Origin of the sequence: Streptomyces sp. NPDC088147, from assembly GCF_044741565.1 — a bacterium.
Taxonomy (GTDB): domain Bacteria; phylum Actinomycetota; class Actinomycetes; order Streptomycetales; family Streptomycetaceae; genus Streptomyces.
The window spans coordinates 1,026,587-1,084,257 of the sequence record NZ_JBIUSY010000001.1 but is presented as its reverse complement, the minus strand read 5'-3'; the positions used below and the strand labels follow the sequence as shown (position 1 = coordinate 1,084,257).

The 57,671-nt window shown below is 70.6% G+C and carries 48 protein-coding genes (2 of these 48 running past the window's edge); 22 read left to right on the top strand and 26 right to left on the bottom strand.

What is annotated here, in order from left to right:
* From ACIOGX_RS03905 to ctaD, 10 genes are all read right to left on the bottom strand, one after another.
* Positions 1-1,413, bottom strand: partial view of a DUF4157 domain-containing protein gene (locus ACIOGX_RS03905; RefSeq protein WP_401910035.1) — the start only. It extends 5,241 nt beyond the left edge of the window; 1,413 of the gene's 6,654 nt are visible here — the first part of the coding sequence; the start codon lies at positions 1,411-1,413; its stop codon lies beyond the left edge, outside the window.
* Positions 1,410-1,715: a hypothetical protein gene (locus tag ACIOGX_RS03900; protein ID WP_356510634.1), complete on the bottom strand. Its 306-nt coding sequence runs from the start codon at positions 1,713-1,715 to the stop codon at positions 1,410-1,412. The genes ACIOGX_RS03905 and ACIOGX_RS03900 overlap by 4 nt, the downstream gene beginning before the upstream one ends.
* Positions 1,706-3,706, bottom strand: a complete 2,001-nt coding sequence (locus ACIOGX_RS03895) for an ATP-binding protein (protein WP_401910533.1) — start codon at positions 3,704-3,706, stop codon at positions 1,706-1,708. Before ACIOGX_RS03895 ends, ACIOGX_RS03900 begins: the two co-directional genes overlap by 10 nt.
* A gap of 33 nt (positions 3,707-3,739) precedes the next feature.
* Positions 3,740-4,624, bottom strand: a complete 885-nt coding sequence (locus ACIOGX_RS03890; protein ID WP_401910032.1) for a Pvc16 family protein — start codon at positions 4,622-4,624, stop codon at positions 3,740-3,742.
* 4 nt (positions 4,625-4,628) lie between these two features.
* Entirely contained in the window at positions 4,629-5,402 is a 774-nt protein-coding gene (locus tag ACIOGX_RS03885; RefSeq protein ID WP_401910029.1) for a hypothetical protein, read from the bottom strand.
* Positions 5,395-6,141: a hypothetical protein gene (locus ACIOGX_RS03880; protein ID WP_401910027.1), complete on the bottom strand. Its 747-nt coding sequence runs from the start codon at positions 6,139-6,141 to the stop codon at positions 5,395-5,397. The genes ACIOGX_RS03885 and ACIOGX_RS03880 overlap by 8 nt, the downstream gene beginning before the upstream one ends.
* 138 nt (positions 6,142-6,279) lie before the next feature.
* A complete protein-coding gene (locus ACIOGX_RS03875; protein WP_129767701.1) occupies positions 6,280-6,804 on the bottom strand; it encodes a phage tail protein in 525 nt (174 codons plus the stop codon).
* A 28-nt stretch (positions 6,805-6,832) separates the two neighbouring features.
* Entirely contained in the window at positions 6,833-8,683 is a 1,851-nt protein-coding gene (locus ACIOGX_RS03870) for a phage tail sheath family protein (protein WP_401759591.1), read from the bottom strand.
* Positions 8,684-9,139: 456 nt separating this feature from the next.
* On the bottom strand, positions 9,140-9,481 hold the full coding sequence (locus tag ACIOGX_RS03865) for a hypothetical protein (RefSeq protein ID WP_401910024.1): 342 nt from the start codon (positions 9,479-9,481) through the stop codon (positions 9,140-9,142).
* Between the two features lie 48 nt (positions 9,482-9,529).
* Entirely contained in the window at positions 9,530-11,260 is a 1,731-nt protein-coding gene (gene ctaD, locus ACIOGX_RS03860) for a cytochrome c oxidase subunit I (protein ID WP_383963628.1), read from the bottom strand.
* 457 nt (positions 11,261-11,717) lie between these two features.
* Between ctaD and ACIOGX_RS03855 the strand changes: the two genes are divergently transcribed.
* Together ACIOGX_RS03855 and ACIOGX_RS03850 are read left to right on the top strand one after the other, a co-directional pair.
* Positions 11,718-12,356, top strand: coding sequence for a TetR/AcrR family transcriptional regulator (locus ACIOGX_RS03855; protein ID WP_401910021.1), 639 nt, complete (start codon positions 11,718-11,720; stop codon positions 12,354-12,356).
* 90 nt (positions 12,357-12,446) lie between these two features.
* Complete coding sequence (locus ACIOGX_RS03850; protein WP_401910018.1) at positions 12,447-13,610, top strand: NADH:flavin oxidoreductase; 1,164 nt, start codon at positions 12,447-12,449, stop codon at positions 13,608-13,610.
* A gap of 121 nt (positions 13,611-13,731) precedes the next feature.
* On the opposite strand, the gene ACIOGX_RS03845 is transcribed toward ACIOGX_RS03850, so the two are convergent.
* Positions 13,732-15,336 (bottom strand): carboxylesterase/lipase family protein, encoded by a 1,605-nt coding sequence (locus ACIOGX_RS03845; protein WP_401910016.1) that lies wholly within the window; start codon positions 15,334-15,336, stop codon positions 13,732-13,734.
* A gap of 146 nt (positions 15,337-15,482) precedes the next feature.
* Here ACIOGX_RS03845 and ACIOGX_RS03840 point away from each other — a divergent pair, with 146 nt between their 5' ends.
* The gene (locus tag ACIOGX_RS03840; RefSeq protein WP_401910013.1) at positions 15,483-16,799 is read left to right on the top strand and encodes an aldehyde dehydrogenase family protein; all 1,317 of its coding nucleotides are present in this window, start codon (positions 15,483-15,485) and stop codon (positions 16,797-16,799) included.
* A gap of 218 nt (positions 16,800-17,017) precedes the next feature.
* Positions 17,018-17,938: an AEC family transporter gene (locus ACIOGX_RS03835; protein ID WP_129767694.1), complete on the top strand. Its 921-nt coding sequence runs from the start codon at positions 17,018-17,020 to the stop codon at positions 17,936-17,938.
* A 27-nt stretch (positions 17,939-17,965) separates the two neighbouring features.
* On the opposite strand, the gene ACIOGX_RS03830 is transcribed toward ACIOGX_RS03835, so the two are convergent.
* Both ACIOGX_RS03830 and ACIOGX_RS03825 read right to left on the bottom strand, forming a co-directional pair.
* Positions 17,966-18,973 carry a 1-aminocyclopropane-1-carboxylate deaminase gene (locus ACIOGX_RS03830; RefSeq protein ID WP_401910010.1) on the bottom strand — a complete coding sequence of 336 codons (1,008 nt, stop codon included), beginning with the start codon at positions 18,971-18,973 and terminating at the stop codon, positions 17,966-17,968.
* A 289-nt stretch (positions 18,974-19,262) separates the two neighbouring features.
* Positions 19,263-19,769, bottom strand: a complete 507-nt coding sequence (locus ACIOGX_RS03825; RefSeq protein WP_356510608.1) for a MarR family transcriptional regulator — start codon at positions 19,767-19,769, stop codon at positions 19,263-19,265.
* A gap of 226 nt (positions 19,770-19,995) precedes the next feature.
* On the opposite strand from ACIOGX_RS03825, the gene ACIOGX_RS03820 reads away from it, so the two are divergent.
* The 4 genes from ACIOGX_RS03820 (at position 19,996) to ACIOGX_RS03805 (ending at position 23,690) form a co-directional block, all read left to right on the top strand.
* Positions 19,996-20,493: an SPW repeat protein gene (locus tag ACIOGX_RS03820; RefSeq protein ID WP_356510606.1), complete on the top strand. Its 498-nt coding sequence runs from the start codon at positions 19,996-19,998 to the stop codon at positions 20,491-20,493.
* A gap of 208 nt (positions 20,494-20,701) precedes the next feature.
* Complete coding sequence (locus ACIOGX_RS03815; RefSeq protein WP_356511111.1) at positions 20,702-21,340, top strand: peptide deformylase; 639 nt, start codon at positions 20,702-20,704, stop codon at positions 21,338-21,340.
* 240 nt (positions 21,341-21,580) lie between these two features.
* Positions 21,581-22,444 (top strand): helix-turn-helix domain-containing protein, encoded by an 864-nt coding sequence (locus tag ACIOGX_RS03810; RefSeq protein ID WP_401910006.1) that lies wholly within the window; start codon positions 21,581-21,583, stop codon positions 22,442-22,444.
* 334 nt (positions 22,445-22,778) lie between these two features.
* Positions 22,779-23,690, top strand: a complete 912-nt coding sequence (locus tag ACIOGX_RS03805; RefSeq protein WP_356511109.1) for a TauD/TfdA family dioxygenase — start codon at positions 22,779-22,781, stop codon at positions 23,688-23,690.
* A 28-nt stretch (positions 23,691-23,718) separates the two neighbouring features.
* Here the strand turns inward: ACIOGX_RS03805 and ACIOGX_RS03800 are convergent, their stop codons facing one another.
* The gene (locus ACIOGX_RS03800) at positions 23,719-24,363 is read right to left on the bottom strand and encodes a TetR/AcrR family transcriptional regulator C-terminal domain-containing protein (RefSeq protein WP_383963645.1); all 645 of its coding nucleotides are present in this window, start codon (positions 24,361-24,363) and stop codon (positions 23,719-23,721) included.
* Between the two features lie 64 nt (positions 24,364-24,427).
* Here ACIOGX_RS03800 and ACIOGX_RS03795 point away from each other — a divergent pair, with 64 nt between their 5' ends.
* From ACIOGX_RS03795 to ACIOGX_RS03765, 7 genes are all read left to right on the top strand, one after another.
* The gene (locus ACIOGX_RS03795; protein WP_401910004.1) at positions 24,428-26,056 is read left to right on the top strand and encodes an FAD-dependent monooxygenase; all 1,629 of its coding nucleotides are present in this window, start codon (positions 24,428-24,430) and stop codon (positions 26,054-26,056) included.
* 216 nt (positions 26,057-26,272) lie between these two features.
* Positions 26,273-27,010 carry a FadR/GntR family transcriptional regulator gene (locus ACIOGX_RS03790; RefSeq protein ID WP_129767687.1) on the top strand — a complete coding sequence of 246 codons (738 nt, stop codon included), beginning with the start codon at positions 26,273-26,275 and terminating at the stop codon, positions 27,008-27,010.
* A complete protein-coding gene (locus tag ACIOGX_RS03785) occupies positions 27,007-28,548 on the top strand; it encodes an amino acid permease (RefSeq protein WP_401759555.1) in 1,542 nt (513 codons plus the stop codon). The genes ACIOGX_RS03790 and ACIOGX_RS03785 overlap by 4 nt, the downstream gene beginning before the upstream one ends.
* A 2-nt stretch (positions 28,549-28,550) precedes the next feature.
* Complete coding sequence (locus ACIOGX_RS03780; RefSeq protein WP_401910001.1) at positions 28,551-29,666, top strand: asparaginase; 1,116 nt, start codon at positions 28,551-28,553, stop codon at positions 29,664-29,666.
* A gap of 118 nt (positions 29,667-29,784) precedes the next feature.
* On the top strand, positions 29,785-31,215 hold the full coding sequence (gene aspA, locus ACIOGX_RS03775; protein WP_356510597.1) for an aspartate ammonia-lyase: 1,431 nt from the start codon (positions 29,785-29,787) through the stop codon (positions 31,213-31,215).
* A gap of 143 nt (positions 31,216-31,358) precedes the next feature.
* On the top strand, positions 31,359-31,616 hold the full coding sequence (locus ACIOGX_RS03770) for a hypothetical protein (RefSeq protein ID WP_356510595.1): 258 nt from the start codon (positions 31,359-31,361) through the stop codon (positions 31,614-31,616).
* Positions 31,617-31,790: 174 nt separating this feature from the next.
* Positions 31,791-32,663 carry a serine protease gene (locus ACIOGX_RS03765; RefSeq protein WP_129767684.1) on the top strand — a complete coding sequence of 291 codons (873 nt, stop codon included), beginning with the start codon at positions 31,791-31,793 and terminating at the stop codon, positions 32,661-32,663.
* 125 nt (positions 32,664-32,788) lie between these two features.
* Here ACIOGX_RS03765 and ACIOGX_RS03760 read toward each other — a convergent pair whose 3' ends face one another.
* Positions 32,789-33,610: a phosphotransferase gene (locus tag ACIOGX_RS03760; protein ID WP_401909996.1), complete on the bottom strand. Its 822-nt coding sequence runs from the start codon at positions 33,608-33,610 to the stop codon at positions 32,789-32,791.
* A 107-nt stretch (positions 33,611-33,717) separates the two neighbouring features.
* Here ACIOGX_RS03760 and ACIOGX_RS03755 point away from each other — a divergent pair, with 107 nt between their 5' ends.
* Together ACIOGX_RS03755 and ACIOGX_RS03750 are read left to right on the top strand one after the other, a co-directional pair.
* Positions 33,718-34,608, top strand: a complete 891-nt coding sequence (locus ACIOGX_RS03755) for a GNAT family N-acetyltransferase (RefSeq protein WP_401909993.1) — start codon at positions 33,718-33,720, stop codon at positions 34,606-34,608.
* A gap of 132 nt (positions 34,609-34,740) precedes the next feature.
* A complete protein-coding gene (locus ACIOGX_RS03750; RefSeq protein WP_401909990.1) occupies positions 34,741-35,604 on the top strand; it encodes an SMP-30/gluconolactonase/LRE family protein in 864 nt (287 codons plus the stop codon).
* A 15-nt stretch (positions 35,605-35,619) separates the two neighbouring features.
* Here the strand turns inward: ACIOGX_RS03750 and ligA are convergent, their stop codons facing one another.
* The 5 genes from ligA to ACIOGX_RS03725 all read right to left on the bottom strand — a co-directional run bounded on the left by ligA (position 35,620) and on the right by ACIOGX_RS03725 (position 42,880).
* Entirely contained in the window at positions 35,620-37,737 is a 2,118-nt protein-coding gene (gene ligA, locus ACIOGX_RS03745) for an NAD-dependent DNA ligase LigA (RefSeq protein WP_401909987.1), read from the bottom strand.
* A 52-nt stretch (positions 37,738-37,789) separates the two neighbouring features.
* Positions 37,790-38,374 (bottom strand): hypothetical protein, encoded by a 585-nt coding sequence (locus ACIOGX_RS03740; protein WP_356510582.1) that lies wholly within the window; start codon positions 38,372-38,374, stop codon positions 37,790-37,792.
* 162 nt (positions 38,375-38,536) lie between these two features.
* A complete protein-coding gene (gene htpX, locus ACIOGX_RS03735; RefSeq protein ID WP_129767679.1) occupies positions 38,537-39,442 on the bottom strand; it encodes a zinc metalloprotease HtpX in 906 nt (301 codons plus the stop codon).
* A gap of 193 nt (positions 39,443-39,635) precedes the next feature.
* Positions 39,636-41,378, bottom strand: coding sequence for a glycoside hydrolase family 6 protein (locus tag ACIOGX_RS03730; RefSeq protein ID WP_401909982.1), 1,743 nt, complete (start codon positions 41,376-41,378; stop codon positions 39,636-39,638).
* Entirely contained in the window at positions 41,375-42,880 is a 1,506-nt protein-coding gene (locus tag ACIOGX_RS03725) for a cellulase family glycosylhydrolase (RefSeq protein WP_401909980.1), read from the bottom strand. Before ACIOGX_RS03725 ends, ACIOGX_RS03730 begins: the two co-directional genes overlap by 4 nt.
* A gap of 259 nt (positions 42,881-43,139) precedes the next feature.
* On the opposite strand from ACIOGX_RS03725, the gene ACIOGX_RS03720 reads away from it, so the two are divergent.
* The 4 genes from ACIOGX_RS03720 (at position 43,140) to ACIOGX_RS03705 (ending at position 50,907) form a co-directional block, all read left to right on the top strand.
* Entirely contained in the window at positions 43,140-46,157 is a 3,018-nt protein-coding gene (locus ACIOGX_RS03720; protein WP_401909977.1) for a glycoside hydrolase family 48 protein, read from the top strand.
* A 416-nt stretch (positions 46,158-46,573) separates the two neighbouring features.
* Positions 46,574-48,130: a M4 family metallopeptidase gene (locus tag ACIOGX_RS03715; RefSeq protein WP_383963758.1), complete on the top strand. Its 1,557-nt coding sequence runs from the start codon at positions 46,574-46,576 to the stop codon at positions 48,128-48,130.
* Positions 48,131-48,310: 180 nt separating this feature from the next.
* Positions 48,311-49,825, top strand: a complete 1,515-nt coding sequence (locus tag ACIOGX_RS03710) for an MFS transporter (protein WP_401909975.1) — start codon at positions 48,311-48,313, stop codon at positions 49,823-49,825.
* A gap of 47 nt (positions 49,826-49,872) precedes the next feature.
* A complete protein-coding gene (locus tag ACIOGX_RS03705) occupies positions 49,873-50,907 on the top strand; it encodes a glutathione S-transferase family protein (RefSeq protein WP_401909972.1) in 1,035 nt (344 codons plus the stop codon).
* Between the two features lie 47 nt (positions 50,908-50,954).
* Here the strand turns inward: ACIOGX_RS03705 and ACIOGX_RS03700 are convergent, their stop codons facing one another.
* From ACIOGX_RS03700 to ACIOGX_RS03685, 4 genes are all read right to left on the bottom strand, one after another.
* Positions 50,955-52,148 carry an MFS transporter gene (locus tag ACIOGX_RS03700; protein WP_401909970.1) on the bottom strand — a complete coding sequence of 398 codons (1,194 nt, stop codon included), beginning with the start codon at positions 52,146-52,148 and terminating at the stop codon, positions 50,955-50,957.
* A 183-nt stretch (positions 52,149-52,331) separates the two neighbouring features.
* Positions 52,332-53,342 carry a hypothetical protein gene (locus ACIOGX_RS03695; RefSeq protein ID WP_401909967.1) on the bottom strand — a complete coding sequence of 337 codons (1,011 nt, stop codon included), beginning with the start codon at positions 53,340-53,342 and terminating at the stop codon, positions 52,332-52,334.
* 164 nt (positions 53,343-53,506) lie between these two features.
* On the bottom strand, positions 53,507-54,229 hold the full coding sequence (locus tag ACIOGX_RS03690) for a hypothetical protein (RefSeq protein WP_383963697.1): 723 nt from the start codon (positions 54,227-54,229) through the stop codon (positions 53,507-53,509).
* A 3-nt stretch (positions 54,230-54,232) separates the two neighbouring features.
* Positions 54,233-54,871 carry an RNA polymerase sigma factor gene (locus ACIOGX_RS03685; RefSeq protein ID WP_401909965.1) on the bottom strand — a complete coding sequence of 213 codons (639 nt, stop codon included), beginning with the start codon at positions 54,869-54,871 and terminating at the stop codon, positions 54,233-54,235.
* A 304-nt stretch (positions 54,872-55,175) separates the two neighbouring features.
* Between ACIOGX_RS03685 and ACIOGX_RS03680 the strand changes: the two genes are divergently transcribed.
* A complete protein-coding gene (locus tag ACIOGX_RS03680) occupies positions 55,176-55,985 on the top strand; it encodes an SAM-dependent methyltransferase (protein ID WP_356510564.1) in 810 nt (269 codons plus the stop codon).
* Positions 55,986-56,092: 107 nt separating this feature from the next.
* Here the strand turns inward: ACIOGX_RS03680 and ACIOGX_RS03675 are convergent, their stop codons facing one another.
* The gene (locus tag ACIOGX_RS03675) at positions 56,093-57,124 is read right to left on the bottom strand and encodes a hemolysin family protein (RefSeq protein WP_356510562.1); all 1,032 of its coding nucleotides are present in this window, start codon (positions 57,122-57,124) and stop codon (positions 56,093-56,095) included.
* On the bottom strand, positions 57,121-57,671 hold the 3' end of the coding sequence (locus ACIOGX_RS03670) for a hemolysin family protein (RefSeq protein WP_401909962.1). It continues 784 nt past the right edge of the window; the window shows 551 of its 1,335 coding nt (coding positions 785-1,335); the start codon falls outside the window, past its right edge; it ends in the stop codon at positions 57,121-57,123. Before ACIOGX_RS03670 ends, ACIOGX_RS03675 begins: the two co-directional genes overlap by 4 nt.

Genomic DNA, 57,671 nt, shown 5'->3' with positions numbered 1-57,671 from the left:
GTCCTGGGGCCGGATCCCTTCGAGCGTGCTGCGGCTGCCCAGGTCCGCGGTCCTCAGCAGAGCGCCGGGCTCCACACCCGCCGACTCCTGACGGTCCTTGCGACGCTTGTCCGCCTCACGCAGCTGCTCCCCGGCGATCAAGGGCTCCACGGCGCCGGGCCGGTTCTTGGCCGCGGACTCCTCCTCGCTCGCCGTGGGCGCGCCGCTGCCCCCAGGGTCGCCCGCACCAACACCGGACTCGTCCCGGCCTTGCTGCTGCCGAGACCCCGAGGACGGAGTGGCACTCTCCCCCCCGGCCTTGCCCTCGGTGGTACCCGCGCCCTGGGCGCTGCTCCGGCCACCGCCCTGCCCCGGCGCCTGCGTTCCCCGGGAGGTCCGGCCGGGCGTTCCGGTCGGCTGCTGTGACCGGGACCCGGCGGTACCGACGCCGCCGTTCGACGTTGGCCCCTGCTGGTCCCGTTGCCCCTGCTGGTCCTGATGCCGCCGCTGGTCCTGTTGTTGTCCTGGAGCGGTTGACTCCCCCTCCTGCGGCGCGCGTCCCTCTCCCCGCTCCCGCTCTCGTACCTGGTCCCGTACCTGGTCCCGTTCCAGCAGTTCGACGACGTCCGGCACGGCCGCCGGGGCACTCAGGGCGTCCAGTTCGAGCGGGCCGCCGTCCTCGGCCTCCTCGACCAGATCGATCAGCCGGTCACGCTCCGAGGGGAGCAGTCGCAGCTCCAGCCGTTCGAGCACGGCGTCCTGCAACTCGGGTCCGAATCGGGTGAGTTGCGTGCGTACGCGCTTGGAGCGGTCCTCCGGGTCGCCGCGCAGCGAGCGCAGCAGACTGTTCGTCAGCCGGTCCACCAGCGTCGCCGGGTCGAGCTGCTCCTGGCGCCGCAGGTCGGCGTCGAGTGTCGCGTACCGCAGCCAGCCCGGGGTGGACTCGTCCCGCCGCACGTCAGGGGCCGGTTCTCCGTCCCGTACGAGGTCCTGCGCCGCCGACTCCGCCTCGCGCTCCATCGTCTGCTGCGGCAGGCTCACCGCACCCAGCTCGCGGCCCGCGCGCAGCGCCCCCAGGCCGTCCGGGTTCTGCACCGTGTGCAGCAGTTCGTGGGCCAGCAGGCGCTGTCCGTCCGCCGTGCCCGGACGGTAGGTGCCCTCGCGGAAGAAGATGTCCTGGCCGACCGCGACCGCGTCCGCGCCCAGCAGTTCCGTGAGCGCGCCCGCGTCGCGGTCGGTGTGCAGGCGTACGCGGCTGAAGTCGTGGCCGAGCCGCTCCTCCAGCTCGCGCCGTACGCTCAGGTCCAGGGGCTGGCCGGCGCCGCTGACGATGTTCTTCGGTTCCGGGGTACGGGACTTGGTCCGGGACTTGCGCTTGCGCCGCTTGTCGTTCGCCGACTGGTCGTTCCGCTCCCCGGAGTGCGTGGTGCTCATCGTGGCTCACCCCGCCCCGAGAGCCCCGCGTGCACCGCGCGCGCCAGCGCCTCGCCCAGTCGGCGCGGTGAGGTGGTCGCGGGCAGGGGCGGCAGGCCGGAGAGGGCGTCCAGGGCCCGGCCGCCGTCCGCCGCCAGGGGTACGCCCCGGTCCCGTACGAGTCGGGCCAACTCCGCCTGGAAGGCCGCCGACACCCGGTCGGGGTCCACCCGGTCGAAGCCGTCGAGCACCAGCTCGCCGATGTCGACCCGTACGGTGTCCACCCGTTCGCCGGACGTGCGTGGTGCCTCGTTCAGACCCATCCGTGCACCTCCGTGGGTGTCAAGGAGCGATCCAGCTTGAGGTATTCGGTGCGTGCCGCCTCCAGCATGTGGCGCATCTGGAGCCGGTCGCCCTCCTCCGCGGCGAGGAAGGCACCCGACAGCGCGATATTGCGGATCGAGCCGCCCGCCACGGTCAGCCGGGCCAGTCGCTCCGGATCGATGCCCTTCATCGGCGCCCGCGCGGGCAGCACCCGCCGCCAGATCTCCGCGCGTTCGGCCTCGCCGGGGAAGGGGAAGTCGACGACGAAGCGGATCCGGCGCATGAACGCCGTGTCCAGCGCCTGCTTCATGTTGGTGGTGAGGATCGCCAGCCCCCGGTACGCCTCCATACGCATCAGCAGATAGCTGACCTCCAGGTTGGCGTACCGGTCATGACTGTCCTTCACCTCGCTCCGCTTGCCGAAGAGAGCGTCCGCCTCGTCGAACAGCAGCAGCGCGCCGCCCTGTTCGGCCGCGTCGAACACCTTGCGCAGGTTCTTCTCGGTCTCACCGATGTACTTGCTGACCACCTGCGACAGATCGATGACGAAGAGATCCAGGCCCAGTTCCCGTGCCATCACCTCGGCCGCCAGCGTCTTTCCGGTCCCGGAGCCGCCCGCGAACAGCGCGGTGACGCCCAGGCCCCGGCGCAGTGTCGCCTCGAAGCCCCACTCCTGGTAGACGGTGGCCCGCTGCCGTACGTGCGCGACGATCTCGCGGAGGATCCTCAACTGCCGTTCCGCCAGCACCAGATCACCCCAGGCCGCCTCCGGTTCGATCCGCCGGCCCAGCTCGTCCATCCCCATCCGGGCCTCGGTGAGCCCGGCACGCCAGGCGAGGCCGACCGCGTCCAGGTCGTCCTCACCGGACAGATCCCGTACGACGGCGGCGCCCGCGGACCGGATCAGATGGGGCGGCAGCGAGAACTGCTCGACCAGTCCCCGCAAGTCGTGCTCCGACACCGCCGGTACGTCCTGAAAGGCGTTCGCCCACACGCCCAACTGCTCCTCGGCGTCCAGCGACGGCACGGTCACCCGCTCGCCGCGCGGCCGGGCGGTCTGCCGAGGATCGAGGCTGGAGACCACCAGCGGTACGCCCGCGCTCTCCACGAACGCGTCGGTGGCGGCAGCCTGTTCACGGTCCGGCTCACCGATCTCCACCAGCAGCGCGGCGGGCAGCAGGATGGCCTCGCGCTGCCAGAGCCGGGCCAGCCGGTCGCGTTCCGCCGGATCGGTGGGCAGATCGTCGGCGGCCAGCGCGTACAGGCCGAGCCCCGAACGGCGGGCGCCCGCGGCGGCGATATCGGCCCGGGAGCGCAGGTCCCCGCCGACCAGCTCGACACGTAACGGGGCGTACGGTCCGGCGCCCGCCAGCCCCGCCGCGACCCGGTCCGCCGCCCGTTCGTACGAGACGGGGAGGGAGTCCGGCGCGGTCGTACGGCGCAACAGGCCGTGCAGCCGCGCGTCCAGATACGGCGAGCCGACGAGGAAGTGCAGGACACGTTCGTCGAGACGCAGCCGGGAAGTGGTCAGCCGCGTCTCGTCGTCCAGCTCGATCAGTCGCCAGCGGCGCAGCGGGGCGACGGGCGTCAGCGCGCTCCAGTGCGGCTCCGCCAGAGCGGCGAGGGCGAGCGAGAACGTCGGGTGCGCCCGCTCGGGATCACCGCTCGCGGCGGCGCACCGGGCGCCGGCACCGGGGTCCAGCTCCGCGGCGGCGGCGAGCAGGACGACCTCGCGCTCGAACACGCTGAGCCCGAAGCACCTGACGAGCGCGTCCAGGGTCGCCGGACCGGTGCCCCCGCGTGTTTCGGTGTCCGTGCCCGTGTCCGCGCCTGGGGCCTCGTCGCCCTCCCTCGGTCGCGTACGGTCCTCGGCGCGTCGCGCGTGGGCGTCGACACGCGCGAGCACGGACCGTACGGCCGCGGCCAGCGTGCGACCGTCCGTACCGGCGCCTTCCGCCGCGCCCCGGTCCGCCCCCTCGTACGTACCCATGTCCTCACCCGCCCCCGTCTCGCGCACCGTGCCTCAGCTCTCCGTGCCGTCGTCGCCCGTGCCGGGCTTTCCGCGGGTGTGGGTACGCGTACGAGAGGCGGACGCGGCCCGCTTGGCCGGTGTCTTGGCGGTGGCGGTCCTGCTCGCCGCGCGCTTCTTCGCGGGCGCGCCGGCCTTCGGCTTCGTCCCCGTGTCCGACTCCGGCTTCGTTTCCTTCGCCGTGACGGTGACGGTGTCGCCCACGTCGGCGTCCGACAACTCCTCCGCAACCGACGGATCCCCCGCAACCGGCGGCACCGGCGCGCCCGGCGCCCCGAACGGCAGCGCCCGCACCGTCCGCCGCTCCACCGGCTTCGCCGGTACGGGCCTCTCGCGGCCCTCGATCAGCACCAGCGACGCCTGGTAGGCCACCGACAGTGTGTACGGCGTGTGGTGGAGCATCCCCCACAGCTTCGACGTCTCGTCGATGTCCATCACCGTCGGTGTGAAGCGCACCCGCTGCGCGGACGCGGCCAGATCGCTGCCCGCCAGATACGGACGCTCGGCCGCCAGCTCGATCAACTCCTGCGGCAGGACCGGGATTTCGTGCAGGGTCCGGACCACACATCCGATCAGCCGCTGGCTGACCAGCTCCGCCTCCTCGCCGTACGCGCTGATCAGATAGTGCAGATCGAGCGGCGCGGCGGGACGCTTGATGAGTGTGCCGTCCGACGCGCGTGTCGGCAGGTCGGTGTGGCGCATCGAGGCGTTCGGAGTGACCTGGTACAGAAAGACATTGATGGTCGGCTCGGCCGGTGGCTCGGCCGGCGGTTTACGGGTCTCCACCTTGACCGCGATATCGATCTCGGGCCCCAGATTGCTCGCGATCAGCAGCGCCAGGGCCTGGGTGACCGTCGCGACGGCAAGTGCGTTGCTCATGGCCTCAGTTCCTCTTCTTCTCGCCGCGCGACAGATAGTCGTCCAGGGTCAGCGCGGGCCCGCGCCGTCCGGTGTGATCGGGGCGGTCGGCGGCGCTGGGGCGATTCCCGCCGGGCGGTGGCGCCGCGCTCACTTCGAGCCGGCCGATCTGTACGTGGACGACGCGTTCGGCCTGCTTGGGCGCGCGCCGTCCCACCCCGTTCGGCGCGGTGCCCCGGGCGGCGGCGGGGCCGGCGTCGCGCGGCCTGAGTGACGCGGCGGTGGCCGGGGGAGTGGTGGCGGCGGCGCGCGGCATGGTGGCGGGCGCCGCCCGCTCCGTACCGGATGCCGAGGGCGCCCCGGGCCGCCGCGGTGTGCGGGGGCTGTCGCCCGACACCGGTCGCGGCCCCGGAGCCGGCTGCGACAGTGGCGGGAACAGCGGTCCCGTGCTCGGCGTGGCGGCGGAACCGGCGGGCCGCTCGTGCTCGCCGTCCGGACGCACCGCCTCGGTCCGTACGACCGTATGCCGGTCCGTCCGCACCTCGTGTCGCTCGTACGTCAACTCGGCCGGACCGGAAGGCGGTGGGGAAACGGACGGGATCAGCGCGGCCGGCTCGTCGGGCTCCTGCGGGCCGGACCGCAGCGCCTCGACCCGCTCGTACGGGCCGGGCAGCCGTGGCCGGACACGCGTCCTGGTCCCGGCACCCTCGGCGCCCCCGATCCCCGCCGCGTCCCCGGCGCCGCCCGCCCCGGGCACCGGCGTGTACCGGGCGAGCAGCCGGTCGAAGTAGTCAGGCATCGGCACACAGCTCCAGGTAGTAACGACGCCGCAGCGGGCTGAGCGCCAGGATCTCCGGCTCGCTCCACCCGTAGGCGCTCGCGAGCAGATGGACATCGAGCAGCAAGTCCCGGGCCCAGGTGTCCAGTTCGGTCCACAGATACGAGGTGATGTCCAGTTCGGCGGGGGTGATCCCACCGCACTCGGGGCAGCTGACGTTGAGCGTCACGTCGGCCGCCGGGTCCGCCTCCGCCGCCGTCTCGGCGAGGCGCCGTTGCAGGTCCGCGGGCAGCAGCTCGGCCAGCCGCTCCGGCGGCACCGTCTCCCCGCCCCGTACGGCCGAGACCGCGCAGCGCGCGACCAGCAGCCGACGGGCCTCCGCGGCGTCCGGTGCGGAGCCGGCCGCCGCGAGGTCGGCGACGGTGGGCAGCCGGAACTCCACCACCCAGTCGTCCTCCGCCACCCGCAGCGGCCCGTCCGGAGTCCGCCCCCGGACGCCCAGCACCGTGGCGTCGAGATCGAACTCCATCGCCTCCCCGCACGACGCGCACTCGACACGTACCTGCATGCGTTCGCCGAACAGGGCCCGGCGCAGCGCGAAGAGATCCGCCTCCCGCGCGCCGACCGGCATCGACAGCAATTCGTCGGTGCCGGCCCCCGGGCGGGCCGCCCGGTGCAGCAGCAGGGACCGTCCCGCGTCGTGCTGCGCCAGCCCGGATTCCCAGGTGGCGAGCAGCTCGGCCGGCCCCGTCGGCGTCATCGCTCATTCCTCCGTTGTGCAGGTGCTACGGGTGGTACGGGTGGTACGTCGTACGAGCGATACGGGTCGTACGAGCGATACGGGTCGTACGAGAGGTGCGAGTGGTACGCGTGGTACGCGTGGTACGGCTCGCGCGGATCAGGCCGGATAGGTGAACGAGGGCTCGACCGGCTCCTCCACCTCGTAGTCCCGTTCCCAGCCCTCGCATTCGAGCTTGACGCTCTGGATGGCGACGGCGTTCGCGTTGGCGTCCAGCTCGCCGAGCACCTGGTACTCGCTCACCCAGGCCCGGTAGAGCTTGTGCGAGACGGCCACCTGCCCGGCCTCGTTGAGGACCTGGATGATGATGTCCTTACGGAAGTCCCGCAGGGAGACCTCCGAGCCGAGCCCCGCCCCGACCTGCCAGACCTTGTTGGCCCAGCGGTCGAACTCCGGGTCGTGGGTGACGCCGCGCTCGAGCGTGACCCCCTCGAACTCGGAGCGGCCCGGCGACTTCCGCGGTGAGCTGGGGTCGCCGCCGTGGCGGTGTTTGACCACTTCGGTGGTGCGCTTCAGCGGACTGATCTTGCTGACGCCCGCGACCGTTCGACCGTCCCACAGGACCAGGAACTTGAAATTCTTGTAGGGGTCGAAGCGATGGGCGTTGATCTGGAACTCAGCCATCGGTTTCCTTCGTGTTCCTTTTCCTCGGTTACGACAGGTCGAACTGCCCGGCCACCTGCTGGATCTTCACGATCACGAACTCCGCGGGCTTGACCGGCGCGATACCGATCACGACATTCACCACTCCGCGCTCGACATCGGCTTCGGTGGTGGTGTCCTTGTCGCACTTGACGAAGTACGCCTCGCGCGGTGTGCCGCCCTGGAAAGCGCCCTGCCGGAACAGATCGTTGAGATAGGCCGAGGCCTTCAGCCGGATCTGCTGCCACAACTGCTCGGTGTTGGGCTCGAAGACGACCCATTGCAGACCGCGGTAGAGACTCTCCTCGACATGCAGCGCGAGCCGGCGCACCGGTACGTACTTCCACTCGCTGTCGAGCGCGTCCGCGCCCTGGAGCGTACGGGCGCCCCAGACGAGCGGACCGACCACCGGGAAGGTGCGCAGGGAGTTCACGCCCAGCGGATTGAGCAGTCCGTTCTCCCGGTCGGTGAGCTTGACCGTCAGCGACCGCACCCCGGCGAGCCGCGCCTCGGTCCCGGCCGGCGCCTTCCAGACCCCGCGCTCTCCGTCGGTACGGGCGATGACCCCGGCGAGGGCACCCGACGGCGGGAAGGAGCGCAGCCGTCCCGTGAGCGGGTCCGTCAGCTGGAGGTGCGGGAAGTACAGCGCGGCGTGATCGCTGCGCACGGGTTCGAACGCGCCGATCCCGGCGCGTGCGGCGTCCACGCTGCCCCAGGTGGACGGCGAGTCCACGAGCAGGAAGATCCGCCGCTCCCGGCAGAGCTGCTCGGCCGCGGAGAGCACGGTGACCATGTCCTCGGTGGACTCGTACGCCGAAAGCTCGGGCAGGGCCAGCAGGTTGACGTCGTCCACATCGCGCAGCGCCTGTACACCGGTCTTGCTCGCCTCGCTGCCGATGAGGTCGCGTGGTCCGGGCGGATCGCCGTCCTTGCCGCCCTGGAGCGGGAACACGGGCGGGTTGACCGAGGCCTCCAGACCCAGGTCATTGGCGCACTCGCCGACGAACCGCACCACGTCGTCGGGGTCGACGGACCCGGCGACGACCTGGATCCGCCGGCCGAACGGCGTGACCTCGGCGCCGGCGAAGGTGTGCTTCCCCGGGGCGTCCGGGAGTGAGCGCAGCTTGCGTTCCAGCAGGAGGGCCAGCTCCGTGACGCTGCCCGGCGCCTCGCCGTCGTGGTCGGGGTCGTGGAGGGTGAACTCACGCTCCACATCGCCGATCTTGACCTTCAACTCGACGTTCAGATTCGGCAGTTCCGCCGAGAAGGGCTTGGAGACAGTGCCGGAGGGGTCGGGCCTGTCCTCGTCCAGGGCCTTCACACGGACGAGGGAGGAACCGGCGTTGACGACCGTCTCCACGAACCGTCCGTGGCCGGCGTCCATCGACAGCCCGGTGAAGGTCTCACGGGCGCCGCCGCGCGCGTCGAGGATCCGGAGGTTGAACGTCTTGTCCGGGGCCGGTGTGTCGTGGTCGACGGCCACCCGCAGCCCCGAGCCCCAGACGCCGGGTTCCTTGGCGCGTACCTCGAGTACCGGGCACTGGCTGTGCCCCTCGGTGGATTCGAGCGTGACGCAGGCTTCTTCGCCGGTGCCGGCCTTGGCCACGCGCACGATCACCGCGACGGAGCCGCCGTTGCCGAAGAACTGGTGGACGGCGTAGCCGACCGCGCTCTGGGAGGTGAGCCCGCCGAAGCGGCGCTCGAAGTCCGCGAAGCTGGTGATCCGCACGGGTTGGTTGAGCGGACCCCGGCGGGTGTGCCCCACGAACGCGGTCACCGAGGTGGTGACCGAGGCGATGGTACGGGTGCTGCTGGGAAGCTCTTCGATGTATACGCCGGGATAGCCCATGTGCGTCGGCATTCCCCCTCCATTCCCTTCGCGCACCAAGAGATGAGGAGAGGAAGTGCAGGGAACACGCGTACGCACCGAACTGACCGGCCTACGCGCCCTCCGTTTTTTCCCCCGTCACACACCCCGTGCGATATCGGTCTCGCAGGGCCATCCGCATGCGTATGCGAAGGCCGCATGCGTATGCGTCAGTGGCTCCTGATGCATGAGTGCCGCTTGCGAGTCTGGATTGTGTGTCAAGGGATGGTCAAGAGAGTGATTCAGTCATCGACTGATCATTTTCCGCGATGCCGTTCGGAGGCAATAGGGCGTGGTCAGAGGGGCGCCGCCGGAAGGGTATGAAGATGAATTCACGACCGCTTCACAGGACCACTCGATCCCTGTGCGAGAAACAAGCCGAATTGAAATCCGTCCGGCGCGCCGCCTTGTGTCCTGTTGGTGAGGAATATGTGGCTTGGGCATCTTATGTCAGCGGGTCAGATACATGACCGCGCCGCAGGCACCGCTCGCCACCCCGACGGCCACCACCGACGCCGCCATTACGCGCGTTCTGAGCTGCCGGTAGCGCGCGGTGTATTCGCGGCGCAGTTCGGTTGCGCGATCGGAGATCCGTACGAGCATCGCCCGGGAGGCAGCCGCCCGGTCCGCGGTGTAGACCCGCTCCACGTCCTCACGCTGAGCCGTGGTCAGCCAGGGCAACTGCGCGGTGAAACGGGCGGCCTGCCGGCGCACGTCCTCGATCTCCGCGCTCCAGAGCAGATAGCCCTCGATCTGATAGAGACCACGGGCGCTCTCCTTGTCGGGCTCCACGCCATTCTCCTCGCTCTCCCCGTACGCCGTGACTCCGGACAGGGCCCGTCATTTCTGCCGGTCACCCGGCGCCACGGTGGTGGAGGCCGCGGGGTTGTTGAGCGCCTCGTCCAGCAGCCGGATGGACGGATAGTGCAGATCGAACGCGGGGGATTCGGAACGGATCCGCGGCAGGGTGATGAAGTTGTGCCGCGGCGGGGGGCAGGAAGTGGCCCATTCCAGCGAACGCCCGTATCCCCAGGGATCGTCGACCTCGATCTTCTTGCCGTACTTCTCGGTCTTCCAGACGTTGTAGAAGAACGGCAGCATCGACAGGCCGAGGACGAACGAGCTGATCGTGGAGACCATGTTCAGCGCGGTGAAACCGTCGGCGGCGAGATAGTCCGCGTAACGGCGCGGCATCCCCTCGGCGCCCAGCCAGTGCTGCACGAGGAAGGTGCCGTGGAAACCGGCGAAGAGCGTCCAGAAGGTGATCTTCCCCAGTCGCTCGTCCAGCATCTTGCCGGTGAACTTCGGCCACCAGAAGTGGAATCCGGCGAACATCGCGAACACCACCGTGCCGAACACCACGTAGTGGAAGTGCGCCACCACGAAGTACGAGTCGGACACATGGAAGTCCATCGGCGGGGACGCCAGGATGATGCCCGTCAGACCACCGAACAGGAACGTGACCAGGAAGCCGATCGACCAGAGCATCGGCGTTTCGAAGGACAGCGAGCCTTTCCACATCGTGCCGATCCAGTTGAAGAACTTCACCCCGGTCGGCACCGCGATCAGGAAGGTCATGAACGAGAAGAACGGCAGCAGCACACCGCCGGTCACGAACATGTGGTGCGCCCATACCGTGATCGACAGCCCCGCGATCGCGATCGTCGCCGCCACCAGACCGATATAGCCGAAGACCGGCTTACGGCTGAAGACCGGGAGGATTTCCGTGACGATGCCGAAGAACGGAAGGGCGATGATGTAGACCTCGGGATGGCCGAAGAACCAGAAGAGGTGCTGCCACAACAGGGCCCCGCCATTGGCCGCTTCGAAGACATGCGCGCCGAATTTACGGTCAGCCTCCAGCGCGAGCAGCGCGGCGGCCAGAATGGGGAAGGCGAACAGGACCAGTACGGCGGTCAGCAGCACGTTCCAGGTGAAGATCGGCATCCGGAACATCGTCATGCCAGGCGCGCGCATACAGATGATCGTGGTGATGAAGTTGACCGAGCCGAGGATCGTCCCGAATCCGGAGAAGGCCAGACCCATGATCCACAGATCGCCGCCGACCCCCGGCGAGCGGACCCCGTCCGTCAGCGGTGAGTACGCGAACCAGCCGAAGTCCGCCGCGCCGTTGGGGGTGATGAAACCTGCCACGACGATGAGCGACCCGAAAAGATAGAGCCAGTACGCGAAGATGTTCAGCCGGGGGAACGCCACATCGGGTGCGCCGATCTGTAGCGGCATGATCCAGTTGGTGAATCCGGCGAACAGGGGTGTGGCGAACATCAGCAGCATGATCGTGCCGTGCATCGTGAACGCCTGATTGAACTGTTCGTGCGAGATGATCTGAATACCGGGACGGGCCAGTTCGGCGCGCATGAAGAGCGCCAGCACCCCGCCCATGATGAAGAACGCGAACGATGTCAGGAGATAGAGCGTGCCGATCGTCTTATGATCGGTGGTGGTCAGCCACCCCACGATGACTTTGCCCGGCTCTCTGCGCCGTACCGGCAGCTCATTCTCGTAGCTGTCGTCGGCCTCCGCCGATTCTTCCGTGCCCGTCGTGGTCACCGTAACGCTCCTCCGGTCAGCAGTCCCGTGTGAACTCGGCAGCAGCATGGCGTTGCTTTCACCGGGCCGGTGCGACCTTCTCCCCTCCGGCGCGTCGTGAGAATCGGAACCGGATCCGGCGGAACTCCCGGGAGGCGTGCTGTGACTGGGCCGATGGGCGGCCATGCCGCCCATCGGGGCCTCTGTGCCGGGAAATCGCCGCCGGGTCACATTCACCCGATCGTGGGGTCCCTGTTCGCCGCTCAGAGCCGGGGACGCGACGGGGACGCGGCGGCGGAGAGAAGGAGGGGGCGGAGAGAAGAGGGAGACGGAGAGAAGAGGGAGACGGGCAGAAGGATGGGGCGGGGAGGGGCGGGGACACGACGGGAAGGGAGTACGGGGAGAATTCGTTGAGGGCATCGACAGATGAGGAGAAGAGTGGTTGATTACTCACATGTCATCCTCGGGAAGACGCCGGTTGTCGACCGCGGACGAGCGTCGCGAGACGGTGCTGCGCACGGCCATGCACGCCTTCGCCGCGCGTGGGTACTACGGGACGAGCACCACGGAGGTCGCCGAGGCCGCCGGGATCTCGCAGGCCTATCTCTACCGGCTCTTCCCGCACAAGGAAGCCCTGTTCGTCGCGCTGATCAACCACTGCGCATGGCTCGTGCGCGAGCGGATGTCACGCTGTCTGGCCGCGGCGGAGAGCACCGATCCGGCGGAGGTGCTCGCCACCGTGACGTCGTCCATCCGCCGGCTGGCCACGGAGGAGCGGGACTTGGTCATGGTGCTGCTCCAGGCCAACTGCGCCGCGAGTGAGCCGGCGATCCGCGCGGCCATGCGCGACTGCTACGCGAAGCAGGTGGAGTACGTACGGGCGGCGTCCCTCGCCTCCGACGCATGCATCCGCGGGTTCTTCGCGGACGGCATGCTCGGCAACGTACTCGCCGCCCTCGACGTGGCGGCCGTGGACGCTCCGTGGGCGCGCACCCTCTCCGGGCCCGGGAACGGGCATCGGGATGAGCAGGGGCACGAGCACGAGGGGCACGGGCCAGGCCCCGGACCAGGCCCCGGCCCCGGGCCCGGCGATGGTCGCCTCTCCCCACCCGACTGAGCTTCCAGAAGCGGGAATACGCTCCCGCCCCATCTCGTTGAGCGCGGGGAGTGATTGACCACTCTCACAGCTATCCGAGGGAGAACACCCGTGACATCGACGGCACCGGCGGCATCAGCGACACCGGCGGCATCAGCGACACCGAACGAGCGGGCGAACAGGGCGGGACAGATCCTCTCCCGCCCCTTCAGCATCGGGGACCTGGTCCTGCCGAACCGGATCGCCATGGCGCCCATGACGCGCAACTTCTCGCCCGGTGGTGTCCCGGGCGCCGATGTCGTGGACTACTACGCGCGCCGGGCGGCCGGCGGCGTGGGGCTGATCATCACGGAGGGGACTCATGTCGACCACCCCTACTCCGGGCGCGAGCAGCAGATCCCGCGGTTCCACGGGGAGGACGCGCTCGCCGGCTGGGCCCGGGTCGTCGACGCCGTACACCGCGCCGGCGGCCGGATCGTCCCGCAGCTCTGGGCGGAGGGCAGCGGCCGGGTGATCGACGACGAGTCGGTGGCGAAGTCGGTCAGCCCGTCCGGGCTGGGGCTGGACGGCACCCCGGAGGGCCGGGCGATGAGCCTCGCCGAAATCGACGAGGCGGTCGCGGCTTTCGCCGCCGCGGCGGCCGATGCCGAGCGCCTCGGCTTCGACGGCATCGAGCTGCACGGCGCGCACGGCTACCTCATCGACCAGTTCCTCTGGTCCCGTACGAACCGGCGCGCCGACGCCTACGGCGGCGACGACGCGGCCAGGATCCGCTTCGCCACCGAGATCGTCGCCGCCGCGCGCGCGGCCGTGTCGGCGTCCTTCCCGATCATCTTCCGGCTGTCCCAGTGGAAGGCGCACCACTACACCGCCAGGCTGACCGAAACCCCCGAAGACCTGGAGCGTCTGCTCACCCCGCTGGCCGAGGCGGGCGTCGATGTCTTCCACGCGTCGACACGCCGGTACTGGGAGCCGGAGTTCGACGGCTCGGAGCTGAACCTCGCCGGCTGGGCGAAGAAGCTGACGGGCCGGCCCACCATCACCGTCGGCTCCGTCGGACTGGACAGCGTGTTCCTGGAGGCTGTCGAGCAGGGCAAGGTGAAGGGGATAGCGGGTATCGACCCGCTGCTCGACCGGCTGGAGCGGGACGAGTTCGACCTGGTGGCCGTCGGGCGCGCGCTGCTGGCCGATCCCGAGTGGGCGGTGAAGACGATCGAGGGGCGGGCCGACGAACTGGTGCCCTTCGACAACGGCGCGATGACGGAACTGCGCTGACCGGAGGACGGACACGACGACGGGACGAGCCGGCCCCTCCGACACGTCGGAGGAGGCCCGGCCGTTCCCGTAGTCCCGTGCCCGTGCCCGCGCCCCCGTGCCGATTCCGGTCTCCGGCCCGTCAGGGCCCGTCCCAGGCGCGGCGTTCGTCGTCCCGGGGAGCGTGGACGACCTCGGGGGCGCCGCGCCCGTACGTCATCACCGGGCGCGAGGCGTCCCAGGCGGGCCAGCCCGGATCCCCGGTGGCCGCGAAGCGCACCCAGTCGGCGTGCATGGTGTCCGCCAGGGACTGCGGCGCCCCGGTGCCGGTGAGCGAGCGCGTGGCCGGCTCCCGCAGGGTGTCGAAGACGAAGCCGATCTCCAGGGCGTGGCACGCGCCGAGCCGCTGGACCGGCGAGGGCCAGGCGAACTCGTAGAAGTAGGTGGCGGCCGGGGCGTTCCGGCGCGCGTCGGCGAGCCGGGTGAGCGGGATACGCAGCAGCCGGTCGGTGGCGAGCGCGCCGAGCAGCTCCCCGGGCGACGCGTCCGGCCGGTTGGCCCGGTACACCGCAGCCGTCCTGCCCCGCACCCCGAACCGGGCCATGGCGAGCCGCAGCGTGACCGGACCGATCCGGTCCAGCGCACCGCCGGGTATGAACCACAGCCGGTACTCCTCCGAGGTGGTGCCCATCAGCAGACCGATCTCCGCACCCTGCCCCGCCGCCAGCGCGGCGGCCGGGTCGCGCGGCAGCACCTCGCCGTCGACCACGAGATCGAAGCTCGCGCCGCCGCCCAGCGGGCCTCCCGCGGTCACCTGGCGCTGCGCCCGCAGCAGCCGGTCGCGGTCCACCCCGGCGAGGGCCGCCGCCGTCGCCGGGACCCGCAGCCGCCGGGCGATGCGCCGGGTGGTGCGCCGGCCCCTGGCCGGGGTGACGGCGGACGGGACGCCGCTTTGCAGCACGGCGCGCCGCAGCAGACCGGCGGAGAGCGGGGAGGCCAGGATCCCGGCGACGGAGAACGCCCCGGCGGATTCGCCGAAGACGGTGACGAGTTCGGGATCGCCGCCGAAGGCCGCCACATTCCGCCGTACCCACGCGAGCGCCGCGAGCTGGTCCCGCAGCCCCAGGTTGGCGGGCGCGTCGGGGAACACCCCGAACCCCTCGATGCCGAGCCGGTAGTTCAGCGACACGAGGACCACGCCGTCCCGGGCGAACGCGGCGCCGTCGTACGTGGGAACGGCCGACGAGCCGTTCCGCAGCGAACCGCCGTGGATCCAGACCATCACGGGCAGCCCGGCGCCGCCCGGATCGGGGGTCCACACATTGAGGTTCAGACAGTCGTCCCCCGGCACCGACGGATCGGACAGCAGCCGGTCCAGCGGCGGGGCGTACGGCGGCTTCGGGGCGGTCGGCCCGAAGGCGGAGGCGTCGCGGACACCGTCCCACGGCGCGGGCGCGGCCGGCGGGCGGAAGCGGTACGGGCCGACGGGCGCCGCCGCGTACGGGACACCGCGGAACACGGCGACCCCGCGCTCGATACGGCCGCGCACCCGGCCGTACTGGGTGCGGACGACGGGTTGTTCGCCACCGGAGAGGGGCCCCACGCCCACAACGGGCTCGACGCCCACGCCAGGTTCCACGCCCACGACGGGTTCCGTGCCCACGAGGGGTTCCGTGCCCACGACGGGGTCCGTGCCCAGGTCGGGCTGGACGCCCATGGCGGGGTCCGGGTCGGGTCCACTCTTCATCCGGCTGTCCTCCCTTCCCTCGTGCACGCCTCGCACGACATCGCCCCTTATACGTCCCCCGTGCGCCCCTCATACATCCTTACGCGCATAGTGATCCCGTTGCCCGTGCACCGATCCTCGCAGTCCGCCGAGCAAGGAGTAGGACCATGACCACCGTCACCGCGACCCCCGCCGCCACCGTCGCGCGGCTGCGTGCCACCTTCGCCACCGGCCGGAGCAAACCGCTCTCCTGGCGGCTGGGGCAGCTCGACGCCCTGCGCCGGCTGCTCACCGAACGGACCGACGAACTCCAGGCGGCCCTGCTCGCGGACCTGGGCAAGAATCCGGCCGAGGCGTACCGCGCCGAGATCGGCTTCACCCTCAACGAACTGGACCATACGGTCGCGCATCTGGAGGAATGGCTGCGCCCCAGGCCGGCCGCCGTCCCCGACGTCTTCCTCCCCGCCGGGGCCCGGGTCGTCCGTGACCCGCTCGGGGTGGTGCTGATCATCGGCCCGTGGAACTACCCCGTACAGCTCGTGCTCGCACCGCTGGTGGGGGCGCTGGCCTCGGGCAACACCGTGGTCATCAAGCCCAGCGAGCTGGCGCCCGCGAGCTCGGCCGCCCTCGCCGAGCTGGTGCCCCGGTATCTCGACAACGAGGCCGTCGCCGTGGTCGAGGGCGCGGTCCCGGAGACCACCGCCCTGCTGGAACAGCGCTTCGACCACATCTTCTACACCGGCAGCGGGCAGGTCGGGCGTATCGTCATGACCGCCGCCGCCCGCCATCTCACCCCCGTCACCCTGGAACTGGGCGGCAAGAGCCCCGCCGTGGTCGAGCCGGGCGCCGATCTGGAGGTCACCGCGCAGCGGATCGCGCGCGGCAAGTTCGCCAACGCGGGGCAGACCTGTGTGGCGCCCGACTACATCCTCGCCATCGGCGAGACGGCGACGGAGCTGGAACCACGGCTGACCGCCGCCGTCCGGTCCATGTACGGGGACGATCCTGCGGGCAACCCGAAGTACGGGAAGATCGTCAACGAGCGGAACTTCGACCGGCTGATCCCGTTCCTGGGCGACGGCCGCCTCGTCCTCGGCGGTGGCAGCGACCGCGCGGCCCGGCATATCGACCCGACCGTCCTGGCCGACGTCCCGCCGGACGCTCCGGTGATGCGTGAGGAGATCTTCGGCCCGGTGCTGCCGATCATCCCCGTACCGGACCTGGACGCGGCGATCGCCTTCATCAACAACCGCGACAAGCCACTGGCGCTCTACGGGTTCACCGAGTCCGAGGAGACCAAGCGGCGGCTGACCGAGGAGACCTCCTCCGGCGCGCTCACGTTCGGGCTGCCCGTCTCCCATCTGGCGATGCCGGAGCTGCCCTTCGGCGGAGTCGGCGCGAGCGGCATGGGGCGCTACCACGGCGAGTACTCGATCGACACCTTCAGCCACGCGAAGGCGGTCGTCGACAAGCCGCTGAGCTGAGCTGAGCTGACCGCCCCGCCCTCCCTCGCCTCCTGCCCTCCGACCCTCCGTCAGTTCGGCTGCGCCGACGGGGCCGGCCGCGCCGGGAGCACAGCCGGCCGGTCTCGGTGCGCGAGATCACGTTGACCCCGGGTGAGGTTCCTCGGGAGGGTTGGCTGCATGGACCACGCATCTGCACCGCCCCCGAGGGCTGCCCACTCCACCGACGGGGGCGTGCGGTGCGCGGCGTACTGACCGGATTCGGCGTCATCGCGGTCGTCATCGGTGTCGGCTATCTGATAGGGCGGCGCAGATATCTCGGGGACAACGGGCGCGAGGTGCTCACCAAGCTCGCGTTCCACGTGGCCACACCGGCACTGCTGTTCACGACGCTGGCCCAGGCCGATCTGTCGGTGGTCCTCTCCAGCAGGCTGCTGATCACCGCGCTCAGTACGGTGGCCGCCGCCGGGGCGTTCGTGGCGGTCGCGCTCGTACGACGCTGGGACGTGGGGACCACCACGATCGGCGCGCTCTGCTCCAGCTATGTCAACGCCGGGAATCTCGGCATCCCGATCGCCGTGTACGTCCTCGGCGACGCCTCACTGGTGGCGCCCGTCCTGCTCTTCCAGCAGATCGTGGTCACACCGATCGCGCTGACGGTGCTCGATCTCTCGGGCTCCGGCGAGAAGCGACCGGTGTGGCAGCGGGTGACGACACCGCTGCGCAACCCGGTCGCGGCCAGTTCGCTGTGCGGGGTCGCGGTGGCGGCGACGGGGGTGACGGTGCCGGGTCCGGTGCTGGACCCGCTGATCCTGATCGGCAACATGTCCGTTCCCGCGGTGCTGCTCGCCTTCGGCATCTCGCTGTACGGCGGCGCATTGCCGGGCCGTGGCCCCGACCGCCGGCCCGTGCTGCTGTCCGCGGTCCTGAAGTCCGTGGGCCAGCCGCTGGCGGCCTGGGCGCTCGGGGCCCTGGTCTTCGGGCTGCACGGCGCGGCCCTGCTCGATGTCGTGGTGACCTCGGCCCTGCCGGCCGCGCAGAACCTCTATACGTACGCGTCCCGTTATCGCGTCGCCGAACGGCTGGCCCGCGAATCGATTCTGCTGTCCACGATGCTGTCGGTGCCGGGGCTGGTGGTCGTGGCGACCTTCCTCAGCTGACGTCTGTCATGCCATGCGGTCGCGCTCTCAGTCGAAGGCGCCGCTGTAGGCGTTGAGCGCGGGCTGCCCGCCCAGGTGCGCGTACAGCACCGTCGAGTCCTTGCCGATCTCGCCCGTACGCACCAGATCGATCAGCCCGGCCATGGACTTGCCCTCGTACACCGGGTCGATGATCATCCCCTCCAGCCGGCCGGTGAGCCGGATCGCCTCCAGCGTCGACGCCACCGGGATGCCGTACTGATCGCCCGCCCACCCTTCGAGCACGCTGATCTCGTCGTCACGCAGCTCGCGCCGGAGGCCGATCAGATCGGCGGTGTGCCGCGCGATCCGTCCGACCTGCTCGCGGGTCTCGTCGATCCTGGCGGAGGCGTCGATGCCGATCACCCGCCGCGGGCGGTCCTGGCCCGCGAATCCGGCGATCATCCCGGCCTGCGTGGAGCCCGTGACGCTACAGACGACGATCGTGTCGAAGAAGACGCCGTGCTCGGCCTCCTGGCGCTCCACCTCGTACGCCCAGTTCGCGAACCCCAGCCCGCCGAGCGGGTGTTCGGAGGCGCCGGCCGGGATCGGGTACGGTGCGCCGCCCTCGGCCCGTACCTCGTCCAGCGCCCGCTGCCAGGAGTCCTTGATCCCGATACCGAACCCCGCCGAGCCCAGCCGGACATCGGCGCCCATGATCCGGGACAGCAGGATGTTGCCGGCCTTGTCGTGCACCGGGTCGGGCCAGTCCACCCACTTCTCCTGGATGAGCCGGGCCTTGAGACCGAGGTGAGCGGCGACGGCGGCCACCTGCCGGGTGTGGTTCGACTGATACCCCCCGATCGAGACGAGCGTGTCCGCGCCCTGGGCCAGCACGTCGGGAACGATGTACTCCAGCTTTCGGGTCTTGTTCCCGCCGTACGCGAGACCGGAGTTGCAGTCCTCGCGTTTGGCCCAGAGGCGGGCGCCGCCGAGGAACCCGGTCAGCCGCTCCAGGCTGTGTATCGGGCTCGGTCCGAAGAGCAGGGGATAGCGCGGGAAATCCTCGACGGCCACGGGGGAGGTCCTCTCTGGGGGGGGAAGGTGTCTCCCGGTACGGCCTTCCCCGCGGCGTGCCACGTGAAGAGTCCGGCACGATCCGAAAGACCCGGCCCCGGCGGGTGACCCGCGGCCTGCGGGGCGCGCCGCAAGCGTGGTAGACGCCGTACGTGCGTACAGGCCGTACGTGCGTACAGGCCGTACGTGCCGCGAGGACCGTACGTGCCGTACACGCTGTAGACGCCGTACGTGCCGTAGGGGCCGTACGTGCGGTAGAGGCCGTGAGCGGAGCCGGGCCGGACGGTGTTCAGTCCGGCAGGCTCCCGAGCCTGCCCTCCAGCAGGACCAGCAACTCGCCCAGCGAGCCCGCCAGCCGCTCCCGATTGCGGGTGCCGAGTCCGTCCAGCAGGGCCGCCTCATAGCCCAGTTGCTCGGGCAGCAGCCGGTCCAGCAGCTCACGCCCCTCGGTGGTGAGGAACAGATGCGTGACACGGCGGTCCCGGTCGTCCGGCCGCCGGGCGACCAGTCCCCGCTTCTCCAGCCGGCGCAGCCGCTTGGTCACCGCCGCCCCGGAGGCGAAGGTCTCCCGGGCGATGCGGCCCGGAGTCAGCTCCCGGTCCGTACGGCGCAGGGTTCCCAGGATGTCGAACTCGGGCCGGGTCAGTCGCTCCCGCCTGAGGGGCGCGTCGGCGGCCTGCTGGAGGAGCGCGGAGCAACGGTTGAGCCGCCCGATGACCGCCATGGGGGCGGTGTCCAGTTCGGGCAGTACCTGCTGCCACTGCCGCATCACACCTGCGAGGAGGTCCTCGGCCACGGTACGGCTCCTTTGCTCCGGTTCGGGCGGCCCGGACCGGCAGTGGACGGCCCGTGTGCTGTGTATGCGCCAGGAAAGAGATCAGCAGGTGTTTTATACATAAAGGATATCTCGCTCTTCTTATCCCACCGCTACACAAAAGTGGCTGAAGCGCGCAGAATGGGTCTGACGCGACTCGATGTCGCGCATCGCGGTCTGACTTGCGCAAGCGAAGGAGGCGAGTCGTATGGCCGACGTCTCACACACGAGGCACACGAGGCAGGACGTCTCACAGGGACAGGACGTCTCACATACGAGGCAGGACCTGGCCGGTCATCCCGATGTCCCGGAGATGCGGGAGCGTTACGCCCGCATGCTCGGCGGACGCGATGTGGCGCTCCTCGACGGACCGGTGTTTCTCGTCGGCCTGTTCTGCGCCCTGTCGCCCTGGATCATCCACTTCACGGCCACCCAGCCCGCTCTGGCGGTGCACAACCTCATCATGGGAATCGCGCTTGTGGTGATGGCTGTCGGCTTCACCGTCATGCCTCAGCGCATGTACGGCCTCAGCTGGGCCATGTGCGCCATGGGTGTGTGGCTGATCATCGCACCATGGATCGTCGGTACCGGTCCGGACAAGGGCATCATCTGGACCAACGCGATCATCGGCGCGCTGACCATCCTGCTCGGTCTGGTGTGCGCGGCAGCCGCGATGAAGAGCGGCCGCAACCGCCGAAGGGCCTGAGCCGCCCGGCCGGCCCGTCCCGGGAGACCGGGCGGGCCGGCCGTCCTCCCCGGCGGCGGGTGACCCACCGGCCCCCCTGTGCCGCCGTTGAAGGCCGCTGAAATGCGCGCGCGGCCCCTGCACGGCGGGCAGCCCCTGCCCGGCGAGCAGCTCCTGCCCGGCGAGCAGCCCCTTTTCCGGAGTCTGGGAAAGTGGGGCCATGCAGGCCATGACGCGCACCGAACTCACCGATCTCGTCGACTCCCTTCTCGACGGACCCTCCCCGCTCCCCATCGTCTCCGCGGGTGACCCCGTACTACGGCGCCCCGCGCTTTCGTACGAGGGGCAGTTGGGAGACGCCCGGCTGGAGCGTCTGGTGCGCGTCATGCGCGAGACGATGCATGCCGCCCCCGGCGTCGGACTGGCGGCGCCGCAGGTGGGAATCCCCCTGCGGCTCGCGGTCGTCGAGGATCCCGCCGAGGTGGGCGACGAGGTGCGGGACGCGCGCGGCCGGGTTCCGCAGCCTTTCCGGGTGCTGGTCAACCCGTCGTACGAGCCGGTCGGCGACGGCCGGGCCGCGTTCTTCGAGGGCTGCCTGAGCGTCCCCGGCTGGCAGGCCGTGGTCGCGCGGCACGCACGGGTCCGGCTGCGCGGGCAGGACGAGCGGGGACGGGAACTCGACGAGGAGTTCGCGGGGTGGCCGGCCCGTATCGTCCAGCACGAGACGGACCATCTCGGCGGAACGCTCTACCTCGACCTGGCCGAGACGCGCTCGCTGTCCAGCACCGAGCACGCCGTCGCGCGCTGGTCGCAGCCCACCCCCGCCCTGGCCGCGGCGGAACTGGGCTTCACGCTCCCCACTTCCTGATCCTTCCTGATCCTTCCTGACCCTTCCCGGCCGGCGTACCCCGCGGCGAAACCGCTGAGGAACCAGCCGGGTTCCCGCTCGGGACACCGCGCGGGACACCGGCCGGGAAGGCGCTCGGGCACCACTTCCGGGAGTTCCGGACGAGGCGTCAGATTCCCATGTTCATGCCCGGGTCGCTGTGGCAGACTGCCCGACGTAACGGTGGCGCTCGGGGGGTGCTGTGGTGCGTAGAGGTGGGACGTGAGCGAACCGCGCTCCGCGCCGACGATCGGCCAACTCGTCCTCAGCAAGCAGTTGCAGACCCTGCGCGAGGGCGCGGGCCTGAGCCGGGAGCAGGCGGGCAAGCTGCTGCGCGTCACCGCCGCCACCGTCCGCCGGATGGAGACGGCCGAGGTCTCACTCAAGATCCCTTACGTGCAGATCCTGCTGCCCGCCTACGGCGTGCCCGCCGACGAGGCCGAGATGTTCCTGCGGCTGGCGGACGAGGCGAACGAACCGGGCTGGTGGCAGCGGTTCTACGACATACTCCCGGACTGGTTCAGCGGATACGTGAGCCTCGAAGAGGCCGCCACGACCATCCGCTCCTACGAACCGCACTTCGTGCCCGGACTGCTCCAGACGGAGGACTACGCCCGTGAGGTCCTGACCGCGGGCGCCCTGGGCCGGATGACCGACCCCGGCAGGATCGAACGCCATGTCGCGCTGCGCAAACGGCGCCAGGCGCTGCTGACCCGCGCCGACGCGCCGGCGCTCTGGGTCGTCCTGGACGAAACGGTACTGCGCAGACCCGTCGGCTCGTCGGCGGTGATGCGGGCACAGATCGACCGGCTGTTGGAGGCGACGGAACTGCCCAATGTGACGATCCAGATAGCCGAGTTCGCCGCGGGCCATCACCCCGGCACCTACAGTCCGTTCGTACTGTTCCGCTTTGATATGGCTGAAGTGCCCGACATGGTGTACATCGAATATCTGACCGGCGCTCTCTATCTCGATCAGGACGCCGAGGTCACCGAACATATGCAGGTCATGGACCGGATGGTGGCCCACGCGGAGTCCGCGGGCCGGACGAGGGACCTCCTCGCCGCGTTCCGCCGGGCGATCTGAGGTACGGTGCCTGCCATGGGTACGTACTCGAACTTCCGTGCAGAGGAGCCGCGCCACAGCGGCCCCCACGGTGAGTGCACGCCCCGCGGCCACAGCTTTCTGCGTCGCCGCGGCCGGGTGGGATCTCCCCCGGCCCGTTCCTGTCGCTGATCCGCGACACCACCCGTAGCCCCACCGGCCCGTTGTCGACGGGCCCGTCCGCTCCGGGGTCCCGCCTCCGCCGAACCGCCCCGCGTGATGCCTGCCGCCGTTCCCCCAGAGGAGACCCGTGACCATCACCGTCCCTACCGCCGCGTCCGCCGAGTCCGGTCCTTCCGCCGAGTCCGGTCCGTCCGTGTCACCCGTACTGCGTGATCACCGCATACCCGCCGACGGCCTGTACGAAGGCCCCCGTACGCTGCGCCGCCTCCCGGAGGGGTGGGAGGACCGGCCGTACGAACTCTTCGACGTCGTCCCGCGGGGACGGATCATCGGTGCCGAGATCCGCGGGCTCGACCTGTCCCTCCCGCCGACGCCCGCCGTACGCGAGGAGCTCAACCGGGCGTTGCTGGAGTGGAAGGTGCTCTTCTTCCGCGGACAGCGTCTGTCGTCCGACGCGCAGCGCGCCTTCGCCCGCAACTGGGGCGAGTTGGAGACCAATCCGCTGCTGGCCACCGGAGACGACCCGGAGGTGGTCCGGTTCGACCGGAGTGCGGTGCCCTCCTTCGAGAACGTCTGGCACGCGGATGTGACGTTCCGCGAGCGGCCCGCGCTGGGCGCGGTGCTGCAACTGCGCGAGGTGCCGCCGGTCGGCGGTGACACGATGTGGGCCGACATGGCGGCGGCGTACGACAACCTGCCCCAGGGCGTGAAGGACCGTATCGACGGCGCCCGCGCCGTGCACGACTTCGTCCCGGGCTTCGCGCGCTTCTCCTCGCCCGCCCAACTCGCCCCGTTCCAGGAGCTGTTCCCGCCCGTCGAGCACCCCGTCGTCCGGCGCCATCCCGAGACCGGGCGGCGGATGCTGTTCGTCAACATCTCCTTCACCACCCGGATCGTGGGGCTGGAGCGCGCGGAGAGCGACCGGTTGCTGCGCCTGCTGTTCCAGCAGGCCCATGTGCCCGAGTACCAGGTGCGGTTCCGCTGGCAGGCGGGGGACATCGCCTTCTGGGACAACCGCGCCACCCAGCACTACGCGGTCAACGACTACGCCCCGCACCGCCGGGTGGCCGAGCGCGTCGCCATCGCGGGCGACCGGCCCTTCTGACGGCTGCCGCACCGGTCAGCCGCACCGGTCAGCCGTGCCGGCCCGCCCGTTCGCTCAGCGACCGCAGGATCAGGGAGAGGCCGTAGTCGAAGCGCTCGTCGAAGGAGGTGTCCTCGAAGTGCGCCACGACCCGGCTCAATGAGGGGTGGTGTCCGGGGACGAGCGCGCGGCCGAGGCCGTGGCCGACCGACTCCGGAGCCGCCTGTTCCTCCTGGGACAGTCCCAGGACGAAGTAGACCAGCGTCCAGCACGCCCAGGCCGCCTCGCGCTCGGGCAGACCCGTGCCGAGCAGTGCCTCGACCATGGTCTCGGCGAAGCGGAGGGTGGCGGGTTCCGCGCTGTAGGTGCCGGACACGACGGCGGCGCCGTCGCGGTGTGCCAGCAGACCACGACGGTAGCGGTGGCAGAGTTCGCGGACCCGCTCCTCCCAGGGCTCGGGCAGATCGTCCAGAGGCACCCCGCCGACGATCGCGTCCGCCATCAGTTCCAGCAGCCGGGCCTTGGTCTTGGCGTGCCAGAGGACGGTGTTCATCCTGACGCCGAGCCGCTCCGCGATGCCACGGATCGACACCGCCTCCGCGCCCTTGTCGTCCAGCAGTTCCAGTGCCGCCCGTACCACCGTTTCCGGATCGAGCCGGGGCCGTGAGGGCTGATCCGATTGCCTTTTGGTCACTGACCTAGTCTACTGTCCTGTGTCATTGGTCAGTGACCAAGGTGGACGGCACGGAGGCATCGGCATGGACGTGGGCATGCGCAGGGACGTGGGCATGAGTGAGGACGCGGACTCGGGCGGGAACGCGGACGCGGGTGGGGGTGTGGACTCGGGCGGGGAACAGGTCGTCGTGGTCGGAGCCGGTCCGGTCGGGCTCTGGCTGGCGGCGGAGCTGCGCCTCGGCGGGGCGTCCGTCACCGTCCTGGAGACCAGGGAAGAGCGGAACCCGCACTCGAAGGCGCTCACGGTCCATCCGCGCACCCTCGAGATCCTGGCCTCCCGCGGTGTGGCGGAGGCGTTCCTCGCGGAAGGGGGACGCATTCCCAGCGGCCACTTCGGCGGACTGACCGACCGGATGGACTTCGGCGCGCTGGACACGCCGTACCCGTTCACGCTGGCGCTGCCCCAGGCCCGTACCGAAGAACTGCTGGAGGAGTACGCGCTGTCGGCCGGCGCGCGGATCCGGCGCGGGCACCGGGTCACGGGTCTCCTGCGGCAGCGGGACTCGGTGTCCGTCCGGGCCGAGGGGCCCGAGGGGCCGTACGAGCTGCGGGCGGCCTACGTCGTCGGCTGCGACGGAACGCGGAGCGTCGTACGCGACGCGGCGGGCATCGGCTTCCCCGGCACCGACGTCACGACCTGGGGCTGGCTCGGCGATGTCGTCCTGGACAGCCCGCCGGAGGGGCCGGGGCTGAATGTGTCCACGATCGAGGGCGGGCTGATGGCCGTGCCGCTGCCGGGCGGGATCCACCGCTTCGTCGGCATCGCCCGCGACGACGTCCGGGCCGAACCGCCCGGTGCGCTCACCCTGGAGGAACTGCGCGCCAAGGTCGTACGGATCGCGGGCGACGATTTCGGGATGCGCGATCCGGTGTGGCTCTCCCGGTTCGGCAACGCCACCCGGCAGGCGGCGCGGTACCGCTCGGGGCGGGTGCTGCTGGCGGGGGACGCCGCGCACATGCACTTCCCGACCGGGGGAGTGGGCCTCAACGTCGGTGTCCAGGACGCCACCAACCTCGGCTGGAAGCTGGCCGCCGTGGTCGCGGGCGGGGCGCCCGGCAGTCTTCTGGACAGTTACCACGACGAACGGCATCCGGTCGGCGCGGATCTGCTGGAGAGCACACGGGCGCAGACCGCGCTCATGACCGCCTTCACCCCGGAGGGGCAGGCGCTGCGCGCGGTCCTCAGCACGCTGATCGCCACCCGGCCCGAGTTCTCCAGGGACCTCGCCGAACGCGTCTCCGGGCTCGCCGTCGCGTATCCGCCCGCGCCGTCCGTTCCGGGGCATGCGCTCACCGGCCGCCGGGCCCCGGATCTGGCACTCGCCGGGGGAGACGGCGGTCCGGGGACGGGGCTGTTCGCCCTGCTCCGGAACGGCCGTCACGTCCTGCTCGACCTCACCGGCGATCTCACCGGCGACCTCACCGGCGGTTTCACCGGCGGTTCCACCGGCGAATGTGATCGACTCGCCGCCGCCCCCGTCCGCCGGCTCACCGTCCACAGCGCGCCCCTCTCCGCGCCGCACCCCGACTGGTCCGGTGTGCGCGCCGCACTCATCCGCCCCGACGGTCATGTGGCCTGGGCGAGTGCCGAGCCGGACGACGAGGCGCTGCTCGGCGCCGTACGGGAGGCCCTGGCCGCCGTCCCGCACTGAGGGCGCGGTGGATCGGTGATCACCCGGCCCCTCGCCGCGGGACGGGTGGTTCACCCGCGTGTCCGGCCTTCGTTCCCTGTCCCTTCCCTGTCCCTTCCCTGTCCCTTCCCTGTCCCTTCCCTGTCCCTTTCGCCGTCCGTTCGGCGTCCCCTTCGCCGTTCCCTTTGGTGAATGGCGTTCTTGACAGCGATCTCCCCGGGGGTTCAGGATGCGCGGGTGAACCTGTCAGACAGCCAGACAGCTGGTGAGGCGCCCAAGCGGATCAGCGCCCTGGAAGCGGTGCTCGGTCATCTGCGCGGTGCCATCGAGCGTGGTGAGTACGCCGTGGGGGACAAGCTCCCCTCCGAGGCGGAGCTCTGCCGCCGCCTGGAAGTGAGCAGACCGGTGCTCCGGGAGGCGCTGCGCGCGCTCCAGACCATGGGGCTCACGGTCTCGCGCACCGGCAAGGGCACCTTCGTCGTGTCCCACGGCCCGGTCGAGGACCCGACCTTCGGTGACTACTCGGCGAGCGACCTCCTCGAAGTGCGCCGCCATGTGGAGATCCCGGTGGCCGGGTACGCGGCGCTCCGCCGCACCCCCGAGGACCTCGACCATCTCGCGCATCTACAGGAGCGGATGGAACGGGAGACCGACACCACAGCGTGGGTGGCGATGGACACCCTCTTCCATCTCGCAGTCGCGCGGGCCGCCCAGAACCCCGTCTTCCGGAGAGTCATCGAGGAGATCCGTGACGCGCTGGCCCGCCAGTCGGCGTTCCTCAACGATCTGGGCGGGCGGCGCGAGCAGTCGAATCGGGAACACCAGGCGATCGTCGACGCGCTCGTCGACCGTTCCGAGCGCGACGCCGTGGAAGCCATGACCCACCATCTGGCCCGCGTCGAGTCGACGCTGACCACCATCGTGCGCTCGCCGCGGCGTGCGGTTCCCCCCACAGAAGGCGAAGACCCGGCGTGAGTGAACCGTCCCTCCAGAAGCCGCTGCCAGCGGGCGACGAACGCGCGCCGGACCGTGCCGCGCACATCGACGCCGGTGACGCCGGATACAGCAAGTCCCTGAAGTCGCGCCACATCAACATGATCGCCATCGGCGGGGCCATCGGCACCGGGCTGTTCCTCGGCGCGGGCGGCAGGCTCGCCGACGCCGGGCCCTCGCTGGCCGTGGCCTACGCCGTCTGCGGCGTCTTCGCCTTCCTCGTGGTGCGTGCCCTCGGAGAGCTGGTGCTGCACCGGCCGTCCTCCGGGGCGTTCGTCTCGTACGCCCGTGAATTCCTCGGCGAGAAAGGGGCGTTCGTCGCGGGCTGGATGTACTTCCTGAACTGGGCGACCACCGGAATCGCCGACATCACGGCGGTGGCGACCTACACCCACTACTGGGGCATGTTCACCGATGTCCCGCAGTGGGTGATCGCCCTGATCGCGCTCGCGGTCGTACTGACCGTGAACCTCATCTCCGTGAAGATCTTCGGCGAACTGGAGTTCTGGTTCGCGATCATCAAGGTCGGTGCGCTGGTCCTCTTCATGCTGATCGGCATCTTCCTGCTGGTCACCCAGCAACCGGTCGACGGCCACACCCCCGGTCCCTCGCTGATCACCGACAACGGCGGCCTCTTCCCGGCCGGGATGCTCCCGATGCTGCTGGTCATCCAGGGCGTTGTCTTCGCCTACGCCTCCGTCGAACTCGTGGGTGTCACGGCGGGCGAGACCGCGCACCCGGAGAAGATCATGCCCAAGGCGATCAACTCCATCATGTGGCGCGTGGCCCTCTTCTACGTCGGCTCGGTCGTGCTGCTCACGATGCTGCTGCCCTGGGATGCGTACTCCGCCCGCGAGAGCCCGTTCGTGACCGTGCTGTCCAATATCGGCGTGCCGGCGGCCGGCGGGGTGATGAACCTCGTCGTCCTCACCGCCGCGATGTCGAGCCTCAACTCCGGGCTCTACTCCACCGGCCGCATCCTGCGTTCGATGGCGATGTCGGGGTCGGCGCCGAAGTTCACCGGCGTGATGAGCCGCAGTCAGGTGCCGTACGGGGGCATTCTGCTGACCTCCTCGATCTGTGTGCTGGGCGTCGGCCTCAACTACGTCGTACCGAGCGAGGCGTTCGAGATCGTGCTGAACTTCGCCGCGCTCGGCATCCTCAGCACCTGGGCCATGATCATGGTCTGTCATCTCCTCTTCTGGCGGAAGACGCGGGCCGGGCTGCTCGTACGCCCCGGCTACCGGCTCCCCGGCTCGCCGTGGACCGAGATCGTCACGCTGGTCTTCCTCGCGTCGGTGCTGGTCCTGATGTACGCCGACGGCGGCGCGGGACGTACGACCGTCCTGTCCCTGCCCGCGATCGGGGCGGCGCTGGTCGTGGGCTGGTTCCTGGTACGGGGCCGGGTCGGGACCGTACGGGAAACCGCGGCCGGGACCGCTGCCGGGACCTCGGCCGGGACCGGGACTCCCTCTGACACCGGGACTTCCCCCGGCACCAAGAACGACAACGAGAGCTGATCATGAGCGACTCCACACCGGCGGGGGCCACCCCGTCACGCCCCGCGCGCCCCGCGCAGCCCCTCCTACCGGGAGAGCCCGCCGTACCGGGAGCGCCCCCCGCCGTCCGTGAGCCGGCCCATGTCCCCGTCGCGCATGTCGTACGGGGAGGCGTCATCGAGGGCGTCCACCACGGCTCGGTCGTCGTCCTCGCGGCAGACGGCAGTGTGGAGTTCCGCGCGGGCGACATCGAGGCCGCGTTCTACCCGCGCTCGGCGCTCAAGCCTGTCCAGGCGGTCGGACTGCTGCGCGCCGGACTGCCGGCGCTCGACAGCGAGTCGCTGGCCCTCACCGCGGCCAGCCACTCCGGCGAGGAACTCCATCTCGCCACGGCCCGGCGCATCCTGGACGGCGCGGGCCTGACCGAGGACGACCTGCGCAACGTGCCCGATCTGCCGTACGACCCGGCGGTGCGGGACGAGTGGATCCGCGCCGGACGCGGCCCCAGCCGGCTCGCCCAGAACTGCTCGGGCAAGCACGCCGCCATGCTGATGACGGCCAAGGCCAGGGGCTGGCCGCTGGAGAACTATCTCGACCCCGGGCATCCGCTCCAGCGGGAGATCGCCTCGACGGTCGAGGAGCTGACCGGGCAGGCCATCGCACGGGTGACGGTCGACGGGTGCGGCGCGCCGCTCTTCGCCGTCTCCCTGCGCGGTCTCACCCGGGCCGCAGCCCGGATCGCGACGGCCGCGCCCGGCACGGACGAGGGCCGGGTCGCGCACGCCATGCGCGAGCACCCGGAGATGGTCTCCGGCAGCGGCCGGGATGTCGCCCGGCTGATGCGCGCGGTCCCGGGACTGCTCGCCAAGGACGGGTTCGAGGGCGTACAGATCGTGGCGCTGCCGGACGGGCGGGCCGTCGGTGTGAAGATCGCCGACGGCGCCGACCGCGCCAGGATGCCGGTGACCGCCGCGGCCCTCGTCAGGTGCGGGATCGACCCGGAGATCCTCGCCGGATTCGACCGTGCGCCGGTCATCGGGGGCGGACAGGAGGTCGGAACCCTGCGTGCGGCAGGTGCCCTGGCCCCCTTCTTCGCCCCGTCGGCCGGTGTGGTCCCGCCCGCGCCGTCCGCCGCGTAACACCGTTCCGCCGCTTCCCCGTTCCGCCTTCCTACGATTTCGCTTCCCCGCCGTCTCTCCTTCCGCCGTCCCGCCGCCACGGGACACCCACCCTCAGCTCTCACGAAGGACCCGCGACATGACTGCCGGCCACCGCCGCGAACACGATCTGCTGGGCGACCGCGACATACCCGCCGACGCGTACTGGGGAGTTCACACCCTGCGCGCCTCGGAGAACTTCCCCATCACCGGTACGCCGATCGCCGCCTACCCCCATCTGATCAACGCGCTCGCCGCCGTCAAGGAAGCCGCGGCCCGCGCCAACCAGGACCTCGGGCTGCTCACCGCCGAGAAGGCCGACGCCATCGCCGCCGCCTGCCGGGAGATCAGGAACGAGGGCCTGCTGCACGACCAGTTCGTCGTGGACGTGATCCAGGGCGGCGCCGGTACGTCGACCAATATGAACGCCAACGAGGTCATCGCCAACCGGGCGCTGGAGATCCTCGGCCACACCAAGGGCGACTACCAGGAACTGCACCCGAACGAGGACGTCAACCTCAGCCAGTCGACGAACGACGTCTATCCGACCGCCGTCAATGTCGCCACGATCATCGCCGTACGGGAACTGCTCGACGCGATGACCGTCCTGCGCGAGGCGTTCGCGGCCAAGGCCGAGGAGTTCCGCGAGATCCTCAAGATGGGCCGGACCCAGCTCCAGGACGCGGTGCCGATGACCCTCGGCCAGGAGTTCTCCGCGTACGCGGTGATGCTGGAGGAGGACGAATGCCGGCTCGCCGAGGCCGTCTGCCTCGTCCATGAGATCAACCTCGGCGCGACCGCCATCGGCACCGGGCTCAACGCCCCGGCAGGCTACGCGGAGGCCGCCCGCCGCCATCTCGCCGCCATCACCGGGCTGCCCCTGGTCACCGCGGCCAATCTCGTCGAGGCCACCCAGGACTGCGGCGCCTTCGTCCATCTCTCCGGTGTGCTCAAGCGCATCGCGGTCAAGCTCTCCAAGAGCTGCAACGATCTGCGACTGCTCTCCTCGGGACCACGGGCGGGCTTCGCGGAGATCAATCTGCCGCCGGTACAGGCGGGTTCCAGCATCATGCCGGGCAAGGTCAACCCGGTGATCCCCGAGGTCGTCAACCAGGTGGCCTTCGAGGTGATCGGCAACGACGTGACCATCACCATGGCGGCGGAGGCGGGGCAGCTCCAGCTCAACGCCTTCGAACCGATCATCCTGCACTCCCTCTCGGAGAGCATCACCCATCTGCGGGCCGCCTGTGTCACGCTCGCGGAGCGCTGCGTGTCCGGTATCACCGCCAATACCGAGACCCTGCGCGCGAGTGTGGAGAACTCCATCGGGCTCGTCACCGCACTCAACCCGCATATCGGCTACCTCGCCGCGACCGAGATCGCCAAGGAGGCCCTCGCCTCCGGGCGCGGTGTCGCCGAACTGGTCCTGGAACGCGGGCTGTTGCCTGCCGACCGGCTGATGGCCCTGCTGCGCCCGGAGGTGCTCGCGGGGACGGGGACGCCTACGGGTACGGAGGCGGGGGCGGCCTGACGAGGGGCCGCGTCCACGGCCACCACGCCCCGGCCGTACCCACGGCCACCCACGCCCCGGCCGTACCCCGCGTCCCGGCCCTGGCATGCCCCCGCCGGTGGAGGGGCGCGTGTCCTCTACCGCCGCCACGCGTTACACCGATCATGAACGCGTATCGATTTCTCACCGCCGCCGCGGCAGGCTCCGCGCTGCTCGCCGCCGTCGCCCCCGCCGCCCAGGCGGTCGAATTCGGCTCCACCCTCAGCAGCACGGCGCAGACCGCGGCGGCCGTGGGCACCAAGGCCCAGCCCGTTGTGGAAGGCGTCCTCGGGAACAAGGTCGACAAGAAGGTGGGCGCTGTGAAGGGCGCGGTGAAGGCCGGGGCCGACGCGGTGAAGGCCGGGAACGATCTGATCAACTGAAGGGAATGACGGTGGGGGCGGTGCCGGGTCGGCGCCGCCCCCACCGTCATGTCAGGGGCCGGAATCCCCGGGGTCCACGAGAGCCTCGTCCAGGCATGGTTGCCCGCTGCCACACATGCGTCAACAATGCCCATGACAAAACCGAAGGAACTTCGGTCACAGAGGGGACCCCACATGAGAAAGCCTCTCCTCGGCGCGCTGCTCGCCGTTCTGCTCCTCGGAGCGGGAGCGGCACCCGCCATGGCCACAAGCCATGACGCGGGCGCGCCCACGAAGGCCGCCGGGACCACGGCAACCGCCCAAGCCAAGGTCCAGGCGGTCGACTTCGCCGGAACGGTCGCACTCAGCAACTGTTCCGGCTCCGTTGTCCGTACGCCCGCCTCGCAACCGAGCGACCCCGCACTCGTGCTGTCCAACGGCCACTGCCTGGAGAGCGGTATGCCCGCCGCCGGCCAGGTCATCGTGGACCGCGCGTCCACCCGTACCTTCAGCCTGCTGAACTCCGCGGGCACCGGCGTCGCGACCCTGCGCGCCAGCAAGATCGCGTACGCGACGATGACCGACACGGATATGTCGCTGTACCAACTCACCAGCACCTACGCGCAGATACAGAGCTCCTACGGGATATCGGCCCTGGAACTCAACGCCACCCGCCCGGTCCAGGGCACCGCGATCAAGGTCGTCTCCGGCTACTGGAAGCGGATCTACAGCTGCAACATCGATGGATTCGCCTACCAGCTGAAGGAAGGGAGCTGGACCTGGAAGGACTCGGTCCGCTACACCTCCGCGTGCAACACGATCGGCGGCACCTCGGGCTCGCCCGTCATCGACAACACCACGGGCAAGGTCGTCGCCGTCAACAACACCGGCAATGAGAGCGGCGGCCGCTGCACCGTCAACAACCCGTGCGAGGTCGACCAGAACGGCACGGTGACCGTGCGTCAGGGCATCAACTACGCCCAGGAGACCTACGGGATCGTCGCGTGCGTCGGCACCGGCAGCAAGATCGACCTGACCCGTCCGGGCTGCACCCTGCCCAAGCCGTAGCAACCGGACACCGCACACACCGCGTGGCGCCGCCGGGAGACCGGCGGCGCTGCCGTCGGCACCGGACGTGGATCCGTCGGCACCGGACGTGGATCCGTGGTGCGCTTGAGCCAGGCGCCGCCGCGTCAGTCCAGCAGGGCGGTCAGGAATCTCTCGTGGTGGGCCACCAGCCAGCTCCGCATGCGGTCCCACCGTTGCCAGCCACCGCGCTCGGACAGCGCCTGTGTGTAGACCGGGTCGCCTTCGGCCACACGGTCGGCGACGAAGGTCCGGCAGGATGTGGTGGCCTGTTCGATGACGCCGGGCAGCTCAGCGCGTTCTCGCGGGGAGAGGCCGTAGCTGTCGGCGAGGATCCGCAGCCGCGTCGGGGCGTCCAGCCCGGTGGGATAGAGGGCCGCCGCGGACGCGGGGTCGAGCATGGGCACCCAGTAGCGGGCGGTCATGGCGACATCCCACAGGGGCCGACCGGGGGCCGCCAGGTCGAAATCGATCAGGGCCGCGGCGCGGCCGTCGCGAAAGACGACATTGTCCGGGCAGATGTCGTTGTGGCACAGCATCGTTCCTCCCTCCGGGTCGGCCAGGTCCCGAGGCCACGCGGCGCCTGCGTCGACCCCGATGGCCGTGCAGGCGTCGTGCAGGCGCCGCAGCAGGCTGCCCACCGATCTCAGCGCGGTCTCTGTCATCACCCAGCGCGGAAACGGCGGGAGGGCGACGTCGCCGGGGATGAAGGTCAGCTGCTCGCGGCCGTCCTCGGTGAGACGGACCGGGGTCGGAGCCGCGTCGAAGCCGTGCTCTTGGAGCGCGCGGAGGTGGGTGTGAAGGGCGCGCGCTGTGCGCGGCGCCGGCCGTTCCACCAGGGCACCACGGCGGAAGACCGCCCCCGCGTTCACCATGCCGCCGACCAGCGCTTCGCTGTCCCTGTCTGTCGCCTCGTTCCCAGCTGTCATGAAGCAAGGGTCTCAGCGAGACGGTCGTAAGAGCCGTAGAGTCCACCGCCCCACAGACACGGGATAACCGGATGCGGCCCGGACTCGCTGATCACTACGCTGAAACCATGGACCCTGTACAGGTCAGGCTGATGTGTGCGGACGATCTCGCCTCGGCGGAACGGGCATCGGCGTTGACGTTCCTCGACGCGGAACGGAGCACCAGGCGGGTCAGCGATCCGGAAGTCGAGCCGCGCTCCGCGGTCGCCTCGAAGCACTGGATCGACCGGATGCGCTTCTTCCTGAGCGTCGACCCGGGAGGGTGCTGGGTCGCGGTGAAGGAGGACACCGGTGCCGGGGAAGTCGTCGGATTCGCCATGTCCCAGAACCGCGGCCCTCTGTGGTTCCTGGCGACCTACGGCGTACTGCCGGGCCATCAGGCCCAGGGCCTCGGGAAGCGCCTGATGGACGCCGCCCTCGACCATGCCGACGGGCGCCCCGGCATCTTCTCCTCCAGTGTCCACGCGGGAGCCACCCGCCGGTACAGGCTGGCGGGATTCTCCCTCCACCCGCAGATGCGGATGGTCGGCACCGTCGACCGGTCCACACTCCCCCCGGTGGACGGCCTGCGGGAGGGCCGGGCCGACGACTTCGAGTGGATGGACCGGCTGGACCGGAACCTGCGTGGGGCGGGCCACGGCCCCGACCACGGCTACATGCTCGGCACCATGCGGCTGGTCGTGTCCCGGGACACGACGAAGCCGGGATACGTCTACCTCGACGACCGCGGGCAGGCCGCGCTGCTCGCCGCCGCGCAGCCGGAGACCGCACAGAAGCTGCTGTGGGAAGCCCTGGCCTCGTCGCGAGGCGAAACCCTGGTCAACTGCATCACCACACCGAACGAGTGGGCGATCGATGTCGGCCTGGCCGCCCGTCTCGACATCGGGCAGGAAGGCTATATCGCCGTCCGTGGGATGCCCGTCCCGGCGCCTTACCTCGCCAGCGGCCATTTCCTCTGACCGGCCACCGCTGCCGTCCCGAGAGGGCGGACGCCGGTACGTCGCGGACACGCCCGTAGCATGCGTGCGAGCGTGAGCGGAGCCGCCGGGGGCGCCCCGGGCCTCCGGAAGGCTGAGACGAGAGGGGCCGCCATGCGCGCCGAGCAGTGGACCGGGGTCGTCACCCATCACGGCGAGGGGCCCGGCTGGGACCCCGGCGCCGGCCGGCTGAGGATCGTCGACCTGCTGGCCGGCGACCTGCTCACCTTCGACACCGAAGCCGACGGCGGCGGTGCGTACGAACGGTGGCACCTCGGCGCAATCGCGGCGGCCTGGCGGCCCCGGAGCTCCGGCGGTGTGGTCGCGGCCGTCGAGCGGGGCTTCGTCCTGGTGGCCGAGGACGGCACGGTCACCGCCGGCGACGAGCTGTGGACCGACCCCACGGTCCGGATGAACGACGGTGCCTGCGATCCGGCCGGAAACTTCTACTGCGGTTCCATGGCGTACGACGCCCGCCCCGGTGCCGGTTCCGTCCACCGCCTCACCCCCGACGGTGCCACCTCTCTCGTCCACACCGGGGTCACCATCTCCAACGGCCTCGCGTGGGCCCCGGACGGTGACTTCGCCTACTACGTCGACACCCCCACGCAGACCATCGCCCGGATCACGACCGATCCGTCGACCGGACAGTTCTCCACCCCCGAGCCCTGGGTCGCCGTCGACCCGGGCGACGGCTCCCCCGACGGTCTGACCGTGGACGCCGAAGGGGGAGTGTGGGTCGCGCTGTGGGGCGGCTCCGCCGTCCGCCGCTACGCCGCCGACGGCACCCTGGACGAGGTGGTCGAGGTCAACGCGCGCCAGGTCAGCGCCTGTTCGTTCGGCGGCGGTGACTATCGCCGGCTGTTCGTCACCACCTCGCGGCAGGGCCTCGTGGACGGCGACGACCCGGCCGCGGGCGCCGTGTTCACCGTCGACCCGGGGATCGCCGGACTCGCCCCGCTGCCGTACGCCGGATAGCGGGGCGTGCGGCCGTCAGGCGTCTTCGAGCAGACCGGCCACCAGCTCGGCGAACTCCTCGGGCGTGGCGATACGTATCCCCAGCGCCTCCGCCTTGGTCCGCTTGGAACCGGCCTTCTCGCCGGCGACCAGGAGCGTGGTGCGCTTGGAGACGCCGGACGAGGACGTGCCACCGGCCCGCTCTATCAGCTCGTTCATCTCGTTGCGGGAGAGCTTGGCCAGCGGCCCGGTCATGGCGCCGGTCACCACGACGGTCATGGAGTCCAGCGGACCGGCGCCGGAAGCGGCGTCGCCGCCCGTTCGCTCGGGCCCTGCGCCGTCCTCCTCCGACGACGCCAAGGGCGGCTCGGTGGCGCCCGGTTCGGTCATGTTGACGCCCGCGGCGACGAGTTTGTCGATCAGCGGAGCCAGCTCGGTGAGTTCCGCGACGATCACGGGGGCCTTCTCCGTACCGATGCCGTCGACCCGCTGGATCTCCTCGGCGTCGGCCGATCTGACGCGGTCCATGGTGGCGAAGTGCCGGGCGATCCGACGGGACATGGAGCGGCCGGTGCCCCGCACCCCGAGCGCGGCGAGCACCCGGGCCAGCGGCTGCCGCTTCGCCCCCTCGATGGCCGCGAGCAGATTGTCGGTGCTGGTCTCGCCCATCCGCTCCAGAGCGAGGAGCTGCTCGCGCCGCAGCGCGAACAGATCGGCGAAGTCCCGTACCAGACCGGCGTCGACGAGCTGGACGACACGCGTGGCGCCCAGGCCCTCGATATCGAGCTGGTCGCGCCCGACCGCGTACGAGAGGGACGCGACCACATGGCAGTCGCGGCCCCGGACACAGCGCCAGCGCTGCTCGCCGGTGTCGATCTCCGATCCGCACTGCGGGCAGCTCTCGGGAAAGACGATCGGACGCTCCTCGCCGGTCCGCAGATGGGCGACGGGTGCCTCGATTCGCGGAATGATGTCCCCTGCCTTGTAGACCATCACCTGGTCACCGATCCGCAGATCGCGCCGGGTGATGTCCGCCGGATTGTGCAGCGTGGCGTAGGTGACGGTGGAGCCGTCGATCTCCACCGGCTCCAGCACGGCCCGGGGCGCGACGATCCCCGTCCGCCCGACGTTCCACTCCACGTCCAGCAGCCGGGTGATCTTCTCGACGGCCGCCAGCTTGTACGCGATCGCCCAGCGCGGGGCCCGCGAGCCCGAGCCCGCCTCGCGCTGGTCCTCGGCCAGATCGGCCTTGACGACGATGCCGTCTATGCCGAACGGCAGCTCGGCCCGCAGCGCGGCGATCTCGGCGATCCCGGTCCGCACCTCGTCCACCGTGGACACCGCGCGCGGCGGCACCGCCGTGCCCGCCGCGGTGGTGACGCCCAGACCGGCCACGTACTCCAGCACCTCGCTGTGCGGCCACCGCGTGAGGTCCTCGCTCAGCGGGCCTGGGGTGGCGGGCAGCGGCAGCGCCCCGTAGCAGAAGAAGGCCGTCTCCACCTGGTACGGACGGTCCTTGGCCCGCAGGGTCCCGGCCGCACCGCTGCGGGGGTTGGCGAAGGGGGTCGCGCCGTGCGCCGTACGGACCGTGTTCGCCCGCTCGAACTGCTCGCTGGTCATCAGGACCTCGCCGCGCACCTCCAGGGTGACCGGCTCGGAGAGCCGCCCCGGCAGGCCCGTGACCGTCCCGATGGCATGCGAGACGTCCTCGCCCGCGGTGCCGTCGCCCCGGGTGATCAACCGCGCCAGCTCGCCGTTCTCGTACCGCGCGGCCACCGCCAGCCCGTCGAGCTTCGGCTCCACGCTCCAGGCTTCCACCGGTCTGCCGAGACGGCGCTCCAGCGACGCGGCCCACGCCGTGAACTGCTCGGCCGAGAAGACATTGTCCAGCGACAGCATCGGTATCGTGTGCGGAACGTCGCCGCTCGCGGCGCCGCCCGCCACCTTCCCGGTCGGCGAATGCGCCAGCACCTCATCGGGATGCACCTGCTCGTACGCCGCGATTCCGCGCACCAGCCGGTCGTACGCGTCGTCGTCCAGGGAGCTCTCGCCGCTCGCGTAGTACGCGGCGGCGGCCTTGGCCGCGTGGTCGACCGCCTGCGCGTACGCGGCGGCGTCGAAGACGGGGGTGGAAGTCGTCGTCATGTCCTTCATCCTGCCGTCCACCACTGACAACGGGTCCGGTCGCGGCCCCGCGACGAGTCGGTCAGAGCCCCGGCGCACCCCAGACGGGGAACCAGCGCGCGAGATCGGGCTCGATCCGCAGATCGTCCCCGAGCACCGCTCTGACCTGGAGTTCCCGCTGATTGTCGCGTTTCTCGGCGGTGCCGGGCAGAGGCGCGAAGGGGTAGAAGCTGCCGCGCTTGTAGAGATAGACGAGCGCGAGGGGCCGGTGCTCGGTATCCCGGAAACTGAGCAGTGAGCAGAGCAGCTGAGGGCCGAATCCGCCCTCCTCCAGCAGCGTGTTCACCGCGTGCAGATCGTTCACCAGGGTGGCCGTGTCGTCCGGCGCCCGCCGCGCGAGCAGCCAGGTGTAGCCGTACGAGTCCTGGCTGAACTCCACCGGGCGGCTGTCCTGGCCGGTGTCCGCGTCGAGCAGTTCGCGCACGTCCTGCCGGATCCGGGCGAAACCACCGCCCTCGACGCCCGCGAAACAGACCGAGCCGAGGCCGGTGGGGGTGTATCCGGCCCCGGCCTGGAGGGTGAGCGCGGCGGACGGGAGGGCGAAAAGCTGGTCGAGATCGGGGCGGACCGGTTTGCTCCGGCCGAGGATGGCGTCGAGAAGGCCCACAGGACCAGCTCCTCACAGTGACGAGGGGGAGGGGACGGTGTCGACAGAGATGTACGGGACAGCGGCGAGATGGCTGCGATGGCGGACGCTCATCGTCCCTACGGCCGCGCTTGCGGCCGTAAGGCGTGACGGCCGGACTTACGGGCGGGCTTACCGGCGGACTTACGGGCGGGCGAGTTCGGCGGAGATACGGGCGAGCTGGTCCAGCCGCTGCTCCAGCGTCGGGTGCGAGGCGAGCAGCCGCCCCAGGCTCTCCTTCGAGGAGAACGCGGGCACGAAGTAGAACGCGTTGTACGGCTCCGCCTTCCGCAGGTCCTCCGTGGGGATCCGCGCCATCTGGCCGCTCACCTTGGTCAGCGCGGAGGCGAGCGCCGAGGGCCGGCCGGTGAGCAGCGCGGCCGTACGGTCGGCGGAGAGCTCGCGGTAACGGGACAGCAGCCGGGTCAGCAGGAAGCCGATCGCGTACACCACCGCGCTGACCAGCGGAATCAGCAGAATCGCGATCCCCGCGGGGCCGGCGTTCCTGGCGCTCCTGGACAGCCCGCTGTAGAGCGCGATCCGGGTGATCAGACCCGCGAGCACGCCCAGGAACGAGGCGATGGTCATCACGGCGACATCGCGGTGCGCGACATGCGACATCTCATGGGCGAGGACACCCTCCAGCTCCTCCGGCTCCAGCCTGCGGAGCAGGCCGGTGGTGGCACAGACCAGTGCGCTGCGTTCGCTCCGGCCGGTGGCGAAGGCGTTCGGTATGTCACTCCGCGCGATCGCCACCTTGGGTTTGGGCATATCGGCCAGCGCGCAGATCCGGTCGACGGCTCCGTGCAGCTCGGGTGCCTGCTCGGGGGTGACCTCGCGCGCGCCCATGCCGAAGGCCGCGATCTTGTCGCTGAACCAGAACTGCGCGATGAACAGACCTCCGACGAGGATCAGGATGACCGGCCAGAACTTCCCCAGCACGGCCAGCAGCACACCGACCAGGACCACGTACAGCAGGCCGATCAGGAACATGGTGGTCACCATGCGGGTGGTCAGACCGCGGTCCTGGGTGTAGCGGGTCTGTGTCATCGTTCGCCTCCATGAGTTGTTCTCCTGTTATTTTCCTCCTTTCCTGGCGAAACGGTATAAGGGGGCTATATGGGCGGTGTGGGACCGGCTCCCCGTAGGGATTCCCCGCCGGTCCCACACCTGGCCCCCACTGCCGGCCACGGCCGCTCGGAGCGGCTGCCGCGCCTATGGCGGCCGGCACCGGCGACACGCTCTACAGCGCCGGGTTCGCGTTCTTCAGCAGCTCCTGGAACTGCGCGGAGAACCAGTCACCGGACAGTGGCGCGTTCGGCAGCGCACCGGACATGTTGTTGTTGTTCCGGGGATTGCCGGTGTACGTCGGGTCGCACATCCGGTCGAAGCCCTTGCCCTGGTTGTTCGGGATCTCCTTGCTCGCGCCGTCCGACTCGCCCGGGGGCTTCATCCACACGTACGCGTCGATCCCGGCGGCGGGCGCCGCCTTCGGCCGCTCGCCCAGTCCGGCACCGGACTGGTTGCACCAGTTGCCCAGGTGGATCCGGCGGTCGTAGCGCCCGCCGTCCACATAGGTGTCCACGCTGGTCTGCGGGCCGGGACCGCCGGGCCGCGCCGAACCGCCCCAGCCGTTGCGCGAGGTGTCGATCAGCATCCCGATGCCCGACGGGAAGCCGACGCCCACCAGCTCCTGCCGGAACGCCTGGGCGAACGACTGCTCATCGACGTAGCGGTTCCAGTCCACCCACTTCGACTCGCGGACCGACTTGCCGGCGATGTTGTCGTTGATGGTGAAGTTGTTCTCCTTGAGCGCGCCGTAGTTGGCGGTGTTGACGATGAAGCCGTGCACCTTGTCGAGCGTGCTGCCCTCGGCGGTCGCGGCCTGCTTGAAGACCTGCGCCGAGGCGTTGAAGTTGTCGTCCCAGCCGATCCAGCCGTGGTGGCCCGCGTCGACGTAGTTGTAGACGTTGGGGATGGCGCCGAGGTGGTTGAGCGCGTAACCGACGCCCTTGATGTAGTTGCCGTTCGCCTTCATCACGTCACACTGCGGGGTGACGGTCGGCCGCGGCGTGACATTGGTGACCAGATTGGGCAGCGAGTCGATCTCGACGGTCGTCACGATCCGCAGGCCGGCGTACTTGCTGTCGGCGAGAATGGCGGCGATCGGATCGATGTACTCGCTCTGATAACGGCCGATCTCCGTCGGGCCCAGCTCCCCGTTGGAGGCGAGCGCGGCGCAGTCACGGCCCGGCAGGTTGTAGATCACGAGCTGGACGACGAACGGCCTGCCCGCGGCCTGCCGCAGCGCCTCGTCGAGGTGGTCGCGCAGCCCCATGCCCGCGCCGACACCCTCGATGGCCGCGATCCGGTCCAGCCACACACCGGTCGGCTGGTTGGAGACCTTGCTGCCGCCGGGTTCGGCCGCTGCCTTCGCGGACCACTCCGGGTTCACGTACACCCCGGCGTTCGCGTACGGGTTGTCGACCTTGGCGCCGGCGGGCGGGTCGGTCGGCGGGTCGGTCGGCGGATCCGTCGGACCGCCGCCACCGGGGGCGTTGCAGGTGACACCGTTGAGCTTGAAGACGGCGGGGACCGCGTTGGACCCGGTGGCCGAGGCGTTGAAACCGAAGGACGCCGAGGCGCCGCTCGCCAGCGCGCCGTTCCACGCCACATTGGCGGCGGCGACGGCCGTACCGCTCTGGGTGATCGTGGAGTTCCAGCCCTGTGTCACCTTCTGGTCACCGGCGAAGCTCCACTCCAGCTTCCAGGAGCTGATCGCCTCGCCGGTGTTGGTCACATTGACATTGGCCGAGAAGCCGCCGTTCCAGGCGGTCTGGATCCGGTAGTCGACGGTGCAGCCGGCCGCGGCGGCACCGGCGGGCGCGTCCAGCGCGGTCGCGGTACCGGCGGCGGCGGCGACGAGCGCGAACGCGGCGAGCGCCGCGCCTCGTGTACGTCGCGGAGGAGTGGTGGTGCGGCTCATGAGAGTCCCTTCAGATGGTCACGGAGTCCTGCGCCGAAACTGGTGGGCGTGCCGTTGTAGTCGCTGATCAGAGCGGGTCCCGAGGAGCAGTCCCAGGTGTTCCAGGTCCACCCGAGATACGAGGCGCCATGGCTGTCGAGCCAGGCCATGACCCGGTCGATATAGCCGTGCGAGCAGGTGTTCTCGCCGATCTCGCCCGCCACGAAGGGCACTTCGGCGGCCACCGGCGCGAGCTGTTCGTTCCAGCAGCTCTCGCTCGCGCAGACGTTGAAGTTGTACGTGTGCCAGGCGGCGGCCAGATTGCCCGCCGGGTCGGCGGGCCGGTACGTCAGCCACTGCCGCATGTCGTTGGAGTAGGCGATGCCGGGGATCAGCACCAGGTTCTGGGCGCCGGTGGCCCGTACCGCGTTCACCAGCGACTGCATCCCGGCCACCTCGAAATCGATCCCCGGGCAGTTGCCGCCGTCGCGCCAGCAGGTCCAGGCCGCGTCGGTATCACCGGTGGCCCGGTCCGGGAACGGCTCGTTGAAGAGGTCGAAGACCACCGCCGGGTCGTCCTTGAAGGTCTGCGCGACCGAGGTCCAGAAGGCCGGTGTGTACCGTGCGTTCGGCATCGGCTTCTGGCAGGTCGCGTACTCGGTGTCCGGGCAGTGGCTGTCACCGCCCGTGTATCTGCCGTGGGTCCAGTGCAGTTCGACGACCGGAGTGATCCCGTGCGCCTCCAGCCTGGTTACGAACTGCCTGACCGCGGCGATGTAGTTCGCGCCGGCGTACTCCGGCTTCACATGTGCGAGGCCGAGCCAGCACTCCTCGTTGAGCGGTATCCGTACGGTGTTGACCTTCCAGTCGGCGATGGCCCGCACCGACGCGTCGTCCACCGGACCGTCGAAGATGCCGTAGCCCTGGATACACGCGAACTCGCCGCCGGAGCGGTTCACGCCGAGCATGCGGCGGGTCGTGCCGTTCTCGTCGACCAGTTTGTTGCCCGAGGCGCGCAGCTTCGGTGGAATGCCACCCGGTCCCGGCGGATCGGTCGGCGGATCCGTCGGCGGGTCGGTCGGCGGATCGGAGGGGTCACCCGGTCCCGGACCGCCGTCGCACGCCACGCCGTTGAGCCTGAACGCGGTGGGCGCCGGATTGGACCCGGACCAGGAGGCGATGAACCCGGCGCTGAGCGAGCCGCCGGTGGCGATCTTCCCGTTCCAGCTCTCGTTGACGGCGGTCACGGTCTTCCCGGACTGCGACCACTTCCCGTTCCAGCCCTGGACCACCTTCTGACTTCCGGGGAAGTCGAAGGTGAGTGTCCAGTTCTCGACGGGTGACCCGTTGTTGGTGACCGTGACAGCGCCCTGGAAGCCACTGTCCCACTGACCGGTGGTGCTGTAGGCGACGGTGCAGCCGGCCGCGGTTCCCGACGCGGTCGGCTGCGGTGCGAGAGCGGTGCCCGCCACGGCCAGGGCCGCGGCGGCCAGCAGTGCGGTGAGGCGCGGTGGTGCTCGCATGGAGCGACTCCTCGATGGCCGATACGCCGCCTGACACGGCGTATGACTGATGGAAGCGCTCCCACTGGTTGGCTTCCGACGGTAGCGCCGAAGTCGCCTGAGTCAACAGCCCAGTTGAATTCTTTTATCTGACAACTCGCCCGGACATGCGTCGCGTTCAAACTCTTGACAGGTCCACGGTCCCGCTCAACGCTTGGGAGCGCTCCCACTGGTTCGCACCCCCACACCACCCGCACCGGACCGCGAGGAGGACCACCCCATGCCCGGCTTACGAGGTTCACCGCCAGGGGCACCACCGCCACCCGGAAGATCCGGCACACCACGTGGAGTCCTGCCGGGTGAAGGCCGGCCGTGTGAAACGCGACCGCGCCGGGTCAGGCGGCGCGGAGTCCGGCGCCTGCTCACCGCGCTGGCCGCCGCCCTCTCCCTGCCGCTGGGTCTCACCGCGGTCAACGGCACCCCCGCGCACGCCGCGGCCGTCCAGTGCGGTGTCGACTACAAGACCAATGACTGGGGCACCGGCTTCACGGCCGACCTCACGATCACCAATCGCGGTACGGATCCCATCGACGGCTGGACACTCGGCTACGACCACTCCGGGGACCAGAAGCTCACCAACGGCTGGAACGGCGGCTGGAGCCAGTCCGGCAAGACCGTCACCGTCACGAACGCCGCGCACAACGCGCGGATCGCCCCGGGAGCCGCGGCGACCGCCGGTGCCAACTTCACCTACAGCGGCGCCAACACCGCGCCCACCGTCTTCACCGTCAACGGCGTGCGCTGCACGGGCGCGCATCAGCCGCCCCTCACCGTGCTGACCAGTCCGGCGCCCGGCGCGGTGTTCACCGCGGGCGGCACCATCCCGATGGCCGCCACCGCCGTAGCCGCCGACGGAGCCGGGATCTCCAAGGTCGAGTTCTACAGCGACACCCGGCTGCTCGGCACGGACACCTCCTCCCCGTACACCTTCGACTACGCGGATGTCCCCGCGGGCGATCTCTCGCTCTACGCGAAGGCATACGACGGCCAGGGCGCCGCGGCGGAGTCCACCCCGGTCGGCGTACGGGTCGCCGCGGGCCCGTCACTGGTCGCGAGCCCCGCCCAACTCGGCGTACAGCAGGGCAGGACCGGCACCTTCGGGGTGAAGCTCTCCACCCGGCCCGCCGCCGATGTGACGGTCACCGTGGCCCGTACCGCGGGCAACACCGGCCTCACCCTCACCTCCGGCTCCACCCTCACCTTCACCGGCGCCAACTGGAACACCGCCCAGCAGGTGACCGTCTCCGCCGCGGCCACCGGCACCGGCGCCGCCACCTTCACCGCGACCGCGCCCGGCCAGACCAAGGCCGAGGTGACCGTCACCCAGCTGGCCGCGGCCGGCACCTACAACGCGCGGTTCCTCGATCTGTACGGCAAGATCACCGACCCGGCGGCCGGCTACTTCTCGCCCGAGGGCATCCCGTACCACTCGGTGGAGACCCTGATCGTCGAGGCGCCCGACCAGGGCCACGAGACGACCTCCGAGGCGTACAGCTATCTGATCTGGCTCCAGGCCATGTACGGCAAGGTCACCGGCGACTGGAGCAAGTTCAACGGCGCGTGGGCCACCATGGAGAAGTACATGATCCCCACCCACGCCGATCAGCCCACGAACAGCTTCTACAACGCGTCGAAACCGGCCACCTACGCCCCCGAGTGGGATCTGCCCTCGCAGTACCCCTCGCAGCTCAACGGCAATGTCGCGGTCGGCAACGACCCCCTGGCCGGCGAGCTGAAGAGCGCCTACGGCACCGATGACATCTATGGCATGCACTGGATCCAGGACGTCGACAACGTCTACGGCTTCGGCAACTCGCCGGGGAAGTGCGAGGCGGGACCGGCCGATCAGGGCCCCTCGTACATCAACACCTTCCAGCGCGGACCGCAGGAGTCCGTCTGGGAGACCGTGACCCAGCCGACCTGCGACGCCTTCAAGTACGGCGGCAGGAACGGCTATCTGGACCTGTTCACCGGGGACGCCTCCTACGCGAAGCAGTGGAAGTTCACCAACGCGCCGGACGCCGACGCCCGCGCCATCCAGGCCGCCTACTGGGCGTCGGAGTGGGCCAAGGAGCAGGGCAAGGGCGGCGAGGTCGCGGCCAATGTCGCCAAGGCGGCCAAGATGGGGGACTACCTCCGCTACGCGATGTACGACAAGTACTTCAAGAAGGTCGGCGGCTGTGTGGGCGAGACGGCCTGCCCGGCGGGCAGCGGCAAGAACAGCTCGCACTACCTGCTCTCCTGGTACTACGCCTGGGGCGGTGCCACCGATGCCTCGGCCGGCTGGGCCTGGCGCATCGGCTCCAGTTTCAGCCACAGCGGGTACCAGAACCCGATGGCGGCCTGGGCGCTGAGTTCGTACGCCGATCTCAAGCCCGCGTCCGCCACCGGACAGCAGGACTGGAACACCAGCCTCAAACGGCAGGTGGAGTTCTACCGCTGGCTCCAGTCCGCCGAGGGCGGCATCGCGGGCGGCGCCACCAACAGCTGGCAGGGCCGGTACGCGCAGCCCCCGGCCGGCACCCCGACCTTCTACGGCATGTACTACGACGAGGCGCCCGTCTACCACGACCCGCCGTCCAACCAGTGGTTCGGCTTCCAGGCGTGGTCCATGGAGCGGGTCGCGGAGTACTACCACCAGACCGGCGACAGCGCCGCCAAGGCCGTGCTGGACAAGTGGGTCGCCTGGGCCCTGTCCAAGACCACCGTCAACCCCGACGGTACGTACCGGATCCCGTCGACCCTCCAGTGGTCCGGCAAGCCCGACACCTGGAACGCCACCACGCCCGGCGCCAACACCGGTCTGCATGTGACCGTCGCCGACTACACCAATGACGTCGGGGTGGCCGCCGCGTACGCCAAGACCCTCTCCTACTACGCCGCGAAGTCCGGCAACGCGGCGGCCAGGACCACCGCGAAGGCGCTCCTCGACGGGATGTGGGACCACCACAGGGACGCGCTGGGGATCGCGGTCCCGGAGACCCGCGCCGACTACAGCCGCTTCGACGACCCGGTCCACGTACCGAGCGGCTGGACCGGCACCATGCCCAACGGCGACACGATCGACGGGAGTTCCACCTTCGCGTCGATCCGGTCCTTCTACGAGGACGACCCGGCCTGGTCGAAGGTCGAGGCGTATCTGAACGGCGGGGCCGCGCCGACCTTCACGTACCACCGCTTCTGGGCGCAGGCCGACATCGCGCTGGCCCTCGGCTCGTACGCCGATCTCTTCGAATAGCGGCGGCTTTTCGGGGCGTACGACCGATTGCTCACGGAGGGTCCCGCGCCTCCCCGGCGCGGGGCCCTCCCGCTGTCAACTCCACCGTCCATGCGACCGATTGATGTCTGTATGCCGCACTGAATTGACAACACAAGGTCAAATCCTGGTATCTGATCTGTTCCTACGAGTCCGATCGATGTCACTCTCTGGACGGCTCAGCGCGGGTGGATCACGCGGTGAGCCTGTTCACGGCACGCGCACAGCTCAGCACCATCGGGCGACGGTCCATCCATGGCCGCCGCTTCCCCACACAGGGCCGTTACCGACGGCCCGGCACTCTTGGAGACTGAGTGAGACTCGTAGCTTCCACCCCCCGCACGCACACCTCCCGCACGAACGTCGTCCGTGTCGCCGCCCTGGTCGCCTCCGCCGCCATGGTGGTCGTCGGCGTCCAGTCGGGACCGGCCGCCGCCCAGCCCGACCCCACCCGGGAGAGCGGCGCCACAGCTCTGGAGCTCAGCCCGGCCCAGCGCGTCGACGCCATCAAGTCCGCCCAGGCGGACGCCGCGAGCGAGGCCGGTGTCCTCGGCCTCGGCGCCCAGGAGAAGCTCGTCGTCCGGGACGTCATCAAGGACGCCGACGGAACCGTCCACACCCGTTACGAGCGGACCTACGCGGGCCTGCCCGTCCTCGGCGGCGACCTCGTCGTCCACGCGGCCCCGGCCGGCGCGCGCAGCGTGACCAAGGCGACCACGGCCCGAATAGCCGTGCCCTCCACCGCCGCCGAACTCCCCGCGGCCACCGCGAAGTCGAGCGCGCTGAAGGCCGCTTCGGCGGAGAAGACCGCCAAGGCCGCGGCGGACACCGCGCCCCGCAAGGTGATCTGGGCCGCGACCGGCAAGCCCGTGCTGGCCTGGGAGACCGTCGTCAAGGGCGTCCAGCCCGACGGCACCCCGAGCGAGCTGCACGTCGTCACCGACGCGGCCACCGGCAAGCAGCTCTTCACCGACGAGGCCATCGAGGCCGGCACCGGCACCGGCAAGTACAACGGCTCGGTGACGCTCGGCACCACCAAGAGCGGCACCACCTACAACCTCACCGACGGCGCTCGCGGCGGCCACAAGACGTACGACCTGAACCAGGGCACCTCGGGCACCGGCACGCTCTTCACCGACGCCGACGACGTCTGGTCCGGCGGCCGGCAGACCGCCGCCGTGGACGCGCACTACGGCGCGGCCGAGACCTGGGACTTCTTCAAGAACGTGCTGGGCCGCAACGGCATCAAGAACAACGGGGTCGGCTCCTACTCCCGCGTCCACTACGGCAACAACTATGTGAACGCGTTCTGGAGCGACAGCTGCTTCTGCATGACCTACGGCGACGGCTCGGGCAACGCCAACCCGCTCACCTCGCTGGACGTGGCCGCGCACGAGATGAGCCACGGCGTCACCGCCGCCACCGCCAACCTCACCTACAGCGGTGAGTCCGGCGGTCTCAACGAGGCGACCTCCGACATCTTCGCCACCGCGGTCGAGTTCTACTCGAACACCGCGAGCGACCCGGGCGACTACCTCATCGGCGAGAAGATCAACATCAACGGTGACGGCACGCCGCTGCGCTACCAGGACAAGCCGAGCAAGGACGGCGCGTCGAAGGACTACTGGTCGTCCACCCTGGGCAACATCGACGTCCACTACTCCTCGGGCCCGGCCAACCACTTCTTCTACCTGCTGTCCGAGGGCAGCGGCGCGAAGACGGTCAACGGCGTGAGCTACAACAGCCCCACGTACGACGGCTCCACCGTCACCGGCATCGGCCGCGACAAGGCCACGCAGATCTGGTACAAGGCGCTGACCACGTACATGACGTCCTCCACCAACTACGCGAAGGCGCGCACCGCGACGCTGAGCGCCGCGGGCGCCCTGTACGGCACGACCAGCGCCGAGTACAAGGCGGTCGGCGCCGCCTGGACCGCCATCAACGTGAAGTGACCCCCACGGTCCGGCACGGGATCTGAGGGAAGCGACCGACTCGACGGGGTACGGGCCCGCGCGCTCCACGCGCGGCCCCGTACCCCGTCCGCGCGGCCCCGTACCCCGTCCGCGCGGCCCCGTCCACCGGTCGGCGCGCTCCGGGTGAGGGATCGGGACCCGCGAACTAGGGTGCGATTCATGGCCGGAGATACAGGGCGGGGGAGCGGGCAGGACGCCGCCGCGGCGCCGGACCCCCGGCGCTGGAAGGCCCTGGCCGTATGTCTGGTCGCGGGCTTCATGACGCTCCTGGACGTCTCCATCGTCAATGTGGCCCTGCCGTCGATCCGCGAAGGGCTGCACACCCCGGTCTCCGACCTCCAGTGGGTGCTGTCCGGCTACGCGCTCGCCTTCGGCCTCTTCCTGATCCCCGCCGGGCGGCTCGGCGACGCCCGGGGCCGGCGCCCGGTCTTCATGATCGGGCTCACGCTCTTCACCCTGGCCTCCGCGGCCTGCGGAGCCGCCCAGTCCAGTCTCTGGCTGGTGATCGCCCGGCTGGTGCAGGGCTTCGCCGGAGGCATCGTCACCCCTCAGATCTCCGCACTGATCCAGCAGATGTTCACCGGCCGCGAGCGGGGCCGCGCCTTCGGCATGTTCGGCATGGTGGTCGGCATCTCGACGGCCGTGGGACCGCTGCTGGGTGGTCTGATCATCCAGGCGGCGGGCGCGCGGGACGGCTGGCGCTGGGTCTTCTACGTCAATCTGCCACTGGGCGTCATCTGTCTGCTGCTGGCCAGGCGCCTGCTGCCGGACACCCCGTCGGCGGCCCCTGTACGGCCACGCGATCTCGACCCCCTCGGGGTACTGCTGCTCGGCACGGGTGTGCTGGCACTGCTGCTCCCCTTCGTCCAGTCGCAGCAGTGGCACGGCGGCGAGAAGTGGCTGCTGCTGATCGTCGCCGCCGCGCTGCTGGCGGGCTTCGTGAAATGGGAGTCCCGGTGCCGGCCCGGCGGCACCCAGCCGGTGCTGGACCTGCACCTCTTCCGCGTCCGCTCCTACTCGCTGGGGTGTCTGCTGATCCTGCTGTACTTCGCCGGGTTCACCACGATCTTCTTCATCAGCACCCTCTATCTCCAGAGCGGACTGCACTATTCCGCCCTGGAGGCCGGACTGGCCATCACCCCTTTCGCGGTGGGCTCCGCCGTGGCGGCGGGCATCGGAGGACGGCTGGTCAACCGCTTCGGGAGGCCGCTGGTCGTGGTCGGGCTGATCATGGTGACGGTCGGTCTGGCGGCCACCGTGTTCGCCGTGCACCTGGTGCCGGGACACAGCGCGGGCTGGGCGATGGCGGCGCCGCTGCTGGTGGCGGGCCTCGGCAGCGGGCTCGTCATCACACCGAACCAGACGCTGACGCTCTCCGAGGTCCCGGTGCCCATGGCGGGCAGCGCCGGAGGCACGCTCCAGACCGGTCAGCGGGTGGGCTCCGCGATCGGTATCGCCGCCGTGGGAGCGGTCTTCTTCGCCCAGGTGGAACCGGACGGCTGGGCGAGGGCGTTCGACCACGGGCTGATCGTCTCGCTGGCGTTCGTGATCGCGGCGCTGCTGGTCGCCGGCGCCGACGTGGCCACGGCGCACCGGGACAGAAAGAGGGGTACGGGGCCGACGCGGCCCTTCACCCACCGGGCGTCGCCACCGCCGAAAGGAGACCAGCGATGAACCGCACTCCCTCAGAGAGTCCGGAGAGCCCGGAGAGCCGGGAAAATATGGAGAGCACGGAGAGTACGGAGAACACGGAGCGCAACGCGGAGTACGGCAGGAAGCCCTTCACACGTTCGAGGAGCCATTTCGCCGACCGGATCACGGCCGACGGCCGGGACGGCTGGCCCGTCGAGTCCGGCCGCTACCGGCTCGTGGTCAGCCGCGCCTGCCCCTGGGCGAGCCGCGCCCTGGTCTCCCGTCGGCTCCTCGGCCTGGAGGACGCGATCTCCCTCGCCATCGCCGACCCGGTCCAGGACGACCGCAGCTGGCGCTTCACCCTGGACCCGGACGACCGGGACCCCGTCCTCGGCATCCGCTTCCTCGGCGAGGCGTACGACGCGCGGGAGACGGACTATCCCGGCGGGGTCAGCGTGCCCGCCATCGTGGACGTACCGAGCGGGAGACTCGTGACCAACGACTTCCAGCGGATCACCCTGGACCTCGCCACCGAATGGACGGCGCTGCACCGGCCCGGCGCGCCCGATCTCTACCCCGAGCCGCTGCGCGACGAGATCGACGAGGTCATGGCGGGGATCTACCGGGATATCAACAACGGGGTGTACCGCGCCGGGTTCGCGAACGGGCAGAGCGCCTACGAGGACGCCTACCGCGCGTTGTTCCGCCGGCTCGACCAGGTGTCGCGGCGGCTGGCGGACCGCCGCTATCTGGTGGGGGACACCCTCACCGAGGCGGACATCCGGCTGTTCACCACCCTGGTGCGCTTCGACGCCGTCTACCACGGACACTTCAAGTGCAACCGCTCCAAGCTCACCGAGGACCCGGTGCTGTGGGCCTATGCCAGGGACCTGTACCAGACCCCGGGGTTCGGCGACACGGTGGACTTCGACCACATCAAGCGGCACTACTACCAGGTGCACACGGGTATCAACCCGACCGGCATCGTGCCCCTCGGCCCCGATCTGTCCGGCTGGCTGACCGCACACCACCGGGAGGAGCTGGGCGGACGGCCGTTCGGCGACGGAACACCACCCGGTCCGGTGCCGAGGGACGAGGAGGTTCCACCGACGGGACGCCCCTGAGAGACCCGCTCCGCTCCCGGCCTCCTTCGGCTCTCCGCCGGCCCTCGTCAGACCTCCGGCAGGGGCCGGCGCAGCAGATACAGCCCGACGAGCGCCACCAGCACCACCACACACGCCGTGAACGTCAGCCCGGCGCCCTTCAGTCCCAGCCCGAGCGTCAGCGCGCCGACACCGACGACGGGCAGCGAGATTCCCGTGTAGGCGACGACGAACAGGGCGGAGACCGTGCCGCCCCGGTTCGCGGGCGGCGCCGCGCCGCTGACGGCGGTCATCGCCGCACGGAAGGCGAGCCCCTGGCCCAGACCGCCCAGGACCGCGCCCGTGACGAGCAGCGCCAGGGACTCCACCGCCAGCGACGCTCCCACCAGCACCAGACCGGCCACCAGCACCAGACAACCGCCCGGCAGCGCCCGGCGTACCCCCAGACGCCCCATCAGCGACTGGCCGATGGTGGAGGCGAGGAAGAGGGAGAAGACGACCGATCCCGAGACGGCCAAGTTCTCGACGTTCAGGGTCTGGGACACGAAGGACGGCGCCACCGCGGTGAACAGACCCAGCAGGGCGAAGCCCGCGAACGCGGCGAGCGCCGAGGGCGCGAACACCCCACGCACCTGGGGCGGCACCACCAGCCCCTGTGGCCTCAGCCGGGGCCGCCGCGTCGGACGCGCGACGGTCTCCGGCAGAAACCAGGTGAGTACGCATGCCACGGCCAGCAGTCCGAGATGGACGATGAAGGGCAGCCGCAGCGGCCACGGCGCGTACTGCGCGAGCAGCCCGGAGAGCAGCGGGCCGCAGCCCAGACCGCCCATGTTCGCGGCGGTGGCGGCGAGCCCCGCCCGCGCTTTCTCCTCGGGCGGGGCCAGCTCCAGCACGGTGACGGTGGCCGCACCGCTGAGCAGCCCGGCGGAGAAGCCCGACAGCAGCCGGCCCGCGAACAGCAGCGGAAGCCCGCCCTCGAACAGGAAGCAGAAGGCGCTCCCGGCGGCCAGCCCCAGCGCGGCCAGCAGCACCGGCCGCCGGCCCACCTGGTCGGAGAGGTCGCCGGCCAGCAGCAGTACGGCGATCACCCCGAGGGCGTAGACGGCGAACACGATCGTCACCATCAGCTCGGAGAAGCCGAGCTGCCGGCGGTAGAGCCCGTACAGCGGGGTGGGCAGCGTCGTCCCGGCCATTCCGATGGCGAACACCGCGGCGGCCACCGGATATCCGAGGCGGCGGCCTCCGTGCGCGCGATCCGTCATACCAGCCCCGTCCTACGAGCCCCGTCCTTCGAGCGTCCTCCGAGCCCTGTTCTCCGAGTCCTGTCCTTCGAGTCCTGTCCTTCGAGCCCCGTACGTCCGGCACGGACACCGCGCCCGGACCGCCGCGACGATGCGCGGCCGGCCGCGGGCGTGGCGTCACGGCGTCACGGAGGGCGGAGGGGATCAGCCGTCGTTGGCCGTACCGGCCGCTCGCTGCCGGCGCATCAGGACCGAACCCCCGACGAGCGCGGCGAGCACGGCGCAGGCCATCGCCGTCACCTTCGCCCAGACGAACGACTCGCCCAGACTGCTCCGGAGCAGGTCGACACCGCCCGCGCCCGACATCGAGTGGGCGGCGATGATCCCGACCGCCGTCGCCGCGCTCGCCGCCCAGATCCGGGTCGTGTCCTGTACGGCCAGCCAGAGGCCGAGCACGAGACACAGGGCGGTGATGGCGAGGGAGAGCACATCCGCGAAGCCCCCGGAACGCAGCTGGGCGAAGTCCGTCGGCAGATGGATCAGGCCGCATCCGAACAGCACGGCCGCCGCGGGCCAGCGCAGCGCCGACCGCAGGGCGGGGGAGGCGCCGTGGGGGCCGGACCTGGTACCGGCCAGGGCCGCGAGACCCGCGGCGATCCCGGGGCCCTCGATCCTCGGCCTCGCCGCGATCGAGTCGGCGAGCGGACCGGCCGGCGCGGCCGGACCGACCGGGGTGGCCGCACCGACCGGCGCGGCCGGACCTGTCGGCGCGAGCGGGGCGAAGGGCGCGGCCGGGGTGGCCCGCACGGCGGCGTCTTCGGCGTCCGGCGCGAACATGTCGAGCTGTTCCGGCTCGCGGCGCGCCTCGGCGAGACCGGCCGGGGCGGCAACGACGCGCTCCTCGGTGCCGAGGATGGACACGAGCAGCGCCACATCCTCGATCGACCTCCCGACGGCCGCGGCCCGCAGTGCCGTGTCGGCCTCGTCGACCTCGTGCGGGGGCTCGTTCAGCAGGGCGACCAGGTGCCGTACCTCGTCGAGAGGACGGGTGACGGCCGCGGCGCGCAGCGCTTCGTCCCCGGGGTTGGGGACCTCTCCGGTCCGCTTCAACAGGCTCACCAGCGCGGCGACCTCGTCCAGGGGCCGGGCGGTCGCCGCTGTCCAGAGCAGGGTCCGTATCGGCGCGTCGTCGGAGGGCGTGGGATCAAGAGGCATGGCACTGCTCCCTCTACCGAACTCCACGGGCGGCACTCTCACCGTGGAGGGCCACCGTGCGCCAGATCGGCGCACGCTTGGGTACATCAAATGCCCCTGTCGGACTTTTGTGCCATCCGGGACCGGCATAAGAGGTCGCGTGCCATGTCGCCCGGCCTCCGCGGCTATCCGGCGGGACGGCCGCCGGTGCCCCTGGTGAGGTCGTCGGTCAGGGAGGGGGCGGGCTGGGGGACCTCGCCGAAGTCCTCGTCCGCGCTGTCGACCCGGAGCCGGTTGATCACGGCCTCCAGCGCGGCCGGCAGCGTGGGGTGACGGCCGTGGTGGCACTGGCTGAGCAGATCGTGCCGGACCGTCTCGGGGAGCAGCGAGGAGAGCGCGGGCGGTGCCACGGGCCGCCCCGACCCGGGCAGATGCCGGGACTGATGGCGCCAGTACGCCGCGTCCTTGAACTCGGCCCGCTGCTGATGGGCGAGGAAGAGGCAGAAGGCCGCGGTGCGATTGCCGCCGCCGGCGGCGAACTGCCACCAGAATTGGGCCGCGTCACGGTGCCCGGTCAGATGCAGCAGCGCGGCGAAGACGACCGCGCCCTCGGGATCGATACGGTCATGGTCCACCAGCCGGCCCAGACTGGCCGCCGCCTCGGGCGCGTTCAGGACGAGGGCGACGGCGAGGCTGAGGTCGTGGGCGGCCTGTTCGTGGGCCGAGGGGTAACGAAGCGGCGCCGCGCCCGGGTCCGTACGGCACGCCGCCGCCCGCACCGTCCGCCGCGCCCCGGCCCGGCTCCGCGCCGCCGCGGTGTCGTAGCCGTCATAGGTGTCGCCGAGGACTTCCGCGTCCTCCAGCAGCGCGTCGATGGGTCCGGGGTCGGGTTCGGGGGTGTGGCGCACGGCCTACTCCTCCCTCTCGGGCGCTCGTACGTCGAGGTCCCTGGCCAGGCGCCTGCGGGCGTGCCGTACATGGGACCGTACGGTGGCGACCTCGATGCCCATGTACTCGGCGACCTCCTCGTCCGGGACCTGGAGGGCGTAGCGCAGCACGACCACGTCGTACTGCCGCTCGGGAAGCCGGGAGATGGCCCTGTAGAGCCCGATCTCCCTTTGCAGCACGTCGAATTGATCACGCTTCTCGTGGTCGAGGAGCTTGCGGACCGCCGCGTGGAAGGCGGCGGTGTCGACCAGCGCCGGTTCCCTGTCGTGGTCGTCCAGCCACCACGCCACCTCCTCCTTGAGGAGTGCCCACGCGTACCGCGCCACCGATTCCTGCGTCAGCACATGCGGCCAGTGCTCCAGGAGCCGGGCGCAGGTGGCGTCGACCACTGTCTCGGCGGCGTCCCGACCGCCCACCTGGGTATGGGCGTAGCGCAGCCACAGGGTGTGGTGGCGCGCGTCGAACGCGTCGAAGGTGAGCGCCAGCCGGTGGATCGTCCCGTCGGGGGAGACCGCAGGGCCGTGGTCCTCCAGGTCCCGGGCGCCCTGGGAGACGCGGACCACCGGACGTTCCGGATCGACCTGCACGCGTGCCCCGTCCACTGGACACCGCGCCGCTCCACGGCGGAGGGCGTCGGTGCGAGAGGTGTGCCTCTCTCATCTGTCGGCCAGCCGGACGAGCACCCTCGATGTGCGGGAGACTCCGGCGTTTCCTCACGGACAGCCATCATATGATTACTGGGCCGAAGGGTGGGCGGTGTTTCCGGATCATTCCGGCGCGCCGTGCGCCGAATCCCTCGCCATCTGGCCTGCCCGCGAGGAGAGTTGGGCCATCTCGTACGGTTGTCCGCATACGGCGGTGGGAAGTCACCGACTGTTATCCGGCGATGAGGACGGGGGTCGCGCGATGGGCGACAACGGTGCGGTGGATCTTGAACTGGACCGGGCGCATTCCGCCCGTATGTACGACTACTATCTGGGCGGGACGACCAACTTCCCCGCGGACCGTGAGGCCGCCGCGAGGGCCATCGCCGCCTTCCCCTCCATTCTCTCCACCGCCCGGATCAACCGGCGCTTCATGCACCGCTCCGTCCGCTTCCTCGCGCGGCGGGGCATGCGGCAGTTCCTCGACATCGGCACCGGAATCCCCACTTCTCCGAACCTTCACGAGGTCGCGCAGCGGGAGGTCCCGGAGGCACACGTCGTCTACACGGACAACGATCCGATCGTGCTCGCCCACGCCCGCGCGCTGCTGCACAGCCACCCCGCCGGGCGCACCGCGTACGCGGAGGCCGATGTCACCGCCCCCGAGGCCCTGTTGGCCGCCGAGGAGATACGCGCGACGCTCGACTTCACCCGCCCCATAGCGCTCAGCCTCAACGCGCTGCTCCACTTCGTCACCGACGAGCACGACGCCCATGACATCGTCGAACGGCTCAAGTCCGCGCTGCCGTCCGGCTCCACGCTCGCCATCGCCCATGTCACCACCGAGTTCGACCCGGAGGGCATCGCGCGGCTCACCACCGCCTACCGCGCCTCGGGCACGCCGGGACAGGCGCGCACCCGCGAGGAGATCGCCCGGTTCTTCGCCGGCTGGCAGCTCCTGGAGCCGGGGATCACGCCCTCGCACGAGTGGCGCCCCGACCCCGAGGAGCAGAGCGGGAGCGTCAGCAACAAGGAAGCCGCCTGCTACGTCGGAGTGGCACGCAAACCCTGACCGCCCCCACCGCAAGCCCCCACCGCCCCCACCGCACGTCCCGACCGCCGGAATGAAGAAGCGGCCGGTGCCCGGGGCGGGGCACCGGCCGCTCTTCCGCCGCGCGGCTACGCGGCGGTCGGTGAGCCGGCCGCGGGGCCGACAAGTTCCTCCAGGACGTCTTCCATGGTGACGAAGCCGATGACGGTCCCCTTGTCGCCACTGACGGCGGCGAGGTGCGTACCGGCGGCGCGCATGGCCGTCATGGTGTCGTCGAGCGGGGTGTCGATCTCGACCCTGATCACCGTGTGCAGCGCGGAGCGCGGGAACGGCCGGGTCCGCTCCCCGGCACCGAGGGCGTCCTTGATGTGCAGATAGCCGAGGATCGTGTTGTCGGGTCCCGTGACCGGCAGTCGCGAGAAGCCGGAGGACGCCGCGGTGCGCTCCAACTGCTGCGGGGTGACCTGGTGGTCGACGGTGACCACCCGGTTGAGCGGGACCATCACCTCACCCACCGGACGCGTGCCCAGCTCCAGGGCGTCGCGCAGCCGCTCGCCGTCCGCGGGGTCCAGCAGTCCCGCCTCGCTGGAGTCCTTGACCAGACGGGCGAGTTCGTCGTCGGTGAAGACCGACGCGACCTCGTCCTTGGGCTCGACCTTCAGCAGCCGCAGGATGGCGTTGGCGAGCGCGTTGATCCCGAAGATCACCGGACGCAGCGCCCGGGTCAGCCCGACCAGGGCGGGCCCCAGCGCGAGCGCGGTCGGAGCCGGTGCGGCCAGCGCGATGTTCTTGGGCACCATCTCGCCGATCAGCATGTGCAGATACGTCGCCAGGGTCAGCGCGATCACGAACGCGATCGGGTGGATCAGCGCCCCCGGCACACCGATCGCCTCGAACGGCGGCTCCAGCAGATGGGCGATCGCCGGTTCGGCGACGGCGCCCAGCACCAACGAGGAGATGGTGATGCCCAGTTGGGCCGTGGCCATGGCCGCGGACAGATGCTCCAGACCCCACAGGGTGGTCTTGGCCCGGAGGCTGCCCTTGATCGCCAGGGGCTCGATCTGGCTGCGCCGTACGGAGATCAGGGCGAACTCGGCGCCGACGAAGAACGCGTTGGTGAACAGGGTGAACACGCCGATGGCGAGTTGCAGGCCGGTCATCGGTTGTCCTCCGCGAGCTGGGTGGCCAGTGCGGGCGCGGTGATCCCGACCCGGTCGGCCCGGTGGTGCTCGATCCGCAGGACCGCGAACCGCCAGCCCTCGATCTCCAGTGTGTCGGTCAGGACGGGCAGCCGCCCCAGCCGGGTCGCGAGCAGCCCGGCGAGCGTCTCGTACGGCCCCTCCGGTGCGTCGAAGCCGATCTCCGCGAGCTGGTCGAGACGGACACTGCCGTCCGCTTCCCATACGCGGCGGCCGTCGGCGGCCGGCCGGCCCGGTGCCAGGTCGGGGGTCTCGTCCGGGTCGTGCTCGTCACGTACCTCGCCGATGACCTCTTCGACGATGTCCTCGACGGTGGCGACGCCCGCGGTGCCGCCGTACTCGTCTATGACCACGGCCATCGTCCGCGACTCGCGCAGGCGCCGCAGCAGCCGGTCCACCGGAAGGGAGTCCGGGACGAGCAGCGGGCTGGTGGCCAGCTCGGTCACGAGGGTGTCGCCGCGCCTGTTCTCGTCCAGCGCGAGGACATCGCGGATATGGATGGTGCCGA

What these genes read in the sequence shown, in the direction of transcription:
- ACIOGX_RS03900 (WP_356510634.1), bottom strand. Translation starts at nt 1,715, where the DNA reads ATGGGTCTGAACGAGGCACCACGCACGTCCGGCGAACGGGTGGACACC.
- ACIOGX_RS03895 (WP_401910533.1), bottom strand. Translation starts at nt 3,706, where the DNA reads ATGGGTACGTACGAGGGGGCGGACCGGGGCGCGGCGGAAGGCGCCGGT.
- ACIOGX_RS03890 (WP_401910032.1), bottom strand. Translation starts at nt 4,624, where the DNA reads ATGAGCAACGCACTTGCCGTCGCGACGGTCACCCAGGCCCTGGCGCTG.
- ACIOGX_RS03885 (WP_401910029.1), bottom strand. Translation starts at nt 5,402, where the DNA reads ATGCCTGACTACTTCGACCGGCTGCTCGCCCGGTACACGCCGGTGCCC.
- ACIOGX_RS03880 (WP_401910027.1), bottom strand. Translation starts at nt 6,141, where the DNA reads ATGACGCCGACGGGGCCGGCCGAGCTGCTCGCCACCTGGGAATCCGGG.
- ACIOGX_RS03875 (WP_129767701.1), bottom strand. Translation starts at nt 6,804, where the DNA reads ATGGCTGAGTTCCAGATCAACGCCCATCGCTTCGACCCCTACAAGAAT.
- ACIOGX_RS03870 (WP_401759591.1), bottom strand. Translation starts at nt 8,683, where the DNA reads ATGCCGACGCACATGGGCTATCCCGGCGTATACATCGAAGAGCTTCCC.
- ACIOGX_RS03845 (WP_401910016.1), bottom strand. Translation starts at nt 15,336, where the DNA reads ATGAAGAGTGGACCCGACCCGGACCCCGCCATGGGCGTCCAGCCCGAC.
- ACIOGX_RS03840 (WP_401910013.1), top strand. Translation starts at nt 15,483, where the DNA reads ATGACCACCGTCACCGCGACCCCCGCCGCCACCGTCGCGCGGCTGCGT.
- ACIOGX_RS03820 (WP_356510606.1), top strand. Translation starts at nt 19,996, where the DNA reads ATGGCCGACGTCTCACACACGAGGCACACGAGGCAGGACGTCTCACAG.
- ACIOGX_RS03815 (WP_356511111.1), top strand. Translation starts at nt 20,702, where the DNA reads ATGACGCGCACCGAACTCACCGATCTCGTCGACTCCCTTCTCGACGGA.
- ACIOGX_RS03795 (WP_401910004.1), top strand. Translation starts at nt 24,428, where the DNA reads ATGGACGTGGGCATGCGCAGGGACGTGGGCATGAGTGAGGACGCGGAC.
- ACIOGX_RS03780 (WP_401910001.1), top strand. Translation starts at nt 28,551, where the DNA reads ATGAGCGACTCCACACCGGCGGGGGCCACCCCGTCACGCCCCGCGCGC.
- aspA (WP_356510597.1), top strand. Translation starts at nt 29,785, where the DNA reads ATGACTGCCGGCCACCGCCGCGAACACGATCTGCTGGGCGACCGCGAC.
- ACIOGX_RS03770 (WP_356510595.1), top strand. Translation starts at nt 31,359, where the DNA reads ATGAACGCGTATCGATTTCTCACCGCCGCCGCGGCAGGCTCCGCGCTG.
- ACIOGX_RS03765 (WP_129767684.1), top strand. Translation starts at nt 31,791, where the DNA reads ATGAGAAAGCCTCTCCTCGGCGCGCTGCTCGCCGTTCTGCTCCTCGGA.
- ACIOGX_RS03760 (WP_401909996.1), bottom strand. Translation starts at nt 33,610, where the DNA reads ATGACAGCTGGGAACGAGGCGACAGACAGGGACAGCGAAGCGCTGGTC.
- ACIOGX_RS03755 (WP_401909993.1), top strand. Translation starts at nt 33,718, where the DNA reads ATGGACCCTGTACAGGTCAGGCTGATGTGTGCGGACGATCTCGCCTCG.
- ACIOGX_RS03750 (WP_401909990.1), top strand. Translation starts at nt 34,741, where the DNA reads ATGCGCGCCGAGCAGTGGACCGGGGTCGTCACCCATCACGGCGAGGGG.
- ligA (WP_401909987.1), bottom strand. Translation starts at nt 37,737, where the DNA reads ATGAAGGACATGACGACGACTTCCACCCCCGTCTTCGACGCCGCCGCG.
- htpX (WP_129767679.1), bottom strand. Translation starts at nt 39,442, where the DNA reads ATGACACAGACCCGCTACACCCAGGACCGCGGTCTGACCACCCGCATG.
- ACIOGX_RS03730 (WP_401909982.1), bottom strand. Translation starts at nt 41,378, where the DNA reads ATGAGCCGCACCACCACTCCTCCGCGACGTACACGAGGCGCGGCGCTC.
- ACIOGX_RS03725 (WP_401909980.1), bottom strand. Translation starts at nt 42,880, where the DNA reads ATGCGAGCACCACCGCGCCTCACCGCACTGCTGGCCGCCGCGGCCCTG.
- ACIOGX_RS03720 (WP_401909977.1), top strand. Translation starts at nt 43,140, where the DNA reads ATGCCCGGCTTACGAGGTTCACCGCCAGGGGCACCACCGCCACCCGGA.
- ACIOGX_RS03715 (WP_383963758.1), top strand. Translation starts at nt 46,574, where the DNA reads ATGGTGGTCGTCGGCGTCCAGTCGGGACCGGCCGCCGCCCAGCCCGAC.
- ACIOGX_RS03710 (WP_401909975.1), top strand. Translation starts at nt 48,311, where the DNA reads ATGGCCGGAGATACAGGGCGGGGGAGCGGGCAGGACGCCGCCGCGGCG.
- ACIOGX_RS03705 (WP_401909972.1), top strand. Translation starts at nt 49,873, where the DNA reads ATGGAGAGCACGGAGAGTACGGAGAACACGGAGCGCAACGCGGAGTAC.
- ACIOGX_RS03700 (WP_401909970.1), bottom strand. Translation starts at nt 52,148, where the DNA reads ATGACGGATCGCGCGCACGGAGGCCGCCGCCTCGGATATCCGGTGGCC.
- ACIOGX_RS03695 (WP_401909967.1), bottom strand. Translation starts at nt 53,342, where the DNA reads ATGCCTCTTGATCCCACGCCCTCCGACGACGCGCCGATACGGACCCTG.
- ACIOGX_RS03680 (WP_356510564.1), top strand. Translation starts at nt 55,176, where the DNA reads ATGGGCGACAACGGTGCGGTGGATCTTGAACTGGACCGGGCGCATTCC.
- ACIOGX_RS03675 (WP_356510562.1), bottom strand. Translation starts at nt 57,124, where the DNA reads ATGACCGGCCTGCAACTCGCCATCGGCGTGTTCACCCTGTTCACCAAC.